Here is a 55,968-nt window from a genome sequence, read left to right on the forward strand (position 1 = left end):
CTCCCACCCCGCCCCGCGCCCCGATCACCCCCGCCCCGCGTCTCGTCAAGGGCGAGGAGCAGTTGCCGGTGGACATGCGCAAGCGGTTCTCCCTGCGCAAGGAGCAGGTGGCCGTCAGTCTGCGCAAGCACGGGGCGGCGGGAGTGACCGCGCGCGTCATCTTGGTCCTGGACGCCTCCGGGTCGATGTCGTTCCTGTATTCGAAGGGTGTCGTGGCCGACGTCGTGGAGCGGATGGCCGCGGTGGCCGCGCAGCTCGACGACGACGGTGAGATGCAGGCATGGACGTTCGCGTCGAATCCGGCCCGGCTGCCGGACCTCACCCTAGGTGACCTGCCGGAGTGGCTGCAGCGTCATGTCCGGGTCGGTGAACTGACGTTGTTCCGGCGCAAGAAGCCGCGGAAGGGCCTGCTGCCGGGGCAGGTGGACATGCGCGCGGTCGGAATTCAGAACGAGGAGCAGAAGCTGATCGCCGAGGTGCGGACGTACGTCCGTGAGCACCCGGCGGCAGCCCCCACGCTGGTGCTCTTCTTCTCCGACGGCGGCGTCTACCGAAACAAGGAGATAGAGGCCGAGCTGCGGGAGGCGGTGGACGAACCGGTCTTCTGGCAGTTCGTCGGACTGGGGCGCTCCGACTACGGCGTGCTGGAGCGGTTCGACACCCTGCCGGGCCGGCGCGTCGACAACGTGGGGTTCTTCGCCGTCGACGACATCAGCGGCGTACCCGATGCGGAGCTCTACGACAGGCTGCTGTCCGAGTTCCCTTCGTGGATGCGCGAGGCACGGCGGCTGAACATCATCTGAGCCAGCCGGCCCGGAGCAGGGACAAGATTCTGAGCTGCGACCGGTCCAAGACGGGAGCACGACCACCGCGAACTCAAACACGATCTCGACCCGGACCATGTGAGAGCCGCTCCTGGAAGGGCCGGCACCACCACATCACCCTGGCCACCGCCGCCCACGCATTCCTCACCGAACAGCGCCTGGCCCCGAAAGCCGCTACACCGGACTCACCCACTACCAGGGTGGAAGGGAACCAGCGGCCGTCGGGCCCCAGCCGGATCTGGATGCCGACAGTCGCATCGGTCAGCGCGTCGCCTCGAAGTCGAAGATGCCGAGGGTGGCGGCCCGGGAGGTGCGAATGGCCTCTCGGGCCTGTTCCAGCGTGCCCGGCAGGGCTCGGGCTGCGGCGACATGCGCGCTGCCCGGCCCGTCATGGCGATGGCCGATCATCATGGCGCGCGGAGCGCTATGTGTATGGCCGGTGGCGTCGGCGGCGGCCGGGAGCCGGGAGCCGGTCGACGCCATCGGGGCTGGCGAGGATCCGCACCGTGTCGGCGAGGTCGTCGTGGTGTTGGGCTGGGCTTCCTCGTGGAACAGGGCGGTCAAGCCCTGGGCGCGGCCCCGGAGGCGATCCTCACCGCCGTACGCGAGGCGTTGGGGCTGGCACGGCCGGGCCCGTCATGAGCGCGGGTCACCGGTGCAGGGCCGTCCAGAAGCGCGGGCCGAGAATCCCGTCGTAGCCGATTCCCTCGGCGCGGCAGAACTCAAGCACCGCCTGGTGGGTCCGCGCGTCGTAGACACCGTGGTCCGGAACGGAGTAGCCGCGCCGGACGAGCAGGCACTGCAGATGGGCGACGCCGGGACCGGAGTCACCGATCCGGAAGCCGGTGGGATGCGACGAACTGCTCCACGGACATTCGGCGGGCTCGGCGTAGGAGGCCCCCGCGGGGGTGCCGGCGAGCGCCGGTGCGGTGCCCGGGCCCAGCGCGAGGCCCGTCACGACCGCGAGGAGAGCGGCGAGTCCGGGACCCGCGCGGCCCGGACGGCCCGCGCGCCCCGGACGGAGACGGGGCCCGTGCAGCATGCGGAACGTACCGGACATGATTCCCTCCCGCTGATGTGCGAGGTGCGTGGCCTGGAGATCAGGTGTCGGCCCGCGGTCGGGGACCGCGGGGCCGACACTGAGGCACGGATGCGGTCAGCAGCCGTTGCGGAGGCGGTTCCAGGTGATGGGTCCGATGCGGCCGTCGACGCCTATGCGGCAGGTGGCCTGGAAGTCGCGGGTGGCCGCTCGGGTGTTGCTGCCGAAGTCTCCGTCGATACCGCTCGGGCCGACGTAGAAGCCCCAGTACTGGAGCAGACACTGGGCCTCGCGCACGGCGTTTCCGGTGCTGCCGTACGCGATCTCGGGCGGGGTCACGGCACCGTGGTACCCGCAGTAGAGGGCGGTGGGGGCGAATTCCTTTGCCGGGGCAGCCGGGGCCGCCGTCGCGCTGGTCATGGAGATGGCGCTGGTACCGGCCATCAACGCGGCCACGACCGCGGCGGATGCGGCGAGCCTTCGGATGCGTGTCATTTCTGTTCACTCCTGCACTGGGTGACAGTTCGGACAACTCGTAAGCTATGAGTCGCCGCGCTCCAGCGTGAAGGAGCGTTCCGGCCGGGCCACCCCTTTCTCCACCGCCACAGCTGACCTGCGAGTCACTCCATGCGGGTAACTATGGGCGCAACTCCACCAGGGACAACGGCAGTACCGGAATGTCCAATACCCGCATGAATTTGCGAAGCCAGACATTCCGCAAGACGTCGGCGGCGTTCACCCTCACCGTCGCCACAGGGGGCACCTCCCCCAGCGGCTCCGGCATCGTGCAGTCCCCGAAGCTCCGCCGACAGCGCAGATGCCGGGTCTCCTGGGTGTCCTCGCGCAGCCACTCCTCCACCGCCACCGGATCACTCCGTACGCCCGACTCCGCTGCGCACTCCGGCTCGTCGCACGAGAGCGCACCGCAGCGAGGGCGACCCGACGGAGGTGTGGGGCGGTGGTAGTTGTAGTGGATGTTCCAGACCCCGAGGGCTTCTGCCCGTTGGGCTTCTGCCCGTTGGGCTTCTGACAACCAAGGCTGGGCGTTCAGGAACTCTTCGGCCGGGATCCGGTTGCACCTCTCGACCTTGCCGTTGTGCCTGGGTGTGTACGGCGTGCTCCGCTGATGACGCGACGGCAGAAGGGCACGCGCGAATGCGTCAGCGGTAGCAGGCGCCGTTGTCGGTCATGATGCGCTCGATCCGGGCGATTCCCTGGGCAGCCAACGATGTCCGGTCCCGGTACAGGAACGCGATCGCCGTCGCGGTCTTCTCATCCGGGAGGGCTTCGGTGTAGGAGAGTCGGCTGAAGCCATCGACGGCGAAGTGGAGGTAGACGTAGCCGCCGCGCTCGGTCTTCTTCTTGTTCCTGGCGACTGCTCGGGCGTGGTCGCTGTCGCAGCCTTGCGCACGCCAGCCGCCGCCGTCGGGGATTCGGCCGATCTTCTTCACGTCAACGTGCACCATGTGACCAGGCCGTCGGCCACGATTCGACGGGGCTCGTGGGTTGAGTCACCGTTGGGATCGATGAACCGTCGACGATTCAGGCCAAGGTGGGCGAGGTGGGCGAGGTGCCGGCTTACGGTGCGACGGCTGACCGGTGTCCCGGCTTGGGTGAGCTCGAAGTCGATCCGGGTGGCTGACCACTGGTGACTACGCCGGAGTCCGTCGATCCTCGCGACCAGGGCGTCCGGGGTAGCGGTCGGCTGATTGTGCAGGGCGGAGGATCGGTCGAGGGAGAGCGAGTTCCCCATGCCGGTGGTAGCGGTTGACCCACTTCGATGCACTGGCTCGGGAGATTCCCATCTCGGCTGCGACATGGGCGATCGGCCGGGTTCGGCCGGGTTCGGCAAGACGACGTCACCCCTCGATGGACACGGGCGCGTTGGCGTGGAGCACACGGTTTCCCACCAACTACTTGAGCGCGGTGGGCTCAGACGGTCGCGCTGCCTGAGCCCACCGACTTGGGGCGGCGTGGCGGCGGACGCTACCGGAGCGGGAAGTCGACTCCGTGCTCGTCCGTGGGTCGAGGGCCGCGGATCCGCCGATCGGCCTCAGGGATGGAGACGTCGTTGATGCTCGCCTCGCGGCGCCGCATGAGACCGCCCTCGTCGAACTCCCACAGTTCGTTGCCGTAACTGCGCCACCACTGGCCTTCCGCGTCGTGCCACTCGTACTGGAAGCGGACGGCTATCCGGTCCTCGTGGAACGCCCAGAGGCTCTTGCGCAGCGCGTAATCCAGTTCGCGCTCCCACTTCTGCGTCAAGAAAGCGACGATCTCATCGCGGCCATGGACGAACGTGTCCCGGTTCCGCCACGTCGAGTCCGGCGTGTACGCCCGTGCCACTCGGAGGGGATCGCGGGTGTTCCAGGCATCTTCAGCCGCCTGGACCTTCTGCAGGGCCGTCTCCTGTGTGAACGGTGGGTAGGGCGGGCGACCTTCCGGCACTGTGACCTCCTCATATCGAGAACGTGCGTTCTCTATCGGCGGGGTCTAAGGTAGGGAACGATCGTTCTCGACGTCAAGGAGCCCCCCATGCCAGCCCCGATCAGTGACGAGCAGAACCGCCTGGACCGCGAAGCACTGCTCGATGCAGCGGAGAGGCTCTTCTACGAGCGAGGCATCCAGGCGGTCGGGATGGACGAGATCCGTGCGGCATCCGGTCTGCCGCTGAAGCGGATCTACCGGTTCTTCGCGGCGAAGGAGGACCTCGTCGTGGCGATGCTCAAACGTCGCGACCAGCGATGGAGGGGAAACCTGGCCGCCCACGTGGAGCGGGTCCTGGATCCCCGCGAGCGCGTACTCGCGATCTTCGACTGGCTTGCCGAGTGGTTCGCAGAACCCGGCTTCCGCGGATGCGCCTGGATCAACGCCTACGGCGAGCTCGGCCCATCGTCCGAGGCGGTGTTCGCCGAAGTCCGGTCGCACAAGCAGGGATTCCACGATCAGATCGCGCGGTGGGTCCACGCCATCGGGCTGCCAGTGGCTGAACCGGTTTTCCTACTTGCCGAAGGAGCCATCGTGACAGCCGGCATCAGTGGCGACCCGACTCCAGCCCGTCATGCACGGGCAGCCGTCGCGACGCTGCTCGGGACACCTTGATCCCTGGCCACACCGTCAACAACCTCATGGCCCGCAACAGCTAGGACTTTGTCCGGCTGTGCGACCCTCTGCGCAGTCGGGTTGCCTGACTGTCGGTCTTCTCCGGAATCGTGTGCCGGATACCCCGGCGCCGCAGGTACTCACGGCAAGGGCCATTGCTGTACGCCTTGTCCGCCGCGAGGCTGTCAGGCTTCCTGCGCGGTCTACCCGGGCCCGATGCGCGGACACGCATCTCCTCCAACACGGGCTTGAACTGGGTACAGTCCGCGCGCTGTCCTGGTGTGATGATCAGAGAGAGCGGGCGGCAGCGGCCGTCCGCGCTCAGGTGAGGCTTGCTGGCGCACCCACCCCGTGAACGGCCCAGGCCCTCACCTCCTGCACCATCTCCATCAGGCGGGCGACGAGGCTCTGCCACGGTGTTCCGCCCTGGTTCTGCTGCTGCGTCCCCCTTTGAGGCGGGTACCGGTGGTGGTTCGGTGCGGGCGCCGGGGCGCGCTGATGTGCTCGCACGATGGTGGAGTCGACCGAGATGTTCCAGTCGATCTCTCCGGCAGCGTCGGCCTCGGCCTGGACCTGCTGGAGCAGGCGTTCCCAGGTTCCATCGGCCGACCACAGGCGATGGCGTTCATAGACCGTTTTCCATGGCCCGAACCGCTCGGGAAGGTGACGCCACTGCACGCCGGTCCACACCAGGGGAACGGCCGTAGCCGTTCCCACTCGGCATCCGTCAGATCGCCCCGCCCCATGTCCACATCAACGACACGGCCACGCGGAGTCACATGATCAACCAGGCATGTCCTAGGAGTTCTGGAACCCCTGAGGACGTCGGAGCTGATAGATCCTGCGCACCCCATCGACGAGCAAGCCTGTTCCGGCCAGGACGGCGAAGATCGAGTAAGGGGACGCAAGGACCTCGAGCAGATAAAGGCCGAGTAGCACTGCCCCCGCTGCGATGGCCCCACAGGCTGTCCATTTGTTCACGATTACTCCTGCGGCACTTGAGGGCACCAAGGGTGCATAGCGCTGTCCGGGTGCCTACCGCCAGAGCAAAGTTGGCGCGGGCAGCCTCCAAGAGGCGGAACCGAATGTACAGCCGAACAGGGACACCACTGCCAGCTGCACCCTCACCAACCGGTTTCGCGGGGGTGAAAACTCATTCCGACGCCGAAGCCGGGAACCGTGCCGGCGAACGGACGCAGCTATTCCTACTCGACGTCCATTAGAAGATCACCCCGCTCCCTGTCCAGCGAAACAGCGGCAGAGCCCGATCCAAATAGACCAGCGCCATCGGTCGGCAGCGCCGGTCGGCGGCCAGGTGGATTTTGCTGGTCAGTCCGCCGCGGGACCGGCCGAGCAGTGCGGCCTTCAGCCGGGACCGCCGTCTTCGGCGGATGCGTCGCCGTTGGTCCTGGACCGGATCGTTTGCGCCGTCTGGCCCGCCTTGTCCTTCGGGCGCTCCCCCTTTTGAGAGGCTGCCTCCTCGATCGCGGCCAGGGTCTCCTCGCTGACCCACAGGCCCGCCGCATCGTGATGAGCCCACGTGGTGGTGGAATCAACGCTGACCAGGGACATGTCGGTCTCGTCCCTCTGGGAGTACGAGACCGGCCCCGGCATCTGGACAGCTGGGCTTCCCCACCCGGCCGGCTGCCTCACGCTCGATGGCGCGCACCCACGCCCTCACCGGCACGACCCGCGTACGGTGGAACCCCACGAGGGCAACCCCCGCTCGGGTAGGGGAGGGAGGTTCGCGCCTTCCTCACCGCACGCGAGGTCCACCAGCCCTACGACCAGACCAGCCACGCCACCTGAGAAGCCGTATCTCAACCGACGTGATGCGTGGATTCCTTCTGGTCAGGCGTGGTTTCGCTCTGGTTGTGGGAGCGTCGCGACGTCTTGTGTCCGCTTCATGGTCGGGGGTGCGCGGCGGCGTCGGTGCTGGGAACGCTGAAGGAGCGGGTGGCGGCTGCCCGGGCGTGGAGGGCTTGCGGAAGGAAGTCGCGCGGCTGGCTGAGGTGTTGGAGGCCGCGGAGATCGAGCTGGACCGGCGGTGATCGCGCGGGAGGAACTGGTCGCAGCCCTTGCAGTTGCTGCGGCCGACTCCACTGCCGTGACCACGACCGAGGCGGAGGAGGAAGCGGCGCCGTCGCTCGCGCCGGTGCCGGGCTCGATGGTGCCGCCCTGGCGGGAAGGACTGCCGGTGACGGTTCTGGCGCCGGACTGTCAGCGGATTCTGGGCGTGCTGGAACACCGGCGGTCCACGGGGCAGGGGCCGCTTCGGACCAAGGAGATCGCGGTAGAGCTGGACCTTGTTGCGACGTCGGCGAAGTTGGAGTCGACGGGCTCGGGGGCGTACAACAACGGCAACAGGGCCTCGGGGAACCGCTCGGAATGGGATCGCACCCCCGAGCTACCGGGAGGCCCTGCCTTCATGCGCGTATCGCCGGAAGATCACCCGCTCAGGAACTCTGTTCGTTCCACACGTTCCAAAATCGGTTGAGGGGCGGCTCCTCAGTCGGCATGAGGCCACATCTGGACAACCCACACCTCAAGGGGATCCTCGTGCGGCCCTTCCGGCGGGAAGGGATCGAGTGCCAGCGAAGCCTCAACATGATCTCGCCCTCGGCAGAGTAAACGCAGGTGATAGCGCCCCGGCCGCAGCTGGATCTCGCCGTAGCAGACCCCGCCCAAGTCGACCACCGCGAGGTGATCTGCCATCGGAGAATGAAAAGCCCGTTCATACTCCCAAGAGCCTGATGGCTCAGCAGCGGGCCCGTTCCACACCTCTAAACGCACCAAAGGGTAAAAGTCGTTGTCGCTGGAGGTAAGCCTCCAGCCTTCCCCCGGGATCTGGACAATGTCGTCCTCCGCCGGCGCTTGTTCGAAGAAGATGGGGCCGATCTGGATGGTCCTGTAGGACACGCGTGGACGGACATCAACAGCGTTGATCAGAGTGGGCACTTACTCTCCTCACCATCGAGCGAGCAGGGCCCGTCAGGCTAGCCCCGATCTGAACTGAAAGCCCCCTCAACTCATCTCGCAACGATCACAAACGGGCACTCGCCCCCGACTTCATGCGCGTATCGCCGATAGGACACCCGACAAGGATCTCTGTTCGATCCACACGTTCCAAGAGCGGAGAGATGCGGCTTCTGAGCTCGCGCCACTTCGGCAAGCTGATCACCGCGTTGCGGCGCGAGGGAGCGGACCCCGTCCGCGAGGGCCGGCCGTGGAGCCTGCCGCTGGAAGACCGGGTCCTGCTGGTCGCGGCATACTGGCGCGGGCCAACCTGTGGGGCTGGAAGATGCTTCGCGACTGCCGACTGAAAAGCGATGGCGTTCACCCCGCCATGCTCGGCATCGCCCGCCTGGCCGACCTCGTCCTCGCAGGGTGACTCGGAAACCGGCAGGTCACCCACCCTGTCAGAGAAGTGCCGAGCCGACCGCGGCCGTGATCGACGCGCAGAGCGTGAAGACCTCGACCAACGTGGCCGAGACCAGCCAGGGCATCGACGCCGGCAAGAAGATCAAGGGATGCAAACGGCACCTGATCACGGACACGCTCGACCTCGTGCCGACCGTCGTCATCACCACCGCGAACGCGCAGGACACCACCGGCGGCAAGCTCCTGCTCAACGACGTGGCTGCGAACCACCCAAGCATGTCCAAGGTCTGGGCCGACGGCGGATAAGCGTGTGACGCTTCCCGCGCACGCTCACGGGCGCCGCCAGCCGTCGTCGGGGAGATGGCTGCCGGCCTGCGGTCCCATCCGCAGCATCCCTCCGTCCACCGCCCAGGAGGCGCCCGTGACATACGACGCGTCCTCTCCGGCGAGGAAGGCGATCACGGCCGCGACCTCACGGGCATCGCCCGGGCGGCCCAGTGGCACGCCGGGCCGCCGTTCGGAGGTGACGTCCGTGTCCTCCTGGCCGGTCATCGGGGTGGCGATCTCTCCCGGAGCGACGGAGTTGACCGTGATCCCGTGCTCGGCCAGTTCGAGCGCCATGACCTGGGTGAGGAGCCCGAGGCCGCCCTTGGCCGCGCAGTACGGTGCCGCGCCCACCCGCGGCTGGTGCTCGTGGACGCTGGTCACGTTGATGATCCGACCGCCGCCCCCTTGGGCGATCATGCGGCGGGCGGCGCGCTGGGCACACAGGAAAGGCCCCAGCAGATCCACATCGATGACTTGGCGCACCGTACTGAGATCCAGGTCGAGGAAGGGCGTCATGGTGCCGATCCCCGAGTTGTTGACCAGCACGTCGACCCTGCCGAGCCGCTCGGCCAGCCGGTCGATCACGTCCGCGGCCTCCGGAAGTCGAGTGAGGTCCAGATGCTCCGTCTCCGCATGGCGCCCGGTCCGGCGTACCTCTTCCGCCGTCTGCCGTGCCCCTTCCTGATCGCTGTGCCACGTGATGCCGATGTCCATGCCGGCCTCGGCCAGCCGAACGGCGGTCGCGCGGCCGATCCCGGAGTCGGATCCGGTGATCAGGGCCACGGGGACGGTGTCATGGCCTGGGGCAGCGTCGTGCGGTTCCATGGCAGCTCCCTGTGATGGACGATCGACGGCTCGCTGGACGTCGTTCCGCTCGACGGCGGGTACCCGGACACAGGGGTACGAAAGAACTCCCGCCTTGAACGAGGGTTTCCGGGACCGGCTTCGGACGTCCGCGCCGGTCCCGGAAACCCTCGCCGACGTCCTCCGACGCGGTGAGGACCAGCGCGTCTACCTCTTCCCCCCTCGCCGCCGCGCACCTGCGCGGGGACAGCGGACGTCACCCCGACAGCCCCTGACTGTGGACGCTCGTGGAGCAACTGCCCGCCTTGTGGAATGGCCGAACGACCGCGACCGGCCATGTACCGGTCCGACGCAGTCAGCAGTCAGCTGAGTGGTTGCGAGGGGAACAGGCGCTGGTCGGTGGCCCAGGAGGCAAGGATGCGCAGCCGTTCGTGGGCGGGTGCTTTCCCTGGACCGACTTTGCTACCGGCCGCCATCAGGTCCCGTACCAAGGGTGTCCACGATGGCCGCCACGCGCCCGCAGGAGGGCACGCAACTGCCACCGAGCCATCGGAGCGGTCTCCCTCGCGCGGGCGTCGGCTGACGCTTGGAGAGGGGGCTGGAGCCGACGCTGCAGTTGTAACGGGCCTTCAGAGATGAACATGGGTCTGGTCGCCAGAACCGGTAGGCACACGGCCAAGGACGCGGACTTCGTCCGCCACGAGTCCAGGCACGGTCTGACAAACCGGCTGGTCGGCGGCCTGCACGATGCCAACGGTCTGCGCGAGAAGCAGTCCCGGACGACGGGCGAGGCATTGTCGGACTACCTCGCCGCATTGTCGGACTACCTCGCACTCACCAATCCCCCACTACTTCCGGGAGTGGGAACATACCGTCGTCGGCTCCCGGGTCGCCGACGACCCAGGCGGCATCCGCCGGCGGCCGTACGACGACCGCTACCCCGGTGGTTTCGGGGACTTCGGGCAGGCCACGGGCGGGCTCGATCATCCAGGTCGGCTGCCGTCCGCTGTCGGTCCATGACGACTGACCGACAACCGCGTCCGAACCACGAGCCGCGAAGCTCGGCTCGGCTCGGCTCGCCCCACCTGGCCGAGGCCCTGAACCAGTACGCACAACTGGCTGACGGCCCGCTGGTACCGCGCCCGGCCCGGCCTCTCCCCCGGCGGCGTCGCGCTCTTCGGCAACCCCGGACCGCCTGCCGCGCCCAGTAGGCCACAGGGCGCCGTGGTGCATGCGCACGTGGACATCCGTTCGGGGCGCTGGACAGGCGCCCCGAACGAACGATGATCAGACGCTGGGGACGACGCCGCTCTCCTCAATGACGATCTTCTTCTTGGTAGCGCCGGAGGAGCTGCCGAGCGCCTCGATCGTCTTGACGATGTCCGTGCCCTCGACGACCTCGCCGAAGACGACGTGCTTGCCGTCGAGCCACGGGGTCACCACAGTGGTGATGAAGAACTGCGAGCCGTTGGAGTTCGGACCCGCGTTGGCCATGCTCAGCAGGAACGGCCGGTCGTGCTTGAGCTGGAAGTTCTCGTCGGCGAACTTCTCACCGTAGATGCTCTTGCCACCCGTGCCGTTGCCGTGGGTGAAGTCGCCACCCTGCAGCATGAACTCGGTGATGACCCGGTGGAAGGGCGCACCCTTGTAGCCGAACCCGTTCTGGCCGGTGGCCAGCTCACGGAAGTTGCGGGCGGTCTTCGGCACGACGTCGTCGAACAGCCGGAAGACGATGCGGCCGAGATCCTCACCGTTCGCGGAAACCTGGAAATAGACGTTCTCACTCATGGCCGCCATTCTCCACTATGGCTCCCGACCCGCGGGATGCGGCATCGGCTCCGTCATCTCCGGTAACCACCTTCGCCGCCCGCACCGGCCGGGGGCAGCCGGAAGAGCCTGAACGGTCACGCTGGTACGGCTCGAGCCAGTGGTGATGGCTCAGAGCCTCCGCGACGACCCGGGCGGGCATCTCCAGCACGTGCGGAGGTCTGCTGCCACCGGGCCGAACACGCCGCCGACGCCCTCCACGCTCCCGCCGTCCGCTCCGCTGTGCGCGCGGTCCGTCTCGCCGCCCGGCTCGGACAGCGGGCCACGGCCGACGAATCGGCCGAACTTGTCGCCGCCCCAGGCGGAGTTCTGCCCCTGTCCCAGGAGGATTCCTTGAACAACCGTGTCCAGGGCTACTACGGGTTCACCCGCGTCCCCTTCGGCCGGGACCTGGCCCCTCGATGCTCTACCAGCACAATTCCCACCACCGATCGGCACGGCGTAATAACGCCCGGCGCGCTCCACGATGAGCCGCAGGCCCTCGTAGCGGCGGCGAAGGTGGACGCCCACGCACCACGAGACGGCTGCTCCCGCCCCTGGGTCAGGTGTCACCCGGATCCGGCTCCGACTCCGGCTCCGACTCCGGCTCCGGCTCCGGCTCCGGCTCCGGCTCCGGCTCCGGCTCCGGCTCCGGCTCCGCAACGGCCGCCGGACGGCGCGGAGCACGGCCCTGTAGAGGGCATCATGCTCGGGCGAGGCGGGCAGGGGTTCGCGGGCCGGGGCCCTCGTAGGACTGGACCAGCAGGACGACGACGCGGCGCCAGCCGTCGGGGCGGCGTCGCCGGTGGCGTTGAGGACACCGGCGTTGGCCATGTGCAGCAGTACCAGGTCCGAGGAGTCGAAGTTCTCGCGCAGCCGGCCCGTCGCCTTGGCCCGGTGGATGAGTTCCACCATGCCCTGGTAGGCCTCGTTGCGGCGGCGCTCCAGGGCCTTGGCAGGGGGGAAAGTCGTGATCAGGACGTCGACGAAACCGCTGTCAACGGCCCGCATCGCCCAGGCAGCCTCGATGTAATCGACGTACCCGCGCCAGGGGTCGGAGTCCTCCAGGGCGACGGCGACGGCATCGCCGTAGACGTCCACGTGGTCGATGAAGACGGCGTCGACCAGCTCCTCCTTCACGGGGAAGCGCCGGAACATGGTCGCGATCCCCACCCCCGCCTCACCGGCCACGGACGCCATCGAGGCACCCAGACCATCACGCGCGAAACCTTGCGCGCCGCGGCGGCGATCCGCTCCCGGTTGCGCTCGGCGTCGCTGCAAGGGCTGGGCGGCGGGGCCGTCAGGCTGCTGGACGGCAGGGGCATACCGGAGAGCCCAGCAATCGGATTGCCCTATCCATTTTCGGTGGTACGGTGGCGGCAGTGAACCGGAGCGACCTATCCTGATCTCGATGTGGATAGGGCTATCCGGATAGCTGTCTTCCTTACTACGACCAGCTTTTGGAGAGGATCGCTGTGACCAGCATCGCCATCGTCGGAGCCGGCCCCCAGATGGGCCTGGCCATCGCCCGCACCTTCGGCTCCCAGGGCTTCGACGTCGCCCTGATCTCCCGTAACCGCGAGAAGCTCGACGGTCTTGTCGGCACGCTCACTGCCGAGGGCATCACCGCCGCCGCGTTCCCCGCGGACGTGCTCGACCGCGACGCGCTCACCCAGGCGCTCAAGGACGCCGCCGCGCGGTTCGGCGGGATCGATGTCCTGGAGTACTCTCCGGTGGGGTCGTTCGGGGTCATCAAGCTGACCGCTCCGGCCGAGACCGAGCCGTCTCATGTGGAGTTCGAGATGAACTTCCAGCTCTACGGAGCCATCGCTGCCACTCAGGCGGTACTGCCGGCGATGCGGGAGGCCGGCGCGGGCACCCTGCTCTACACAACTGGCGCCGGTTCGATCTGGCCCGACCCGCGGGTCGCCAACGTCAACGCCGCCGCAGCGGCGCTGCGCAACTGGGTGATGAACCTGCACCAGGAGCTGGACGGCACCGGCATCCAGGCCGCCCACGTCGGCATCGACTCGTCGATCGGCGTCTCCGTCATCCCCGGCGTCGAGGCGGCCAAGCCCGAGCAGATCACGCCCCTCTACTGGCAGCTGCACACCACCAAGCGCGACGAGGCCGAGCTCGTCTTCCGCCTCGATGCCGAGGGCTTCCCCCGCGCCTGACACCGCGCCGGCTCTGCCGACCCGGCCCCTCGCCGGACCCCGATCGCGTCGCGGCGTCCCAGCGCCGCGACGCGCCCCGAAGAAGGCTCCGCTCCGACGAACGCGTATCTGTGGCCCTCGGGCTGATCCTCCCATTGCTCAGCGTCTTCCTGGTGCCGTTCATCGTGCCCATGCTGAGCGTCTCGGTCCGCCGGTTGCACGACACCGGCAAGTCCGGGTGGAGAATGCTCGTCGCCCTGATTCCGGCCGTCGGGCCCATCCTGTACCTCGTGAGCATGACGGTGGACAGCTCCCCGGGCGCCAACCGGTACGGCCCCTCCCTCAAAGCCGCTGACCAGACCCTCGTCTGAGCCGACGACGTGGACGGCGCCTGGTCCGGACCGCAGCCCGAAGCCGGTCACTCCGCCACCGTGGCACCACATGGCTGACCAGCTCGGACACCACCAGCCGTGCTGGGCATCGGAGATTCTTGAGGAATCGTTCGCAGCCACGGGATGGATCTTGTTGGTTGCTCAGGTTACTGTCATCACAGCTAGAGTAACCGAGCGGTTCGGTTCGAAAGCGCAGTACTGAAGAAATCGGAGCCCCCCTCTGTGAGCACCCAGCCCGCCCCCGGCACCACCCGATCCGGCCTGCGGCCCCTCGACGGCAAGACCGCCCTGGTCACGGGCGGCTCCCGGGGCATCGGCGCCGCGATCGTGCGCCGTCTGACCGCCGACGGCGCCCAGGTCGCCTTCACCTACGCCAGCGCCAAGGACCAGGCCGACGCCGTGGCCGAGGCGACGGGCGCCCTGGCCGTGCGGGCGGACAACGCGGACCACGAGGCCGTCCGGGCCGCGGTCAGCCGCACCACACAGCATTTCGGCGCACTGGACATCCTCGTCAACAACGCCGGCACCTCCCACGCCGCGCCGATCGAGGACTTCCCGCTGGAGGAGTTCGACCGGCTCATCGCGGTCAACGTCCGGGGCGTGTTCAGCGCCGTCCAGGCCGCCGCCCCCCACCTCGGCCAGGGCGGTCGCATCATCACCATCGGCAGCGTCATCGTCGACCGCGTCCACTTCCCCGGCGCGACCGTCTACGCCCTGACCAAGGCCGCCGTCGCCGGTCTCACCCGCGGCCTGGCCCGCGAACTCGGCCCGCGCGGCATCACCGTCAACAACGTGCAACCCGGCCCCACCACTACGGACATGACCCCCGACTCCGGCCCGTACGCGGAATCCCTGAAGCAGCTCATGCCGCTCGACCACTTCGCCCAGCCCGCCGACATCGCCAGCGCCGTCGCCTATCTCGCCGGCCCCGAAGCCCACTTCATCACCGGCACCAGCTGGAACGTCGACGGCGGCATCGCTGTCTGACCGCCCGCTCCAGGCGGAGTCAATTCACCTGACCACCCTGAACAACCTGCGACAAAGGACGTAATCCGGTTCCCGGCGGCAGAGATGGACATGGTTCGGCCGCCGGTGAGCCGGAGTCTCTCGTGGCCCACCCCCACACAGCCGCCGTCCGCCCACTCCGGACGAAAGAGAAAGAGCACAGCGATGCTGAGCGAACTTCAGGTACTCAGAGCCGGGAATGTCTTCGACGGCGTCCAGACCAGAGGGCCTGGCATGGTGCTGATCGAGCACGGTCTGATCCGGGACGTGGACTTCACGGGAGCGGCCCCACCCGAGTACGCCACCGTCACCGATTTCGGGGCGGAGGCATGGTTGCTTCCGGGATTGGTGGACACGCACGTCCACCTGTGCTGGGACGCGAGCACGGATGCCGTGGCCCACGTCACGAACGGCGACCCCGGCACCATCCTCGACACCGCCCGCAATGCGGCGGCGACCGCACTGCGGACCGGCGTCACCACGGTCCGGGATCTCGGCGACCGCGACTACCTCGCCCTCGCCCTCCGCGACCAGGTGCCGCCCAGCCGGCGCCCCGAGATCATCGCCGCCGGTCCGCCGATCACCACCCGCGGCGGCCACTGCCACTTCCTCGGCGGCGAGGCCGAGGGAGCCGACGCGCTGCTGGCCGCGGTACGCGAGCGGGCCGAGCGTGGATGTGACGTGGTGAAGGTGATGGCCGGCGGTGGCAGCATGACACCCGGCTCCAGCCCCCTGCACCAGCAGTACGGTCCGGCAGATCTGCGGCTGATCGTCGAGGAGGCGCATCGTCTCGGGCTCACCGCGGCCGCGCACGTCCATGCCGCCGACGCGATCGGGGATGTGATCGACGCCGGCTTCGACACCATCGAGCACTTCACCTTCATGACCCACGACGGTGCCGGACTGCGGGACGACCTGCTCGACCGGGTTGTGGAGCAGGGGATCTTCGCCAGTCTCACGTTGGGAGGGGTGCCGGGGGCACCGCCGCCCCCACCTGCCGTGGCCGCCCGGATCGACGCCCTGATCGACGTCTTGACCAAGGTGATCGCCTCGGGCGCACGGGTCGTCGTCGGCACCGACGCAGGCATCGAGCCGGGAAAGCCGCACCACGTCCTTCCGTACGCGCTGATGCAGCTCGCTGAGTTGGGCATGCCCAATCGCGACGTGTTGCGGTCCGCGACGACCGAGGCCGCCGAAGCGGTGGGCCGGGCCGGCCGCAAGGGCGTGCTGGGGCCCGGCGCGGACGCGGACCTGGTGGTCGTCGGCAGCTCCCCCGTCGCTGACCTCTCCGCCCTCACCGACATCCGGGCTGTGTACCGGGCCGGCCACCGCCTGCCCGGGAACTAGTCTCCGCCCAGCCCCGGTTGGCTTGTCATGGGAACGCCCCTTGCCAAGCCAGCCGTCGCGGGTGGAGACGTCCCTCACCGGCACCACCCTGCGCGTCGCCGTGACCGACCCGCGAGGCGGGCGGCTCACGGGCGAGCTCCGGGTTGGACGTGCCCCTGGCGCCGCGGGCCGGCACCTCGCGCTCGCGGGCGGAGAGGGGCTCGTCTCGCCAGGAGCCCCGGGACTGCGAACCACGCAGACCGGGCGGGGGGCGGCCTTGAGCAGTTGACCCGTTGCGCCCGCCTCGACGGCCGGCAGGGTGCCGTACGGTGCCCACGGATCGGTCGAGACCACGGCGTCCGACGACGTGAGCGATCCATGGGTTCTTCTCGATGTCGCGGTGAGGGAAGCGATTCTGGCCGCGGCGGTCGGGCAGGTCGTGCGCGTCGACACGGGTCGTCCCCGAGTCGACGGCGAAGCCGACCATGACGGGAACCACGTGGGGCCGTCCTTTCGGCGTGCCGGCGGCGGGGCAGGCGGGTTCCTGGCCACGGGAGCGCGCTCTCGTTCTCGCTGAACGCGGAGCCCGTCACGAGGCTTCGGCGAGGCTGTCGAGCACGCGTGCGTCGAAGTATTCCTCGAGCCGTGCCATGAGTCCGTCGGAGTCGATCTCCAGCCGCATCATCGCCGGCACCCGGAAGCGCTCTCCGGAGTGGAGCGCCGCGGTCAGCGTGTGCTGTAGGAACGCCTGTGAACCGACTGCAGTGATGCGACTCAGCCGGGCGTTCAGGTGATGGCCGGGTGGTCGGGCCAGGCGCTCGGCCAGGTGCTGAGTGCCTGGTCGGCGACGCGGTGCAGGTCTTCTCGGCTGGCGCCGCCGGCGGCCTGTACGGCGAGGCCCTGCCCGACCGTGTGCACATAGCGGGCGAGGGTTTCCGGGTCGGCGGTGGCGGGCAGGTCGCCCTCGGCCTGGGCTTGTTCGAACCGTTTCCGCAGGGCGCCCACTCCGGCCTCGCGGCGTTCGGCCAGGTCGCGGCGGACCGGTTCGCTTTCCGGGCCGGCGGCCAGCGCGGACTGCACCAGCAGGCAGCCGCGCGGACAGTCAGGGAGGGTGTGGGCGTTGACGGCTCCGTGCAGCATCGCCTCGGCCACCTGCCGGGCGGTGGGCAGCTCAAGTGCCGGGGCCACAAAGGCTCCCGGGCCCTGCACATAGCGGTCGGCGGCCTTGCGGAACAGCTCCTCCTTGTTGCCGAAGGCGGCGTAGACGCTGCGCCGGTTGATCCCCATGGCCTCGGTCAGCGCGGCGAGCGAGGCACCCTCGTACCCCTCGGCCCAGAACACCCGCATCGCCACCTCCAGCGCCTCGTCGGTGTCGAAGGACCGGGGCCGTCCCATGCTGGGCATCGAAGCCTCCTTGAGAAAAAGTCCGCCGCCACGGAATGACTCCCGCGGTTGCTCAGATTGATGTCATCATGGATATAGTAACCGAGTGGTTCGGTTCGCAAGTGAAGCGCTGAAGAAGTCGGAGACCCCATGAGTAGCCAGATCGTCCCCGGCACCACCCAGACCGGCCCACTACCGATGGAGCCGACAGTGACGCAGTACCCGCTCTACGAGAACCCCTACGACAACCTCCAGGTCGACAGCGACACCGAGTTCGAGTTGCACGGCGTGACGCTCGGCGGGAGCGAGTTGGCGGCCTACATGACGAGCCTGTCGCCGTACGTCGCGAAGCTGGAGGCGTACTTCCGCCTCTTCGACGTCAAGCACAAGGTCGTCGCCGAGCCCATCCCCGACGTCGGGCCGCGTGGGAAGGTGCCGTACATCACCGTCGGGGAGACCAGGATCTCCGACTCCCAGCTCATCATCGACTGGCTGAAGCGGACGGTCTCCGACCCCGACACGCAGCTCACCGAGGAGCAGAAGGCCATCGGCCACGCCGTGAAGCGCGCGCTGGAGGACCACCTCTACTGGATCATCATCTACTTCGAGTTCTTCGACCAGCAGGGCTTCGACTTCCTGGTCAGCAACACGCTCGGCGACACGTCGGTGCTGCCGGCCGACGTCCAGGAGGCCGTCCGGGTGCGCCGCGACGACTTCCGCAAGCGCTGCTACGACCAGGGCATCGCGCGGTACACCCATGCGGAGATCGTCGACAAGGCCAAGAAGGACTTCGAGTCCATCTCGGTCATCCTGGGCGAGAAACGCTTCCTCCTCGGCAACGGCGCCCCGAGCTCCTACGACGCAACGCTGTTCGGCTTCACGCAGGCGTTCTTCCAGGCCCGCGGCATGCACCCGGAGATCACCGACTTCGTGCGGACGATCCCGAACCTGGGTCGCTACATCCAGAACATCCAGGAGACCTGGTACCCCGAGCTCAAGCTGGCCTTCGACCCTGCCTGAGGCGCTACGAGCTCACCCATCCCGATGGGCCGGGGGCACGGCGACGTACACGCCCGCCCACCGGAGCCCCCGGACACGTCAGGGTGTCCCCATGAACAGGAAGGTGCCATGCCGCTCGCCGTCGCCGTCATCTCCGAGAAGCTGGGGACCTACGCCTCCCAGGACACGACCAGGATCGCCGACGAGGCGCTCGCGCGAGGCCACACGGTCCACGAGGTCTTTCCCGCCGCCGTGAGCCAGGTCGAGGGGCGCCTGATCGCCAAAGCGCGCCGGTACACGGGCGCCGCAGCGGCCGGCACTCAGGAACGCATCCGCGTCGACCTCGCGGACATGGACGTGATCCACTTCCGGCCCAACCCGCCGGTCGACATGTCCTACCTCACGACTCTGTACCTGCTGGACCGGATAAAGGACCAGGTCCTCGTCATCAACGACCCGGAGAGCATCATCAGCTTCCCGGAGAAGATCTTCCCCCTCGAGTTCCCCGAGTTCCTGCCGCCCACCCTGATCAGCCGCGACGTCGACGAGATCCGCGACTTCACCGACCGTCACCGGGACGTCGTCATCAAGCCGCTCTACGAGTACGGCGGACGCGGGATCGCGAGGGTGACCTCGACGGCGTTCGACGGGGAGCTCGTCAGGGCTCGACTGGCCGAGGGCAGCCCCCCGCTCGTGTCACAGGCATTCCTGCCCGGCATCACCGCGGGCGACAAGCGCATCTTCTTCATCGGTGGCGACGTGGCCGGAGCCTTCGTCCGGATCCCGAAGCACGGCAGCTACATCGCCAACATCGCGCAGGGCGGTTCGATCCACCGGACCACCATCACCCCGCGCGAGGAGGAGCTCGCACGACTGCTGGGGCCGAAGCTGGTCGAGCGGGGGATCTACATCTGCGGCATCGACGTCATCGACGATCACGTCACCGAGATCAACATCACCTCGTCCGTGGGGTTCTCCCAGATCGAGGAGCTGTACGGCGAGAAGCCTCAGGTCGCCCTCTGGGACCTGATCGAGAAGACGGCGTAGGGGCGGCCGCCTCGTACGCAGGTCGTCACACCAGTCATTCACCACGGACTCCGAAAGGAGCCGGCCATGTCGGCAGCCCGTCTCGGACGCGATCCGCGCCGTGGACACCGACGCCGCCGTGCTCGAGCAGAGGCTGTCGCGGCTCGGCCTTCAGGCTGAGAGCGACGAGCACTTCGACCGCCAAGGGATTGCGGGCCGGTGGATGATGCCCAACACCTCGGCGGCGCAGGTCAACATCAGCAGCGACCCCCGGACCCGCTCGGTCGGTGGCGGGCCCTCAACCTGACCGCACTTGCTCAGGTCAATGTCATCATGGATATAGTAACCGAGTGGTTCGGTTCGTAAATGAAGTGTTGAAGAAATCGGAGACCCCATGAGTAGCCAGACCCTCCCCGGCACCACTCAGGTCGGCGTACGGCCCCTTGACGGCAAGACCGCCCTGGTCACGGGCGGATCCCGGGGCATCGGCGCCGCGATCGTGCGCCGTCTGACCGCCGACGGCGCCCAGGTCGCCTTCACGTACACCAGCGCCAAGGACCAGGCCGACGCCGTCGCCGAGGCGACGGGCGCCCTGGCCATACAGGCGGACAACGCGGACCACGAAGCCGTCCGGGCCGCGGTCAGCCGCACCACACAGCATTTGGGCGGACTGGACATCCTCGTCAACAACGCCGCCGTCACCCTCGCCGCGCCGATCGAGGACTTCACGCTCGAGGAGTTCGACCGGATCATCGCGGTCAACGTCCGGGGCGTGTTCAGCGCCGTCCAGGCCGCCGCCGCCCACCTCGGCCAAGGGGGTCGCATCATCACCGTCGGCAGCGTCAGCGCCGACCGCGCCCCCCAGCCCGGCATAAGCGTCTACGCCCTGACCAAGGCCGCCGTCGCCGGTTTCACCCGCGGCCTGGCCCGCGAACTCGGTCCGCGCGGCATCACCGTCAACACCGTGCAGCCCGGCCCCACCGACACAGACATGAACCCCGACTCGGGCCCTGCCGCGGAATGGATGAGGCAGCTCACCACGGTCGGCCACTACGGCAAGCCCGCCGACATCGCCAGCGCCGTCGCCTACCTCGCCGGCCCCGAAGCCCACTTCGTCACCGGCAGCACCTGGAACATCGACGGTGGCTCCTCCGTCTGACCACCCACCCCCGGCGGCCACAAACCACCCGAACCTCCCGGTGCCCGCGCTCGACGGAGCGTTCTCGGCCAGCGCCGGCCTCCGGTCGCACCGCCGCGCACGACGGCATCCGCTACCGCACCCCCTGCAAACAAAGGACGTACCACGACCATGAACGCCTTCACCACAGCCTCCACAACCACCGCAGCCATCGGGTCGGAGGAGCCGCTCAGCCCCGGCTACGACACGGCGACCAAGGACGACGCCGAGTTCAACAAGCTCTTCCGGCACGGCTTCACCACCATCGACGACGTACAGATGCACTACGTCATCGGCGGCGACGGCCCGCAGGTCATGGTGCTGCTGCACGGCTGGCCGCAGAGCTGGTACGAGTACCGCCAGATCATGCCCTCGCTGCTGCCCGGCCGCACCGTCATCGCCATCGACCTGCCGGGCCTGGGCGACTCGACCGGGAACCCGCCCTCCCGGGCCAAGACGGTCCTGGCCACCTACGTCCACAAGCTGCTCGACCACCTCGGCCACCACGAGAACGTGCAGGTCGTCGCCCACGACTTCGGCGTCAGCGTCGCCTACCCGCTGGCCGCCCAGTACCGCGAGCAGATATCGGGCCTGTTCCTCATGGACTACGGCCTGACCGGCAAGAACCTGAAGTTCGCCGCCATCGAGTCGATGTTCTGGCACTTCTCCTTCAACAAGCAGCGCCCCCTCGCGGAGGAACTGGTCACCGGCCGGGTCGAGACCTTCCTCACCCACTTCTTCCAGGGCATGAAGACCGCCGGCGAGAACATCTCCGCCGACGAACTGGCCGAGTTCGTCCGGCTCTACTCCCGCTCCCAGGTCCTGCACGCCGGCTTCGAGCTCTACCGGACCGAGACCCAGGACGAGGCCGACAACACCAGACTCCAGCAGACGCCGTTGACCATCCCGGTCCGCATGATCACCCAGGCCGGCCTCGCCGACATGGTCCTGCCGCCCCTCCAGGACGCCGCCCCCCACGCCACCTCCGCCGACGTCCCCGGCGCCGGACACTTCCTCCTCCACGAAGCACCCGACCGCATCCTGGCCGAGATCAACGCCTTCTACCCCACCCACCCCACAGCCTGACCGCCCTCGAGAGCCGGCACACCGAAACGAGAGGAAAACCCCCGATGAACAGCCGACCCACTTCCGCCCGCGACGTCCCCACCCGCGTATTCGCCGCCTTCGACGCGGGCGACACCGCCGCACTGGACACCCTGGTCTCGCCCGACCTCGTCGACCACAACCTGCCCCCCGGGGCTCCCTCGGCGATCGAGGGGATGAAGGGAATGGTCGCCGCCATGCGCGACGGGTTCACCAACCCTCACCACGAGATCGTCTACCAGGCCGAGACGGACGACGGCTGGGTCGTCTCCCAGTGGGTGATCACAGCGACCCACACCGGCCCCTGGTTCGGACTGCCCGCGACAGGCCGTGAGGTGACCTGCTCCGGCATCGACCTCGCGCGAGTGGTCGACGGCCGGATCGTCGAGATCCGGCACGTCGAGGAACTGCTGCAACTGCAGATGCAGATGCAACTCACCGACTGAGGCAGCAGCAAAGACGCACCAGCCCGGCGTGATCTGACCCAGACAAGGGACCCCCGGCGAAGAGTCGAAGTTGATCGCCCCTTCGACCCGTCGCCGGGGGCTCTCATGCCTCACGCCAGCGGTTCGCCGAGTGCCGCGCCGAGCGAGCCCGCACAGGCCGGGTGACCGAGGCTCGGCGCCGAGCCCGAGCCGCATGCGGAGCTGGACCCAAGTCGGTGGCACGGATCGAGGAGTACGTCGACTCGCGCGTGCTCGACAGCCTCGCCGCGGTCTCCTGACGGCCTCCTCGTTCAGCGAGAACGAGAGCGTGTTCCTCGGGACCAGAAGCTCGCCCGCCTCGCCACCGTCACACCGAAGGGACGACCCCACGTCGTGCCCGTCATTTTCTGCTTCGCCGCCGACTCCACGACGATCAGCTCCGGCGCGCACGACCTTCCCGACCACCGCGGCCAGAATCGCTTCCACCACCGCAACATCGAGGACAACCCATGGACCGCTCTCGTCGTCGCCGACGTGGCCTCGACGGACCCTTGGACACCATGCGGCACCGAGTTCCGCGGCCGCGCCGAGGTGAACAAGCAGGGCGGCGAACGGCTGGCTCCGAGCCTGGGCCAGTCGACGTGAACCAGGCCTGAGCAGGCTGACGGGATGATCTCGATCTGATCGGCCTCGACACGGCAGGAAAAAGAACCCGCGACGCGAACAGAGAGGCACCGCCCGTGAGCCCGCCGACGACCGCAACTGCCTTGCCGAGCGACACGAAAGTACTGGCCATCGGCCTGCATCCCAGTGCGCCCGACTACAGCAGGATGTTCGACAGTTTCGACAACGAGGCGATTCTCACCGCTCGGATAGAGGCCGGGATCGCGGCGCTGCGCGAGGCGGGGTTCGACGCGGTCCCCTGTCTGATCGACACCTCTCCGGACCGCGCCGAGGCCACCGTCCGGGAGCTTCTCCAGGAGCATGCGTTCGGCCTGGCGGTGATCGGCGCGGGCGTACGTATGGTGCCGGAGAACACCCTGCTGTTCGAACGGCTGGTCAACCTCCTCACCAGGGAGGCGCCCGGGATCCGGCTGTGCTTCAACACGTCGCCGGACAACACAGTCGACGCCCTGAGGCGGTGGATCCAGGCGTAGGCGACCCTTCGTCCTGCACCGGGCGATGACACCGCATCAGCCAACATGTCCCGGCCACCTCGGAAGGGGAACGCGTACGGCGCTCCTTCCCCCATGGCCTCCGCCGACTGGGCCCGGAGAAGGGCGTCCTCCACATGGCCAGTGGCACGGTCGTCAACAGGACGTCACCACCGTCACGTGGTCCGTCTGATGTGTGCCTGACCGGAGACCAGGCCAAGGCGGGCCGATCGGCCCGCCGTACCGGTCAGCCTCCTGTCGACTCCCTTACCACCAGGGAGAAGTGGCTGACGAATTCCTCGCGGTCCTTCGAGGGCTCGGCCTCCTCGATCCGTCGGGCGAGGAGCGCGACTGCCCGGTCGGCCATCGTGCCGTGATCCGGATCGACGGTGGACAGTGAGGGGACGAGGAACTCGCTCTCCTCGACGTTGTCGAAGCCGATCACCTTGACCTGTTCCGGGACCCGTACGCCGACGTCGGCGAGACCACGCAGCACACCCATCGCCACGGTGTCCGTCACACAGAACACGCCGTCGAAGTCGAGCCCGCTCTCCACCATCTCCCGGGCGCGCTGCGCACCCGCGCGCAGAGTGAGCCTCTCCACCATCTGCGTCAGGGCGGGATCCACGGGCAGACCGGCACCCTCCAGTGCCTGCCGGTATCCGCTGTGGCGCAGGCTGGACACATCCACTTCCTCGCCCACCGCCCCGCAGAGGATCGCGATGCGCCGGCAGCCCTGCTCGATCAGGTGACCGGTGGCCGCCCGGGACGCGTCCACGTTCGGCATGGCGATGTGGTCCACGGGACCGCCGAAGATCCGCTCTCCCAGGATGACCACCGGGTAGTCCACCTTGAGCCACTCGATGTCGGCCGGCCCCATGCCCACGGTACTGAGGAGGAGTCCGTCGTACAGCCGGTTGCGCGACAGGGACAGCGCCTCCAGTTCGTTCTCGCGCAGCGCACCGGTCTGCTCGATGCTCACCCTCAGGTCGTACTGCTCGGCCGCGGTGATGATGGCGGAGGCCAACTGGCCGTAGTACGGGCTGTTCACGACGGGAACGGCGAGACCGATGGTGCCGGTCCGGCCCTTGCGCAGATTGCGGGCGGCCACGTTGACGCGGTAGTCGAGCCGGGCCATGGCTTCGAGGACCTTCTCCCGCGTGGCTCTGCGCACGTTCGGATGATCGTTGATGACGTTGGAGACGGTCATCGCCGAAACCCCGGCGGCCTTCGCCACGTCCTGGATCGTTGCCACGTTCACCCCCTGTCCGCTGTTGCGTGCCCCACCCGTGACCATTACACCTCAGCCCTGCCTCCCCTCGGGGAAGAGGGAAGGCCCAGCGCTGCTCAGCCGGTGGTTCAGGTGGGGTGCGGCGGTAGGAGGCTGCGCCGCGCGCAGGCGCGTCGTCGGCCGCGCCGTCGCGGACGGCCGGGACCGTGTCGTCGTCTCCGTCAGACCGAGAGCGGTGCCTGAACGGTGAGGAAGGAGTGCGGCGGCAGCGTCAGGACCAGACCCGGGTCGGTGACCTTGAGACCATCGAAGGACAGGGGCGCGACCGCTGCGGACGCCTCCGGGGTGTTGTGGGCCTGGAGCCTGTCGGCCGTCAGCAGCCGGGCGGTCGGCTCCCCGATGGACCCGCCGCGCAGGTCGAGCGTCACCTCGACGGGCTTCTCCGCGTCCAGGTTCGTCAGCGAGACCAGGACCGTGCCGTCCTTGACACTGGCCGAGGCGGACAGGGTGACCAGTTCGGCGTCCCCCACGAGGCGCCGTGTGTCGTCCGTCCGCAGGTGGACGTCGAGCGAGGTGGCGTCCTGGTGCCCCTTGTTCATCTCGAAGACGTGGTAGGTCGGGGTCAGGACCAGCGCGTCGCCGTCGGTGAGGAGCATCGCCTGGAGGACGTTGACGGTCTGGGCGATGTTGGCCATGTACAGGCGTGAGGCGTGCCGGTGGAAGATGTCGAAGTGCGTGCTCGCCACCAGCGCGTCGCGCAGCGTGTTCTGCTGGAACAGGAAGCCGGGGTTGGTGCCCGGTTCGACGTCCCACCAGGTGCCCCACTCGTCGAGGACGAGGCCGACTGTCCGACGGGGGTCGTACATATCCATGACCGTGGAGTGGCCGGTGAGGATGCGGTCGATCTTCCGGGCGGACAGCATCGTCCGGTAGTAGTCGTCCGTGTCGAAGACCGTGGCGCTTCCCTTCGCCTCCCAGGGACCGGACAACGTGTAGTGGTGGACGGTGATCCCCTGGAAGAAAGTGCGGGGCGTGGCCTCGCAGCCGAAGCAGCTGATCTGCTGCATCAGCGTCTCGGTCCACTTGTAGTCGTCACCGTTCGCGCCCGAGGCGATGCGGTAGAGCTTGTTGTCGCCGTGGTCCCGGCAGTACGTGGCGTACTGCCGGGCCAGGTCGGCGGAGTACTCGGCACGCATGTTGCCGCCGCAGCCCCACGTCTCGTTGCCGATGCCCCAGAACTTCACACGCCAGGGCTCCTCCCGGCCGTTGGCCTTGCGCAGTCGCACCATGGGGCTGTCGCCGTCGCGGGTGAGGTACTCGACCCACTCGCTCATCTCCTGCACGGTGCCGCTGCCCACGTTGCCGCTGATGTACGGCTCGGCCCCGAGCAGTTCGCACAGGGCCATGAACTCGTGGGTGCCGAAGTGGTTGTTCTCCTCCACGTTGCCCCAGTGGGTGTTGACCATGCGGGGTCGCTGGTCCCTGGGGCCGATGCCGTCCTTCCAGTGGTACTCGTCGGCGAAACACCCGCCCGGCCAGCGCAGGTTGGGGATCTCCAGGGCGCGTAGGGCCCGCACGACATCGAGGCGGATACCGCCCTCGTGGGGTATCGGCGAGTCCTCGCCCACCCAGAATCCGCCGTAGATGCAGCGGCCGAGGTGTTCGGCGAAGTGACCGTAGATGTGGCGGCTGATGGTCGGGCCCTCGATGTCGAGGTCGATGACCGCGGTGGCGGTGGCGGTGGTGGAGGCGGTGGGCACAGGCGTACTCCCGAGTGGTGTTTGTATCGATAAAAAAAGTCGCATCGCATCTTTGATGTGTCAAGAGTGGTGCGCTTGCGTGTGCCTACTGGCTGGCCGTAGGGCGCGTTCCCGCATCATGAGCTGGCCCGCCTACCGGGCGTGCAGTGGCGATCGCCGACTCCGCCCCGGTTCCCCGTGGTCCTGCCGGACGCAGAGGAATTCCAGGGGGCGGCTGCGTGGCCGGTGCCAGTTCGCCGGGCGGGTGGCCGGCTTGCGAGGTACGACCGCGCTGACCTGCCGTGGTCGGGGCCGTGGAGGGGGTGGGGGTGTTCCCCAGTCGTGGTGGGGCCTGCGGTGGGCCTATCCGTTGGTGTGTCCGTTGGTGTGGTGGGGGTCTGGGAGGTCCGAGCGGGCGGCACCGCCCTCCTCCTTGCTCGCGCACCCTGCTGAGCAGCACAGTCGCCCACGGCTGCTTCCCAGGAGGAGGCGTCGGTGCTCTCAGCCGTCGCCGTCGGCGGATTCGTCCTCGCTGTGGGCGATCCGCCAGAACAGGACGGCGACGGCGGCGCGTTGGCGTCCGCCAGGCTTCGTGACCGCGTAGCCGAGCTGGGTCGACAGCCACGACAGGCGTTCCTGGAGCGTCGAGTGGTGGACGTGGAGGACGGACGCGGCCCGCCGCAAACTGGCCTGGTCGAGCACCGCCTGGAGAGTGTCGATCACCCAGGCATGGGTGACCAGCACCTGGTCCAGGCGGTGCACGTCGGTGGTGATGGCCGCCTCCCGCGGTGTGATCCGCTCGGCGAGCACGGCGAGGGCTCCGAGATCGTCGTATGCCACCAGGGACGGGCCGGGGCCGTCCGCGCGGTCGGACAGCCGCAGCGCGACACGGGCCCGCTCCAGGGCGGTCGGCAGGTGGGACGGCCGCCGGGCGACGGCCGTCCCGGCCCGCAGGTCCTGGGGCAGGTCCGCTGCTTCCGGGACCAGGGCGACGGCGTCGGCCCCGATCCGGGTGGTGTGCGGTGTGGACGGTCCGGGGGAAACCGTGACGACGACGGTCACGGGGCAGGTGAGCCCCAGCATGCCGACCGCGTCGAGCCGATCGGTCTCGGAGACATCGGGGTCACAGGCGATCCTCACCGCGGTATCGGCATCGCGGCGGACGGAGTCGCCCGTGAGCGTCTGGATCGCGAGGACCGAGCGCTCGAGGATGAGGGCGTCCAGCGGCCTCGCCTCGGCGGCCCGCTCCAGCCAGACCCACGAGCCGGGCCTGTCCGGTACCGCCACGCGTGCCCAGGAGCGACTCTCCGCCTCGGGCAGCGGGTGCCCCTGGGAGTCGTAGCGACGGGCGATCCCCCGGCCGGCGTCGTGCAGGCCGGCGGGGCATCCCGCCAGCGCTGCCGTCGCCCGCACCACGGCCGCGACCGAGGCCCGCTCCTCGATCAGGCTGTCGAAGTGGCCGATGACGCGCAGCGCGCCGGCCGTCGCGTCGTCGGTGACTTCCAGCCTGCCGATGAGTTCACGCATGCGGACCTCCCAGGCCACTATCGCTTCCGTGGCGTGGCCGGAGCCAGCCCGCAGCTCAGTACTCCAGGGCCCGCCGGATGAACTCGTCGCGGGTAGCGGCGGAGGCCCGCGACACCGCGGCGTGGGGCGCCAGCCCGTCGAACCCGTGGAAGCCGCCGCCCCACATGTGGAGGTCGACGCTCACACCCGCCTCGGACAGGCGGCCGGCGTAGTTGAGGACCTCGTCGCGGAAGACCTCGACCGAGCCGGTGTCGATGTAGGTGCGGGGCAGGCCGCTGAGGTCCTCCGCCCGGGCCGGCGCGGCGTACGCGGACACGTCCGGTCCGCCGCGGCGCTCGCCCAGCAGGGCGGTCCAGCCGTACAGGTTGTCGTTGCGGTCCCAGAATCCCTCGCCATCCAGCATGCGGCTGCTGTGCGTCTGGAAGCGGTCGTCGAGCATGGGGCAGACCAGTACCTGGTGGCTCAGCCTGGGGAAGGCCCGGTCGCGGGCGAGGAGCGCGGTGCCGGCCGCGAGTCCGCCACCGGCGCTGCCCCCGGCGACGAGGAGACGCTCGGGGTCGATGCCCAGCTCGTCCGCGTGCTTGGCCGTCCACACCAGCCCGGCGTAGCAGTCCTCCACGGGCGCCGGGTCGGGGTGTTCCGGAGCCAGGCGGTACTCGACCGACACCACGACCGCACTGCCCTCGACCACGAACGGGAGGAACAACTCGACGATCGACTTGCGGTTCCCGGCGATCATCCCACCGCCGTGGATGTGGAAGATGCCCCCCTTGGGGCCCCGGTCCTCGACCGGGCTGAGGATCAGCAGCGTGATGTCCGGCGCGCCCTCCGGCCCGGGAACCTGGCGTTCCTCCACCCGCACCCTGCCGCCCGCCGTCAGGTCCACCGGCTCCAGGCCGGGCATCCCCTCGGCCAGGGCCTGTCGGTTCACTGTGAGGCTCTCGTCGGACCAGGCCGGCAGGGCGGCCAGCGCTTCCGCCACGGGCGCGAGTTCGGGGTCGAAGGGCGGCCGGGTGGTTGCGGCGCCGAGGATGTCTGCTGTCGTCTGGTCGGTCATCGCACTCTTCCTTCGCGGGTGGCGAGCGAGGTGCATCCACTCTCGGCAGCGGTTGCGGACGAAGGAACCCGCAGATGGCGGGGAGACCTGGCGCTCACCCCGCCATCTGGCGGGAGGCTGAGGATACTAAGCGAGCGCAACGAGGATCAGCTCTTGTACGTCCGCGGGCTGTGATGCCGGTCCTTCGAGGACAGCGCCGTTCAGCGCGAGGTGAGCCGGTGCCGGGGGAGGTGGGCTTGCGTCTGCTCGTGGACCGTGTCGATGACGCGGCTCGGCGGGTCGGCCGCCAGAAGCAGAGCGACCCAGGTGATGCGGCCCGCGACCAGACGTACGGCTTCTCCTTTGCCTCTGGGGGGCGATGAGGCCGACCAGGCCGAGGCGGAAGAGCGCCGTTTCCAGCTGGGTGGGTGTCACTGCGGCGCCGGGACAGCCCGTCGAACGTCAGCGGCCCGGCGGTTCGGGAGACCCGCCTCACCGACCAGGTCGCGCCGTCCTGGCCGGCGTCGACGCGGGCGCCGACGCCGACTCCGAGCGGTCGCCCAGGCGGAGCAGACGCCGACCGCCCAGTTCACCGGCGAGGAGAGTGCGGCGCCGGTCGGGCCGCTGTCACCCCTGCATGGACGTACCGGAGCAGGAACGGAACCTGCCAGGCCATGCCGATGTCGGCTGCTTGCCGGGCGGCACCCCACGGAGACTCCCAGCGAGGTGCGGCCCGTCCTCGGTCAGCCGTCTTGGCCCTGCGGTCCGACGAACTGCATGTCCAGGTGAAGCTTGACGACATCGCCGAGGAGCCCGGTACCGAAGTCCAGCGCGAAGTCGCTGCGCCGGATCTCCCCCGTCGCCTCGAACCCGGCGTGCTTCCTCTGGTCCACAGGGTGGTCGACCACCCCGCCGAACTCGACGGCGAGCGTGACCGGGCGGGTCACGTCCCCGATGGTCAGATCCCCTGCCATCGTCCAGTCCTCGCCCTCTCCGGACACCCGAGTCGAGCGGAACGTCATCGTCGGTCGCTTCTCCACGTCGAGCAGCTCGGCGGAGCGGGTGTGCGCGTCGCGGTCGGAGTTCCCGGTGTCGATGGAGGCGAGAGCGATCTCGGCGCTCACCCGCACGTCGTCGAGGGTCTCACCGATGTACAGCCCGGTCTCGAAGTCGGTGAACCGGCCGCGGACCTTGGCGATGCCGAGGTGGCGGATGGTGAAGTTGACCGCCGAGTGAAGGGGGTCGAGTTCCCAGTCACCCGGGGAGAGGGGCAGCGCGGCGACGGAAGCGGCGGTGTTGTTCGCGGAGTTGTCATTGCTCATGACTACATCGTGCGAGCCCCGAGGCGGGCGAGGGAGGCCGGGCGAAGGGTGGTAGTGACAGGGACACCCTTCGCGACGGCACGCGCTGTACGGTTCGACAGGTGAACGACAACGAGTTGGGCACCTTCCTGCGCTCCCGTCGTGAAGCTGTCACCCCCGCCGACGTGGGCCTGCCCACGGGCCTGCGCCGCCGCACGCCAGGGCTGCGCCGGGCCGAGCTCGCCACCCTCGCCGGCATCAGCGTCGAGTACCTCACCCGGCTCGAACAGGGCCGCGACCGCAACCCCTCGCCCCCGGTTCTCGGCGCCCTCGGCGACGCCCTGCGCCTGTCGCACGCGGATCGTCTCCTGCTGCACCGGCTGGCCAAGGACCACGGCGAGGCCAAGGCGGTGTGCCAGTCAGTCACCGTCCCGCCGGTACGCACGGTGCGTGCCACCGTCCAGGCCCTTCTCGACCGCCTGGAGCCCGCACCGGCCGTCCTGCTCAACTGGATCGGTGACATCGTGGCCTGCACCCAGGGCTACGAGCGGTATGTCCGCCCGCTCGGCCTGCTCGATGGCGACGCGCCCAACATGATGCGGTATCTGTTCACCGATGCCCGGGCACGCGCGGTGTACCCGGGATGGGACAGGCTGGCCGACGAGCAGGTCGCCCATCTGCGCAACGCGGCCTCGCCGCACGACCCTCATGTAGTCGCCCTGACCGAGGAGTTGACCGCGACGGCGGGCGCGCCGTTCAGCGACCGGCTCGCCGTTCCGGCCCCGCCCACCCGGTTCGGGACCGAACTCGTCGACCACCCGGAGGTGGGCCGCCTCCGCCTGTCGTACGAGACGCTCACGCTCTCGGACGAGGGCCTGCGCCTGGTGGTGCACATCCCGGCCGACGAGGCCACGGCCACCGCGCTCGACCGTCTCAACGGCCGCAGGCCCGGAGCCCTGCGGGCGGTGAGAGGCTGACACCACGGGCTCGCCCCGGGTCGGCCCGACCCCGCCGCCCTCCGTCACGCCGCACCGTCGTTCACCCAGCTCACCAGCTTGCGCGGCCGCCATTCCCTCCAGGAGTCGGGCAGCGCCCGCGAAGAAGCGCAGTTGGTCAGGCATGGGAGGGACCTCTTCCTCCCGGACCTGGCACCTCGGCTCCCGTAGTGCGGGACTGCACCTCGGCGATATCGTCCGATCAACCTCCACACCACTCACCGCGACCAGCCCGAACGCATCTTCAGGGCCTGACGCTGCGCCGGCTGGCCAAACGGGGTGGACGTGCAGGTGGTGACCGACCCGGTCGGGCGGCTGCTGTGGATCTCGCCGACGCTGCCGGGCAGCGCGCACGACCTCACTGCGGCCCGCGCCCACCAGATCATCCGGATCTGCGAACGCGGTGCATCAGGTGCAGCCGGAACAGGACGTCCTTGGCCGCGTTGTGCGGAGCCGCAGCCGTGGCCTGAGCGCCGTGTTCGCGCGGACTGGTGCTCATGTGCGGATCGGCCGCCGTCGCTTGTGGTCAGGTCGTGGTCTCGCCGGCGCGGCAGAAGTCGGGGCCCTCCATCCGACGGTGGCCTGGAGAGTGTCAGTGGCCGGGCCCACTCGCGCGCATCTGCCACTGGGTCACCGCGCCGAAGGCCAGAACGTTGGCTCGGCGGGTGGTGAAGCGCGAGGTCAGGGTCATCACCCAGTTGAAGGTGCCGGAGACGACGCTGGGCGGCGGGTTGCGCCGGTCCAGTGTGCGCAGCGCGGTCGTGACCACCTGACCCGGGGTCTGCAGCCGGACACCGCGGGCCATGTCGTCGGAGCCGGCCGCGTCGAAGAACTCGGTGCGGGTCGGACCCGGGGAGAGAGCGAGCACGCGCAGCCCGGTCCCCCGCGATTCCTGCCACAGTGCCTCGGTGAAGCTCAGCACGAAGGCCTTGGTCGCCCCGTAGACGGCGGCGTTCGGCCACGGCTGGTACCCCAGGGAGCTGGCGACGTTGACCAGGACTCCGGTCAGCTGGCCGATGAACGCCCTGGTGACGTCGACCAGGCTGGCCACGTTCAGGCCGATCTCCTGCTGGACGCGTGCCGCGTCCTCCTGGCGGAACGGGCTGTGGGTGCCGAAGCCGGCATTGTTGACGAGACTGGTGACGGTGATCCCGCGCCGGGCCACCTCCCTGGCCAGCGCCTCGCCCGCGGCCGGCACGGTGAGGTCGAACGGCACCACCGTGACGGTGACCTGGTACTTCGCGGACAGCTCGTCGGCCAGCGCCTGAAGCCGGTCCGCGCGGCGGGCGACCAGCACGAGGTTCGAGCCGCGCTCGGCGAACTGGCGGGCGAACTCCGCGCCGAGTCCGGCACTCGCCCCGGTGATCAATGTGGTCTGGGTACGGTAGTCGATCTTCTTCATGGCGGTCGGGGTGCGGCGCCCTCGCGGGTGCCTCTCCCCCTGCTCCCTTCAGTCTCTGCGACGGTCGGCGACCGTCATCTGGTGCTCATCTGTTGCCGAGGCGGGCTCGGAGCCCGCCTGGGCGATGGTCGTGACGTTGAGGTGTCCCGGTGACGACCTCGGCGCCCCATGCCCGCACCTCGGCCGCGCGGTCGTCCTCGCGGCGGATCCACGCGGACCGGCACGTTCTGCGCGCGTGTGCTGACTCCTTTAGGTAGGGGGTCGGCTGGAAACCCAGCAGGCTCGCGACGTCGGTAGCCCTAGATTCGCGCCGCGGCGGGCCAGCTGGGGGGCGAATTCGGCGCCGGGGCCGGAGCCGGCGCCGGTGACGATGACGGTCTGGCGGTGGTAGTCGATGTCGCTCATGGCATTCACTCTACGCATGCTCTTGCACTAAGTGCAAGTGACTGCATCGCATGAACCCACGTACCATTGGTGCATGACTCAGAAACCGACACCTCTTCGGGAACAGACCCGCTCCGTGGTCCGCTCCCTGCTGGCCCGGACCGCCATCGAGTTGTTCGCCGCCAAAGGCTTCGACAACACGACCCTCGACGAGGTCGCCGCCGCCGCGGGCGTCTCCCGGCGGACCCTGTTCAACTACTTCCGCAACAAGGAGGACCTCGCCCTCAGCGGCCTGGACGAACAGGGCGAACTGATCGCCGCGCGGCTCGCCGAACGCCCGGCCGACGAGGACGCCTGGACAGCGCTGCGCACGGCGTTCCAGGTGCTCGAGGAGATCGACATGCCGGCCGAAGGGCGCCTGGAGTTCATCACCCTGCTGTTCGGCAACGATTCCCTGCGCGCCGGACACGCCGAGAAGCAGGCCCGCTGGCAAGACCTGTTCGCACCGCTGATCGAGCCGCGACTGCCCGACTCCGACCGCCGCACCCTGCAAGCCCGCGCGATCGCGGCCACGGCGATCGTCTGCCTCCAGGCAGCCAACGAGGAATGGGTACGCCTGGCCGGACAGGCCGACATGTTCGACCTCTACGACACCGCCGTACACGCCATCCGCCGACCTGCCTGAAACCGCCCGCATCCAGCCCCACCACGCTCGTCGGCGTGGGGACATGGGACCGACCCGCGCAACCGCTCCCGGCAGGACCGGACGATCCGGCCACCGTAGGCCGCGCAGCCAGAGGTCAGCCCTGGGCGGGTAGCCGCACAGGCCGGTAGCCGCACAGGCCGGTAGCCGCTCTCCAGGCGCGGCACCGAGATGGGACCGGCGTCTCGGGATGTGGTGGCCGGGGCCATGCAGCTGCCGGACGCGACCGCACTGGACGACGAGCTGGTCGTATGGGACGACGCGGGCCGCCTCGCGTTCGAGCGGCTGCAGAACCGGCTTGCCCGGCGCGGCGCCGGTGCGGCCCGGGCGGCGGAGGAGTGGCCGGCGCGCTTCATCGCGTTCGATCTCGTGCGGCTGTCCGGGACGGATACGACCGGGTGGCCGTACCGGCGGCGCAGGGCCGCGCTCGAGTCGGTGTTCGCCCGCGCGGAGTTTGCGTCGGCGCCGTGGGCGCTGTGCCCGTCGACCACCGAGGCCGACGTCGTGCGCGAGTTGCTGACGTGGGCGTCGGTCGGCATGGAGGGGGTTGTCTACAAGCGGCTGGACGGCGCCTACGAGCCGTCGGTCAGGGGCTGACTGAAGTACAGATGCGCGAGACGGCCGAGGCGATCGTCGGCGCGGTCACCGGCTCCCTGGCCGCTCCCAGCAGTCTGCGGCCCGGCGCGGTCCCCCGTGGACGGGCTGGTCGCTGTCCGCCGGATGGGGCAACCGGGAAAAGCTGGACGTCACCCTGGTGGAACCCGAGCCGGTGGTGGAAGCCGGCGTCGACATCGCCCGCGACGCCGCCGGCCGGTGGCGACACCCCACACGCCTGCGCCGCGCACGCCCTGACCTCTCCCCCGCCGACGTTCCCCTCATGACGGGGCCACCGCATTGACGGCCGATCTCGGGATGCGAGCGGCCGACTGCCTTTCGACCAACCTGGGTAGCCCTAGTTGCAATTAATATGCAACAGCTCTCAACTATCAATAAGGGTGTGGGGTGCATGACGGTCCGACGGATACGGACAGCCGCTGCCACGGCGGCCATACTGACCGGTGTCGCCGCCTGCTCGGCTCCCGGCAGCAGCGCGGGCAGCGGTGACGCGGTGGACTCCGTCGTGATCGGGGTGGCCTCCGAGCCGGACACGCTCAGTCCGCTGCTCGGGTACGGCAAGGACGGCAACTCGAAGATCTTCGACGGCCTGCTGGCCAGGGACGTCGATCTGAACCTCAGACCGGCGCTGGCGAAGGCGCTGCCCGAGGTCGCCGCCGACGGTCTGACCTACACCTTCACTCTGCGCGACGGCGTGAAGTTCAGCGACGGCGAGCCGCTGACCTCGGCCGATGTCGTCTTCACGTACGACACCGTCCTCGACGCCAACACCAACAACACCTCCCGCAACGAGCTGGACGCCATCAAGGACGTGCGGGCGGACGGCGGCGACAAGGTGATATTCACCCTCAAGTACCCGTACGCGCCCTTCGCCGGGCGCACGGTGCTGCCCATCGTCCCCGCGCACGTGGCCAGGGGGCAGGACCCCAACACCGGCTCCTTCAACACCAAGCCGGTCGGCACCGGCCCGTACGTCCTCGCCGCCTGGAGCAAGGGGGAGAAGCTCACCTTCAAGGCCAACCCTGGCTACTGGGGCGGCGCGCCGAAGGTCAAGAAGGTGACCATGGCGATCATCGAGGACGACAACGTGCGCGCCACCCGGCTGCGCTCCGGCGACCTCGACGGCGCGATCCTGCCGCCCAACCTCGCCGCCACCTTCAAGAACGACAAGGCGAAGAAGACGCACGACGCGAAGACGTACGACTTCCGCACGGTCACCCTCCCGCAGGAGAACAAGGTCACGGGCGACCGCGCCATCCGCCGGGCTCTCGATGCCGCCGTGGACCGCCAGGCCATGGTCGACAAGATCCTTGACGGGGCCGGGCGTCCGGCGTACGGGCCGCTGCCGGTCGACGACCCCTGGTTCGCCAAGGGCATCGAGCGCGAGCAGGACCTTGCCAAGGCCAGGCGGATCCTGGATCAGGCGGGCTGGAAGACCGGTGAGGGCGGCATCCGCGCCAAGGACGGACAGCGGGCCTCCTTCACCCTCCTTTACCCGTCCGGTGACAAGGTCCGCCAGGAGCACGCCCTCGCCTTCGCCTCCGACGCCAAGAAGGCCGGCATCGAGGTGAAGGTGGAGACGGGCACGTGGGAAGTCATCGAGCCGCGGATGAAGAACGACGCGGTCCTGGCCGGCTTCGGCAGCAACGGTGACCCTGACTACGGCCTGTACACCCTCCTGCATTCCTCCCTCGCCGGCGATGGCTTCAACAACATGGGCCGCTACGACGATGCGATCGTGGACAGGGCACTCGACACCGGTCGGCGCAGCTCGGACCAGGCGACCCGCGAGGCTGCCTACGACACCCTGCAGCAGGAACTGGTGAAGAACCCCGGCTACACCTTCCTCACCCACATCGACCACGTCTACGTCCTCGCCGACCGCTGGGACGGATTGACCACGCAGGTCGAACCGCACGAGCACGGCTTCGCCTCCGGCCCGTGGTGGAACCTCGAAGCCTGGCAGCCGAAGAAGTGAGGCCCTCCCTGCCCTGGGGAGCGATGGCACGGCTGGCGGGGCGGCGGCTGCTGTTCGCCGCCCCCGTCCTCCTCGTCGTGACCTTCGGCGTCTTCGCGATCGCCGCGGCCTCCCCGTTCGATCCGGTCAAGGCGTACGCCGGCACAGCGGCCCTCGGCGCCGACGCGCAAACCCTGGAGCGGCTGCGGGAGAACCTGGGCGTGGACCAGCCGTTCACTTCCCGCTGGTGGCACTGGCTGACCTCCGCGCTCGGCGGCGACCTCGGTCAGTCCAGCGTGACGCGGCAGCCGGTCTCCCAGGTCATCGGCGAACGCCTGGTCTGGTCGAGCCTGTTGTGCGCGGTCGCGTTCGTGGTGGCGGTGGTGACGGGCACGGTGCTCGGCGTGCTGGCGGCCCGCCGCCCAGGTTCCGTACTCGACCGGCTGGTCACCTCCCTCGCGTACTCCCTGGAGGCGGCGCCCGTCTTCTGGCTCGCCCTGCTGGCCGTCTGGCTGTTCGCCCTCCAACTGGGCGTGCTCCCGGCCGGCGGTCTCACCGATACCGCGAGCGAGCAGGTCACGCTCTCCGAGGTGGCGAGTCATCTTGTGCTGCCGGCCGGGGTGCTCGCCGTCTCCCAGCTCCCCTGGTTCACCTTGTATGTCCGTCAGGGTGTCGCTGACGCGCTCGCCGAGGATCCCGTACGCGGCGCGCGGGCCAGGGGGTTGAGCGAGCGCACCGTCCTGCTCGGCCACGCCCTGCGCTCCGGACTACTGCCGGTCCTCACACTGGTCGGCTCCCGGCTGCCCGAACTCATCACCGGCGCCCTGCTGGTGGAGAGCGTCTTCAGCTGGCCCGGCATCGCGGCGGCCACCGTGGAGGCGGCCATCGCCGTCGATTTCCCGCTGCTCGCCGCCCTGACGACCCTGGCCACCGCCGCGGTGCTCGTCGGCAACCTTTTTGCCGACCTGCTCTACGGCCTCTTCGACCCGAGGGTGAAGTTCAGTGACATGTGAACCTACGGCCGCGCCCGCCTGGCGGTCCTACGGCACGAGCCGCCGCTTCACCAGGACCGTGCGGGTGCGCGTCTCGGTGGCTCTCCTCACCATCACCGTCCTCGCCGTCCTCCTCGTGCCGCCGCTGGTGCAACTCGACCAGCAGGCCGTCGACCTGGGAGCGAAGTTGCTGCCCCCCGGTCGGTCGCACCCCTTCGGCACCGACGGCCTCGGCCGGGACCTGCTTGTGCGCTGCGTGTACGGCCTGAGGGTCTCCCTGCTGGTGGGCGTCGCAGCCGCCCTGACGGCCACCGTGATCGGCACGGCCGTCGGGGCGACCGCCGGAGCACTGGGCGGCTGGGTCGACCGGGGCGTCATGCGGGTGGTCGACACGGTCGCGTCCGTGCCGCACCTGCTGCTGGGCATCTTCATCGTGGCCATGTTCCGGCCCGGCCTCTGGCCGGTGATCGTCTCCGTGGCGCTCACCCACTGGCTGTCCACCGCCCGCATCGTGCGCGCCGAGGTGCTGTCCCTGCGCTCCCGCCCGTACATCGACGCCGCCGTCTCCGGGGGCGCCTCCCGGTGGCGGGTTGCGGTACGGCATCTGCTGCCCGCTGTGCTGCCGCAGGCGGCGCTGGCCGCCGTGCTGATGGTGCCGCACGCCATGTGGCACGAGTCGGCGCTGTCCTTCCTCGGGCTCGGTCTGCCCACCCACATGGCCAGCCTCGGCAACCTCATCCAGGACGCCAGGGGTTCGCTCCTCGCGGGGCAGTGGTGGCCCACCCTCTTCCCGGGGCTGTTCATCATCGCCCCCACCCTCGCCATCGCCGGCCTCGCCGGAGCCTGGCGGGAACGGATCAACCCGCGCCGTCGATCGGAGCTGATGCTGTGACGGTCACTGACCGACCTCCCGTCCTCTCGGTGCGCGGGCTGTCCGTGCGCTTCCTCATGCCCGGTGGCCGCCGGATCGCCGCCGTCACCGACGCCCACTTCGACGTGTCGGCCGGCGAGTGTCTCGCCCTGATCGGCGAGAGCGGCTGCGGCAAGTCGGTCCTCGCCTCCGCCCTGCTCGGTCTGCTCCCCTCCAACGCCCAGAGTGCGGGCCAGGCGCGCCTCGGCGAGCTGGACCTGCTCACGGCCGACGAACGGACTCTCACGCGGACGGTGCGGGGCCGCCTGATCGGGCTCATCCCGCAAAGCCCCGCCGCGCACCTGACACCCGTACGCACGGTGCGCTCCCAGCTGGAGGAGACGGTCGGCGCGCTGACCGACGCACGAGGGCGTACCGCCGTGCGGGCCGCAGCCGAGAGCGCTGCCGAACGCGCAGCCTTCCCCGCCGACCATCTCGACCGCCACCCGCACCAGCTCTCCGGCGGGCTGGCCCAGCGCGCCGCCACCGCCCTGGCCCTCGTCGGCGACGCGCCCCTTCTGCTCGCCGACGAACCGACGACCGGACTTGACCGCGACCTGGTGGACCACACGGTCGACGAACTACGACGCCACGTCGACGACGGCGACCGGGCCCTGCTGATGATCACCCACGACCTGGCCGCCGCCGAACGCATCGCCGACCGTGTGGCCGTGATGTACGCGGGCCGGATCGTCGAACTCGCCGACGCCGACGTGTTCTTCGGCCCTCCCGGCCCCCGCCACCCCTACAGCCGCGGCCTTCTCCAGGCCCTCCCCGAGCGCGCCTTCACTCCGATTCCCGGTATGCCACCCGAACTCGGCGACCTTCCCGACGGCTGCGCCTTCGCCCCGCGCTGCGAGCAGGCCACCGCCGCCTGCGCCGCCCTCCCACCGACGACCAGCCACATCGCCTGCCACCACCCGCACGTGCCGGAGAACCTCAATGCTTGAACTGCATGACATCACCGCCGGATACGACAGGAAAGCCCCCGTCGTCCGCGACGCCTCCCTGACCGTCGCACCCCGTGAAGCCGTCGGCCTGCTCGGCCCCAGCGGCTGCGGCAAATCCACCCTCGCCCGCGTCGCGGCCCTGCTGCACCGCCCCGAGGCGGGCGCCCTTCTCCTGGACGGCGAGCATGTACGGCGCTGGAGGCACCGCGCCCCGCGTGACCTGCGCACCGCCATCGGCATCGTCTTCCAGCAGCCCCGGCTCTCCGCCGATCCCCGGCTGCGGCTCACCGACCTGATCGCCGAGCCCCTGCGCGCCACCGGCCGCCGCGACGAAGTACCGGACCGCATGACCGAACTGACCTCGGCCGTCGGCCTGACCTCTGACCTCCTGGACCGCCGCCCCCACGAGGTCAGCGACGGCCAGCTGCAACGCGCCTGCCTGGCCCGCGCCCTGGTCCTGCGGCCGCGCTGGCTGATCTGTGACGAGATGACCGCGATGCTGGACGCCTCCACCACAGCCGCACTGGTGGCGGCCGTCGAGAACTACCGCGCCGCCACCGGTGCCAGTCTGCTCGCCGTGGGCCACGACCACGCCCTCCTGCGCCGCTGGTGTGACCGCGTCCTGCACTGGAACGAGGTCACCGGCCAGGCCCCGTCGGGCACAGGAAAGCTCCCGGAGACATCCCGCCTGCGGAAGCCGTCCGTTGTACCGCCTGCCACGTGAAGGGTGAGAAGACGATCACGGGGAGGACGTCTGTGCGGCGCTGCTACGGCGCCACGGGGCAAGCAGGAGGTCGTCGCCGCCGCTCCTTGTTGGCGGTGTAGCGCCGGGCCACGTCCTGCCAGTTGACGACGGCCCACCTGGCGTCGATGAAGTCGACCTTCTGGTTCTTGTACGACGATCAGCCGGCCGCTGACCGGCTCGTAGGCAAGGGCGCCCCAGCCGGAGCCCTGAGTGGTGGCAGCGGCTTTGGCGAGCTGGGCCTTGAAGCCGGCGAAGGAGCCGCAGGACTCGGCGATCGCGTCAGCGAGGTCGCCCACGCCGTCGGCGGCCAGGGGCTCGCCTCCGCCGTTCTTCGGGCCGGTCATGTTCTGCCAGTGGATGCTGTGCAGGAGGTGGCCGGAATGCCCAGGCCGGAGCCGTGGGGCTGGCCGCGTTCGGCGATGACCCGGCGGATGCCGCGGGCTCAGAGCAGGCGTCGGTACCTCGGTTCACCACGCGTCACACCGCAGTTCTACCGGGCCGTGATCGCCCGGCGTCGGCGATCTGAACTCGGAACAGTCCCATGGGCTACCCGTGCAATCACCGTTGTCCTCGCCCAAGCGACCTGCCCCTATGGTCAAACCCCGCACCTCTTGCGTAAGGTTCATTTTGCGCTATCACCTATTACCATTCAAGGGGGGCGGGTGGCGATGCCGGACACCAGAATCAGTGAGCTCGTGCAGATGTGGATCAACGGCTGGGCCGTCTCGCGCGGCAGCTCGGACCCGGTCGACGAGTCGTGGGGGTGGACGATCGACGTAGGGCAGCCCCGGCACGTCGCCCGGCACGTGCTGCCGGAACCCTGCGAGGCCGATGTGCGCAAGATCGTCGCCGCGACGAGCGCGCCCGGGACATGGCTGAAGCTCTTCGCCGAGGACCAGGCGGTCCTGCCCTGGGTCGGGCCGGGCTGGCGGCGCGACAGTCCCGGTTTCCTGATGACCTGTCACCTAGTACCGGAGCGCCCGGAGGTCCCGTCCGGTTACACGCTCACCAGTTGGACCCGGGGCGGCGTCAGTCGAGTACTGGTCCGCACGTGTGCCGGGCACTTCGCCGCCCGTGGACAGATCGCGCAGGTAGGCGCCCATGTCGTGGTCGACCAGGTCGAGACCGCCGCCGAGCACCGGCGCAAGGGCCTCGGCGGCCTGGTGATGCGCACGCTGCAGAACGCCGCGCACGAGGCAGGCGCAAAGGTTGGTCTCCTGGTCGGCACGCCCGAGGGTCGGGCCCTTTACTCCTCGCTGGGCTGGACCGTGCACTCCCCGATGACGAGCCTCTGGTACGAGCCATCCGATGCCGCCCGGTGAGCTGCGTATGACACCACTGGCCCACCTCGCCGGACTCCACCTTCGCGGCGCCATCCTGTGGCTTCGAAACCTTCAACCCACCACGTGATCCGAACTCAGAACAGTCCCGCCTCGGACACCGGCGACCGCATCGCCGCCCAGGTGCTGCTCGGGCAGGTCGCCGCCGTGCACCACGGGCTGGAACGGGTCTGGGTCTACGGCGGCCACACCGGTGGCCTCGCCGGGTACTGCCAGGCCACGCTCGCGCTGGTCCTGGCGATCGTGAAACGCAGCGATGACATGCGCGGCTTCGTGGTGTTGCCCACGCGGTGGATCGTCGAGGCGCGCCACACGAGGCCAGGCCAGCACGGCTGGGCCTGTTCCAGGTCGAACTGTCGCACGTCTCACACAGCCCGCCGTCGCCTCCTCTTGGCAGGCGTACGTGGGTCAGTGGCGTGTCCAGCCCGTCACGGCTGATGGCCGGCGCACGACGCTCAGCCCGGGAGCGTGGGAAGTCCGACCCGATCGACGCCGAGGCAGTAGCCTGGGTCGCTCTGCGCGAGCCCGACCTGCCCAAGGCATGCCCGGACGGGCCGAGTCGGGACATCAAACTGTTGGTCGACCACCGGCGCACGCTGGTGGCCCAGCGCACCGCGATCGGCGACAAGCTGCGCTGGTTCCTGCACGAGCTCGACCCGGAGCTGGCCGTCGCCTCGCGCGGCCTGCGCCGCCTGTGCGTCCTGGACCACCTGGCCCAAGCCTTGATCCAGCCTCACGGCACACTCGCGGCCATCGCCGCTGAACTCGCCGCCGACTGCCGCCGCCCAGCTCCTTCGCCGTCGCCTCGCACTTGGGTCACGGCGATCAGGTGGAGAGCATGGTCAACGGTGGATTGCCGCCGCGGTCGAGTCGAACGCGGCCCCTGTTACCTGACCGGACGGGGCCATCGGCAAGACCAGGACGAAGGCCCTGCGTCTGCTGCGGCTCGCATCTCCGACCGCGTCTATCGGGCCTTGTTTCGCCGACCAAGCCGACCTCGGCCAACCCCACGACCCGCTTCCCGAAACGCCCATCACCCTGGCTGCTCGACATAGGAGCATCGCCGAGCTCGACCGGCCGTCGAAACGCTCGTAGCGTTCATCGACGTACACCGCCAGGTGTTCGGAGTCGAGCCGATCTGCCGTGTCCTGACCAGCCACGGACTGGAGATCGCAACGAGCACCTACTACGCCGCCAAGAAGCGCACCCCCAGCGTCCGGTCGATCCGCGACGTCGAGCTGAAGACGCGGATCAGCCGTGTCCACACGGACAACTACAGCCTCTACGGGGTGCGGAAGGTCCGGCGGCAACTGCACCGCGAAGGCGTACGGGCGGCCCGCTGCACCATCGCCCGGTTGATGCGCGACCTCGGCCTGGAGGGCGCCCGACACGGGAACAAGATCCGCACCACGATCCGGGACGACGGCCAGGAGCGGGCCGGTGACCTGCTGCAACGCGACTTCACCGCGTCCCGTCCGGACGGACGGTGGGTGGCCGACTTCACCTACGTGGCCACGCGCTCCGGGACCGTCTACGTCGCGTTCGTCGTGGACATGTTCTCCCGCGCGATCATGGGCCGGTCCGCCGCCACCGGCAAACGGGCCGAGCTCGTCCTCGACGCCCTCGACATGCTCGTGTGGCGCCGGGACCTCCTTCTCCCGGATGGCCGCGTTCGCACGCGCGGACCGAGCGCGCAGGGAAGTCTTCGCAGCTCAAGGGGTGCAGCAGAGGAAGTCTCACCGTCATGGGCGGTTATGGGGTGTGGACGCGTGAAAATCGAACTGGCCGGTTTCATTGACGTGCTTCCGACTGAGACCTATCTTCTGATCGAATTTGCGAACAACGTTCGATTCTTCGAACATGGCCGTCAAAGGGGACAGCCCGTGTTACGCACCCGTCTCCGGCGTACTTCTGAGCCGGCTCCGGCGGCCCTCTCCGCTGCCTTCGTCACCCGACCCGCCACGGCGCGGTCCCCGGTCGCTGCCATGCTCACGCGGAACCCCCGCCACGTCGGCCGCTGACCATCGCGACGCGGCGCCCCCACCCACACATCGTGCGGAGCGGGTCCTGCCCCAACGGTACGGAGGCCGGACCTCATCCTCACCCTCGACCTCACCTGCACCTGCACCTGCACCTGCACCTGCACCTGATCACGGCACCCAGAAAGACAGGAACGCACATGCCCGCGGTTCTCTCACGGCTGGCGGCGATACTTGTCGCCGCCTGCCTGCTCTTCACCGCCCAAGTCGTGACCACACCTCAGCGGGCCGCCGCCGCCGACCCGGGTTACCTGATGACGCACTTCATCGGGGAGGGGGCGACCGGTCAGCAGATGTACTTCTCGTACAGCGCGGACGGTCTGAACTGGACCGACCTCAACGGCGGCGGGATGACCCTGCGCTCCACCGTGGGCACGCGCGGCGTGCGCGACCCCGCACTGGTCCGCTCACCCGACGGCAGCAAGTACTGGATCATCGCGACCGACCTGTGCATCGACTGCGGGCAGACGTGGAGCCAGTCCATCAACGACGGCAGCCGCAACCTCGTGGTGTGGGAGTCGACAGACCTGGTCACCTGGTCGCAGCCCTGGCTGCTCAACGTAGCCGGCCAGATCCCCGACGGACGCAACGCGTGGGCGCCGGAGGCCATCTGGGACCCGGCCAGCAACGACTACGTCCTGTACTGGGCGACGAACAAGCCCCTCAACGGCGCGACGAAGCACCGCATCTACTACGCCCGCACCACCGACTTCCGCACCATCACCACCCCGCAGCTCTACATCGACCGCCCCGGCACCCAGGAGATCATCGACACCCAGATCGTCGAGGTCCCCTCCGGCGTCGGCAACTACCGCTACGTACGGGCCTCCGGCGACGGCCAGATCACCCTTGAGGGCAGCAACTCGATCCTCGGCACCTGGACCAACCTCGGCAACCTCTCCGGCATCGGCCTGACCGGCTCCCAGGTCGAGGGTCCGATGTGGATGAAGTTCCGCGACCGCAACGAGTGGACGCTCTACCTCGACCAGTACGCGGCCGGAAAGGGATACATGCCGGTCACGACGACCAACCCGTCCGCCTCCGGCACCTACAAGCTCCCGACGTCGGGAACCTTCTCCCTGGGCGGCACCAAGAAGCGCCACGGCTCGATCCTGAACCTGACGGCCGCCGAGGACGCCCGGATCCAGGCGCGCTGGGCGAACACCCCGGCCCAGCGGCTGCAGTCCTTCAACTTCCAGGACCGCTACGTGCGGCACGCCAACTTCGACGTGCGCATCGACCAGAACGTCACCAACGACGACGCCAAGTTCCGGCCGCGACCGGGCCTGGCCGGCTCCGGCACCGTCTCCTTCGAGTCGGTCAACTTCCCCGGCTACTACCTGCGGCACTCCAACTACGACTTCCAGTTGGCCTACAACGACGGCACCGCCCAGTTCGCCGCGGACGCGACCTTCCGTCAGGTCGCCGGACTCGCCGACTCGTCCTGGTCCTCGTTCCAGTCGTACAACCACCCCGACCGCTACATCCGCCACTACGCCTACCAGCTGAAGCTCGAACCGATCACCACCGCGACGGGACGCGGCGACGCCACCTTCCGTCTGACGAGCTGACCTGACAGGAGTACCGGCGTCCTCGGGCGACGCCCCACCTGCCGCCCGCCCTCAGCGCCGGCGTCCCACCCGCAAGCGCAACACGACACCAGATGTCATTCGGGGCGGGACGCGGCACCTCAGACCGAGGCGTCGCGTCCCGCCCCTCCTCATGCATGTCTTCTTCAGGGGATGTGAACCATGCACAGCGTGCGACTTCAGTGCCGCCAAAGAATCAGGCAGGGCGCTCTGGCCGCCGTGGCCGCCGCCACGCTCATGGCCGGCGTCGTCGGCCCGGCGGCCCCCGCCCAGGCGGCGGAGATCACCGACGGCCTGGCTCTCTGGTACAAACTCGACGCCACCTCGGGCACCGTGGCGGCGGACGCGTCCGGCAACGGCCGCAACGGCACCGTCAACGGCACCGCAAGCTGGTCGGGCAACGGGGAGGGGCTCACGTTCAACGGGTCCAGCACCTACATCAAGGTGCCGGACAACATCATGAGCGGCATGAACTCGATCACCGTCTCGATGGACGTGCAGATCGACGCCACCCAGGCCACGCCGTACTTCATCTACGGCTTCGGCAACACCGCGAGCAGCGGCACCGGCAACGGGTACCTGTTCACCACCGGTGACACGTTCAGGACCGCGATCGCCTCCGGGAACTCGTCCACCGAGCAGAACACCCGGACCTCCGCTGCGCTGCAGCGCTCGGTCTGGAAACACGTCACCTACACCCAGACCGGCACCACGGGTGTCCTGTACGAGGACGGCGTCGAGAAGGCCCGCAACACCTCGGTCACCCTCACCCCCGGTTCCATCGGGTCCGGCGTCACCACGGCCAACTACATCGGCAAGTCGCTCTACACCAGTGACAAGCTCTTCAAGGGCAAGATCCGCGACTTCCGGGTCTACAACCGTGCGCTGGCACCCGGTGAGGTTCTCGATCTCAGCGGGAACACCACGGGCATCGGCGCGGCCACCCACCCCAGGCTGAAGATCGATGCGATCGTCGACGACGCCAACAGCAAAATCACCCTCCCGCTGACCGAGGGCACCGACCTCACCACGCTCGCCCCGCAGTTCACCATCGCCCAGGGCTCGTCCATCAGCCCGCCTTCCGGCACTCCGCGCGACTTCAGCGCGCCCGTGACGTACGAGGTGACCGGCCCGGACGGCGAGAAGCGCAGCTGGACGGTCGAGGCGCTGGAAATGAAGAGCCCAGTACTTCCCGGGCTCACCGCCGACCCGAACATCGTGCGGTTCGGCGACGCCTTCTACATGTACCCGACCACCGACGGCTTCGCGGGCTGGAGCGGCACGCAGTTCAAGGCCTACTCCTCCAAGGACCTGGTCCACTGGACGGACCACGGCGTCATCCTGGACCTCGGACCCGACGTCAGCTGGGCCGACGCCCGGGCCTGGGCGCCGACGATGGCCGAGAAGAACGGGAAGTACTACTTCTACTACTCCGCCGACGCGAACATCGGTGTCGCGGTCTCCGACTCGCCCACCGGCCCGTTCACGGACCCCCTGGGCAAGCCGCTGATCGCCAGCGGCGCCTACACCGGCCAGATGATCGACCCGGCGGTCTTCACCGACGACGACGGCAAGAGGTACCTCTACTGGGGCAACGGCAGGGCGTACGTAGTCCCTCTGAACGACGACATGGTCTCCTTCGACGCCTCGAAGGTCACCGACATCACCCCCAGCGGCTTCCGCGAGGGCGCCTTCGTCGTCAAGCGCGACGGCACCTACTACTTCATGTGGTCGGAGAACGACACACGTGACGAGAACTACCGCGTCGCCTACGCCACCGGCTCCTCCCCCACCGGGCCCTGGACCAAGCGAGGCGTGATCCTGGAGAAACGCCTCGACCTGGGCATCAAGGGACCCGGCCACCACTCCGTGGTCCACGTCCCGAACACCGACAACTGGTACATCGCCTACCACCGCTTCGCCATCCCCGGCGGAGACGGCACCCACCGCGAAACCACCATCGACAAGCTGGAGTTCGACGCCGACGGCCTGATCAAGAAGGTCGTCCCCACACTGAGCAGCATCGACCCGGTCTCCGTCGGCGCCACCCTGCCGACGCACACCAACCGCTCGCTCCAGTCGGTCAACTTCACCGGCCGCTACACCGCCGTCCGCTCCGACAGCCTCGGCTACCTCGACCCGGTGACCTCCTCCAGCACCACGGCGGTCAAGCAGAGCGCCACCTTCACCATCGTCCCCGGCCTGGCCGACGCCACCTGCTACTCGTTCCGCGACTCCGCCGGCCGCTACCTGCGCCACAAGGACTTCCGGATCCGCTTCGACGCGAGCAACGGCACGGCCACCTTCCTCAAGGACGCCACCTTCTGCGCCCGGCCGGGCTCGGCCACCGGCTCGGTCAGCCTGGAGTCCTACAACTACCCCGGCCGCTACCTCCGCCACTACAACTACGAGCTGCGCATCGACCCCTTCCAGGACAACGCCACCTTCCGCGCCGACAGTTCCTTCAGGGCGGTCAACCCCTGGGCCTGACCGCATTCCCTCACTCGCCGGCTGCCCCGCACGGCTTTACCGTGCGGGGCTGCCGGCATCGTGGCGCACCGAGCCTCACGCCGGGCGGTCAGCCGCGTGGCGAACTCGCCGTCCGCTGGCCGGGACCGAGGTGTTCATCCGCTCCTTCTTCAGGTCCACCGGCGAGGTCACCGGACCGTCCGCGCACAGCAACGCGTCGACGAGGTCGAACAGTTCGTCCCCGCGGGCGATCAGACAGTCAAATAGGTCCTCCCGGAAGCGTGACGCTTGCGCGAACGCCTCACCGGGGCCGGCATCAGGGCAGCAGACTCACCCTCACGGCCTTCATCTCGATCGATGCACCTTGTTCGGAGCCCATGATTTGAGCGAAGGCCGCCTCGATGTCCGGTGAATGCCCAGGTGAGTGAGCTTCTTCGATGGGGCCACCGATCGGGTGACGGTCCGTGAAGCGAAACGAGCGAGGCCCCCGGGCTGTTGATCGAGGTGTCTGACGTCTCAATTACGTTGCTTCAGCGTCTTACGGACTCCCCAACCGGAACGGGCCACTTCCCCCCGTTCCGGTTGGGGAGTTCTCGTGTGTCAGGCGGCCGTTCGCCCCGATGGCGCTAACGTCGTGCGCGGCTCCGGTGTCTTTGAGCGGTGACACCGCTCGGCCGGCCCGGGCCTGCTCCTACGTACGTGTTCCGCACCCAGAACCGACGACGCAAGGGGAATTGATTCCATGACCGTCACAGCAGCACGCCGCACCATGTCACCGCGTCGCTCCGCCGCCCGCACGGCGGCCGTGGCGGCCCTGTCCGCCGCCGCGGTCCTCGGCGGCGGTCTCACGGCCCAGGCCGCCGCACCCGCCCGCACGACGGGCGCGGCCGTGGAGCTCGCGCCGGCCGGTGTGCTCGCCACCCAGTGCTACTACAGGGTCAACGCCAGCGGCGGTCTGCTGATCCGCAGCGGTCCCGGCACCGGCTATTCGGTCGTCGGGTCCTACGCCAACGGCTCCACGATCCTCGCGTCGGCGTCCACCACCAACGGTTTCCGCAAGGTGGGCACCAACCGCTGGATCTCCTCGGCGTACACCGTCCGCATCACCAGCTATCCCTGCGAGTGACAGGGACCCGCGCCGAGGACACCGTTCCCCAGCCCTTCAACAGGCCGGCGGCCTGTCCGCTGCCTCCGACCGGCCTCCGAACTCATCACTGAGCTTCCTCAGCGTTGCAGCTCCAGTGTGAGGACAGCCTTGGCGATTGAGGTCATGCGGTTGGGACTGCATCGGGACCTGCGGAAGATCCGCCAGGACTTCAGGCGGGCGACGCCGCGTTCGACGGGTGCCCGTGTGGCGGCCAGGGCACGTTGCGGGTCATCTCAGTGGGGGTCAGTTCCTGCAGGGGCCTGCGCTTGATGCCCGAGGTCAGCCACGGACCGGCGCCCTGGTAGGCGAGATCGGCCACGATGGGAACGCCCTGGCGCTCGCAGATGCGGATGATCCGGTGGGTGCGGGCGGCGGTCAGGTCGTGAGTGCGGCCCGGCAGGGCGGGCGATGGCCACAGCAGCCGGCCGCCGGGATCGGTGACGCCCTGCACGTTCACGCCGTGGCGCCGGTGCTTGTGGGAGTAGTAGGCCCGGCCGTCACCGACCCGGTCGCACTCGGCGAGGGTTCCGTCGAGCAGGACGAAGTCGGGATCATGCTCGCGCAGGTACACCAGTGCCACCATCGCGCGCTGGGACGGACGGAGCTTGCAGCGCCGGTCGCCCTCACGGGTGACGATCAGCATGGTGACCCACTCCACGAGTGCGTGCGGCAGGTCGATTGCGGCAGGATGAACGACCAACGAGGCCGCCGGGCAACGTAATCGAGACGTCAGAGATCTCGATCAACAGCCCGGAGGCCTCGCTCGTTTCGCTTCACGGACCGTCACCCGATCGGTGGCCACATCGGTGAAGCTCAGTGATCCAGTTCGAGAGGTCGTTCGACCGCCGGGAGCCAGGCACGGGCGTTGCTGCCTCAGCCGGCGAGTAGGGCCTGCATCCACTGGTCTTCGCGTTGCTCGATGTATTCGGCGTCGTTTCGCCAGGCGTCGCCGTGGCCTTCAGCCCATAGCCTTGCCCAGGGCTGGGCTCCTTGGGCTGCCTGGTCGCGCAGGAAATCGTGCATGGAACGCGTACGGCGCCCCAACAGAGGGACCAACCGACGACGGTCGGGCTCAGCGAGACCGTAGGCGTCGGCGAAGACTCGCAGTCGGTCCGCCGCGTCCGAGCTCTGCCAGTCCGGATGCGCGGACAGCGGGATGAACCCGTGAACGGCGTATGCGACATCCCACAGGCGCGAGCCGGGACCTGCAGCGTCCCAGTCGATCAAGGCCCACCGCGCCTCGTCTGCGACCACGAGGTTCCAGGGGGCCAGGTCGTTATGGGCGATGATGTCACTGCCCTCAGCGGGGATCAGCGTCTGCCACCGCGCATCGGACGGCGGCGTGAAGTTCTGCACGGCGTCGTGGAAGTCCCGGATCAGCCGTGCCACGCGAGCCAGTTGTCGAGCGGGTCCCATCAGCGAGAACCGATCGGGCCAGACCACATCTCCCGGCATGAAGGTCAGGACCTCACGCCCCTGATGGTCGATGCCGAGTGGCCGAGGTGCCGCGCCGAATCCCACCTCGTGCAGGTGGGCGAGCAGGGCATGCACAGCGGGAGTCCATGGTCCGGCAGGACGGCGAACGGTGTCCCCGACGCGAACGACACCATCACTGACGTTGCCACCGGACAAAGGCTGTTCATCATCGTGCCGCATCGAACCAGTGTGTCGGATCAGCTCGTCGTGATCACCCCATTAAGTGAGCGCTTGGGTCGCCTATCGAATAGTTCATGGCTGCCAGAAAACGGCTTCTGCGGCAGTCGGCAGACCAGCTATGCGCCGGGTTCCTCGCATCCGCCCCACCTTCGAAGGTGGCCAGGCCCGCAACGGCATCCGCAAACCCACGCCCTGCGCGCCCTGATGAACACCATCCTCTACGTCGACCGCACGGGCGTCCCCTGGCGCTACCTGCCCCACGACTTCCCGCCCCACCAGACCGTCTACGGCTACTTCGCCCACTGGGAAGCCGACGGCATCTTCGACCAGCTCACCGGCCTCTTACGCGGCAAAGTCCGCCAGGCCGAAGGCCGCACCAGCGGGCCCAGCGCCTGCCTGATCGACAGCCAGAGCACCACAACCTCCACCACCGTCCACCTGACCAGCCAAAGCACCGACCCCGCCAAGGGTGGACGTGCAGCCCAGGCTCCCGGGCTGTCGGAGTTGAGGGCACGTGCCCACCCTCGACCACGCAGTCGTCAAGCAGTCACATCCTTGGCCATGAGTCGCCTCGGACAATCAGAGGCCTGTCAGCGGGATACGGGGGCATACGGGCCTCAACCTGTCGAGAGGAACCGCTCCATGCTTGGTATAGCCGCGGCCGTACTGTTCTTCATCGCGTTCCTGATCAACGCCGCCGAGATCACGACGAACGAGGTCTTCTCTTCCTCGAACGTCATGCTCCTCGGCCTCATGCTCCTGGCCCTTCACGTCGCGGGAATCGGAAGCGGCTGGTCCGGCCGCCGACGCTGACAGAGTCGCAACCCGGGATTGCACTGTCCGGGAGTACAGGGCCATCCGACGGATCCGACCGCCTGGCGTCCGCCGATCTACTCTCGACGTCCGGGCGTGGGGGTCTGTCGGCGCTCTGCCGTTCCACAGGCCAGGCGCGACAAGGCCGTCCCCACACGGGTGGGGACGGCCTTGTCCGCGAAGGTACTGCGGCGTCATCCATGGTCTACTGCGGCTGTTTTGACGTCTCTACACGCGTTCATGACAGCGGTAGGCGAAGGACGCCGACACGATGTGCCGAGCGGGCGAGGTGATGATCAGCTTGGCCGTGGCCTTGTCAGTTCCCACGCCGTGGAACGTCCACAGCAGCCGGAGGCGAGTCTCGCGCTGACCCTCGCCGAGCCGTTCTTCCAGGGGCGCGGAGGACGTGCCGTCGCTCCGGTTCCACTGGTAGACGATCGTGCCGGGTTCCCCGTTGGTGCTCACCACCGCGACCAGCTCGGCGGTCTGGTCGCATCCGAGGACCGGTGCGGTGTGCGCTGTCACCCCGGTGACGCGCAGGTCGGCCGTGTGCCGTGGCCAGAAGACATAGAGCGCCGCCAGCACGAGCACCACCCCGGCCAGCCGATACCTCCGCAACCAGCGCAGACGGCCCTGTCGTTGCTGCTCACTGCCGTCCGGCGGGGCGCCGTGCCAGACGCGGGCCGCTGCCTCTCCCACGCCCATGGGCGGGACACCCGGGCCGAAACGGAGCAGGCCGTCATCGGCGTGCTCCTGTGGTCCGCTGACCCAGTGGTCGTCAAGGGCGGTGGCCGTGTAGTCGTCGTCATCGCCCTCGACGTCCCTGAGGGTCGTTTGCAGGTCCGGATCCTGAACCGTCGGCGGCAGCTCCGGGTCCGAGGACTCCCACAGGAACCCCGGACCCTCGGCTCGGTCCGTCATGCCTCACCCCTTCGTCGGGTCAACCGGGCTCGCCTGGCACGCCTGTCTCGCCCGACGGGTCAGGACCTGGGTCAGGGGGCAGGACCGGGCCGGGGTCGGGGTCCGGATCCGGCTCCGGCTCCGGCTCGAGGGGCGGGTCGGGGTCCGGCTCCGGCTCCGGCTCAACAGGCGGCTCCGGATCCGGCTCCGGCTCAAGGGGCGGGTCGGGGTCCGGCTCCGGCTCAAGGGGCGGGTCGGGGTCCGGCTCCGGGTCGGTCTCAGGAACACTGCGGTCTCCCTGAGCGGAGCCGGGGTCACGACCGGCACCACCCTCACCGTCCGAGGCTGCGTCAGGGGCGGCGCCGGTGTCCCCGCCCCCTGCGTCCTCCTGGTCCGGCGCGCTCTCACGGCCGCCTCCCCCGGAGCGGGAGCCGGCGCCCGGGTCCATGTCGTCGTCGGCAACCATGCCCGCCCGCCGTCCTGTGTCGTCAGGCGGATCGAGCGTAGTGACGGCCTGCGCCTGGTTTCCGGTACGGAGTTCGTCCTCTCCCGCCCAGCCTCCCGGCGTCACGGTAAGCAGGCCCGCCACCGCCAGAGCGGCGACTCCGGTGACCATTTCTCCGCGCATGCGCCGAAGACAATGGCGGCGTCCCGGCAGCACCGCGGTGGCCAGGTTCGCCGATCCGCCCACCAGGCCGGGGTGGATGCGCGACACCGCCAGGGGCAGGAGGGCTGCCGCCAACGCGGCCAGGTAGTCCTGACCGCTTTCCTCCCAGTCAGGTCCGTACGCGCTGCCGGCGACCTGCTCCAGTTCCTCCAGGAAGGCTTCGGCATTCTGTGGACGCCGGTCCGGATCCTTGGCCATGCCGTGCAGCACCAGATCGCGTACCTCTTCCGGAACGCGGTCCACCGGCACCGGCTCGTTGCAGTGTTTGTAGAGGAGTTCCCAGGGCTCGCTCCCCTTGAAGGGGGGCTTCCCGGTCAGGCATTCGTAGAAAGTGACGGTAGCGGCATAGACATCGCCGGCCGCGGTGGCGCCCCGCATCTCCCACTGCTCGGGCGCCATGTACGGCATGGTGCCGCTGAGACCACGTCGGTCACCGGTGCGCGCCGCGATGCCGAAATCCACCAGCTTGGATCGGCCGTCCCGGTCCACCAGAACGTTTTCGGGCTTGTAGTCGCGGTGCACCACGCCGACACCGTGCGCGGCGGCGAGACCCAGGAGAGAGCCCTTCAGCACGGTCAGCGCGGCCTCCGGCCGAGTGCGTCCCTCCTGCTTCAGCAACTCGCGCAGCGCCGCACCCGCGACCAGTTCCAAGACGATGGCCGACCCCTGCTCCGCCTCGACGTACTCGTACAGGGCCGTCACATGAGGCGACCGCAGGCCGCTCAGCAGCTTGGCCTCGGTCCGGAAGGCCTTGCGGAATCCGGCGTCCGTGCGCAGTTCGTCCTTGAGGTACTTGATCGCGACGTACCGACCCGTCGCGGAGTGCTGCGCGACCACCACTCGGCCGCTTCCCCCGGCGCCCAGCACTCGTTCCCCGGTGTAGCCGGGAACGGTCCATTCATTGACGCACGGCCCGGCCTCCGCTCCGGCGGAATAACCTGCTCCTGCCACAATTCCCCCTGTGATCCACCTTTATCACGGGTGCCCTCGATGAGGAGCACCCAGGGAAATGTTGCCATCCTGTCGAGCGGAAAAACCGGCCTGCCATTTCGCAGTCTTGTAACAGCCATAGCCATGAACCGGAAACTGTCAGAAACGGTCGATTCCTTACAGGAAATCGAATACATGCAACACGGGTAAAAGGCGCACCTCCACACACCACCGCATGCACAGAGGACCCAATCGATTACTTGTTTCCCTCCGTTCCGGAACATTCTCCATGCGGGTCTCGGAGGTGACACAGGTGGCGTTTTGGGCCCCCTGTGCCCCGTTCACGCAATGCAGGAAGCGTGCGTGAAGTGGTCACGCTTCTCGGAGTGAGCGTCACGTGCCCAGTAGCGGCGGCCGGCCTCCTCCAGCACGGCGATCGTGTTGGCGACCTTCGTGTCCGTGGTGTGAGTCGACGGCGTGCTGTCCAGGCCAGCAAGTTGTGACGCCTTGTAGTGGGCAAGCGCCGCGCAGGTCGGTTGGCAGGTTGTTCCCGCGAGAAGTGGTCCGTCACAAGAAGTATCGGAGCTGCTGATTGCGGGGCGCGGTGTGGTTCAGCGTCACCCTCTGCGTGAACGTGATCTTGGGGTGCGCGCTGGGCGCGGGCTGCGATCAGACGGCTACGCCGGAGACGTGAGGCCCGTGTCGGTTCCACCTTTTGATCGTTGGGCCGTTCGGGCACGGTCGTGTCGAGTCGGCAGGAGGAGGCAGGCGTGGAAGTCGAAGGCGTCCATCACGCCTACCGTCGGCGTGTGGTCTTGCGGGGCGTTGCCCTGCGGCTCCGGGCTGGGACGCTGTGCGGGATCGTCGGGGAGAACGGCTCCGGCAAGTCCACGCTGCTGAAGGTTCTGTCCGGCGAACTGCGGCCCACGCATGGATCGGTCCGTCATAGCGGCCGGTTCGGCTACTGCCCACAGCATGCAGTCCTCAATGACGCGCTGACCGTCCGGCAGCACCTGACGTTCTTCCAGAGGGCCTACCGCCTCACCGATGTGCGCTACGCCGAAGAGATCATGGACGTGCTGGGCTTCACCGGATACGCCGATGAGCGGGCCGGGGTTCTCAGCGGCGGCACGCGGCAGAAGTTGAACGTGACACTGGCGCTCATGCACGATCCGCAGGTCCTGTTGCTGGACGAGCCGTATCAGGGCTTCGACTGGGACACCTACCAGCGGTTCTGGGCTTTGGCCGCGCGGCTGCGGGATGCGGGACGTTCGGTCCTGGTCGTCTCCCACCTCGCGTACGACACCGAGCGCCTGGACGAGCTGTGGCGCCTGGACAGCGGAACGCTGCGCGCGGACAAGGCGGGGGCCGCCGCGTGAGGTTTCACCTGACCCGCTTCGCTGTCGCCACCCGGTTCACGCTCATCGAACACGGCCGCAACCGCTTCGCCATGATTCTGGTGATCCTGTTCGTCCCGGTGTGGACCTCCCTGGCGTACCTGGCGATGCCCGACACCCCGGCCCGGATGCGGCTTCGCGCCACCGGGGAAGCATTGGGCCCGCACGGCAATGAACTGACCTCGATCAGCGGAGCGCTCAACGCCGTCACCCTGATCACCGGTTTCATGATGTTCGCCGCCACCTTCTCCGGCAGCGGCTTCGACCGCCGCCTGGCGATGGCCGGCTACCCCCGCGCCCACCTCGTCCTGGCGAAAGTCACCGCTCTGGCTCTGGTCTCGGCGGCGGTGGCCGCTTATGCCACCGCGGTCATCTGCCTGGCCTGGACCCCCCGCCAGCCTCTCCTGCTTGCCGCCTCCCTGTTCTGCGCCGGGCTCACTTACGGCGCTCTGGGTGTCGGCTTCGGGTCCCTGCTGCGCCGGGAAGTCGAGGGGATGTTCGCCATCGTGATGACCAGCATCATCGATCTCGCGCTGCAGAACCCCATCATGAGTTCCGGGGCTGACAACCCGGTCATGCGCTACCTGCCATCGTATGGGGCCATGCAGGCCAGTACGGCGGCCGGATTCTCCACCAGCCCGGTCCCCGGGCATCTGGCCCTCCAGCTCACCTGGTTCGGGCTGGCCGCCCTTGTCGCCCTGCTGGGCTTCCGCCACAGCACCCGCAACCGCCTGCCGACCGCCTCCACTCCGCCGCCCGGGCCGGGAAGCAGCAAGGCCGACATCCCCGCACCGCGCCAAACTGCCAGCACATCGGCCACGGCGTCCGACACGGAAGCACACTGAGGTCCCGGCTCCCGACATGCGCACCACCACGCACTCCACGAAGGACCTCGACGCCGCTCCGCCAGCACAACGAGGGCGACCCGTCCACCGCCCGCCCACCGGCGAAGACCCGTCTCTGCGGGCCGCGTACCGGCTGTGCCGACGCATCACACGAGTGCACGACCCCGGGATCTACGCCCTCATCCAGCTCATGCCGACCGTGCTGCGCCCGCCCTGCTGGGCCTTGTGGGCGGCGGCGAGCGTCCTGGACGACCTCGCC

Annotated in this window: 51 protein-coding genes and 14 pseudogenes (1 of these 65 only partly in view); 39 read left to right on the forward strand and 26 right to left on the reverse strand. The window is 68.9% G+C overall.

Translation table 11 applies throughout. The features are described 5' to 3' along the window. On the forward strand, positions 1-803 hold an 803-nt coding region (locus RM704_RS38870), incomplete at its 5' end, for a vWA domain-containing protein (RefSeq protein ID WP_311592574.1). Positions 804-851: 48 nt separating this feature from the next. Beyond that, positions 852-1,060: pseudogene (locus RM704_RS38875) on the forward strand (IS701 family transposase); the annotation flags it as partial. Between the two features lie 25 nt (positions 1,061-1,085). Here RM704_RS38875 and RM704_RS38880 read toward each other — a convergent pair. The 3 genes from RM704_RS38880 to RM704_RS38890 form a co-directional block, all read right to left on the reverse strand. Further along, complete coding sequence (locus RM704_RS38880) at positions 1,086-1,388, reverse strand: hypothetical protein (RefSeq protein ID WP_033525616.1); 303 nt, start codon at positions 1,386-1,388, stop codon at positions 1,086-1,088. 85 nt (positions 1,389-1,473) lie between these two features. Beyond that, a complete protein-coding gene (locus RM704_RS38885) occupies positions 1,474-1,884 on the reverse strand; it encodes a peptidoglycan-binding protein (RefSeq protein ID WP_078936978.1) in 411 nt (136 codons plus the stop codon). 96 nt (positions 1,885-1,980) lie between these two features. Further along, positions 1,981-2,358 carry a peptidoglycan-binding domain-containing protein gene (locus RM704_RS38890; RefSeq protein WP_033525615.1) on the reverse strand — a complete coding sequence of 126 codons (378 nt, stop codon included), beginning with the start codon at positions 2,356-2,358 and terminating at the stop codon, positions 1,981-1,983. A gap of 197 nt (positions 2,359-2,555) precedes the next feature. Between RM704_RS38890 and RM704_RS38895 the strand changes: the two genes are divergently transcribed. Further along, positions 2,556-2,828, forward strand: coding sequence for a hypothetical protein (locus RM704_RS38895; protein WP_157856651.1), 273 nt, complete (start codon positions 2,556-2,558; stop codon positions 2,826-2,828). On the opposite strand, the pseudogene RM704_RS38900 reads toward RM704_RS38895, so the two are convergent. Both RM704_RS38900 and RM704_RS38905 read right to left on the reverse strand, forming a co-directional pair. Further along, positions 2,798-3,761, reverse strand: a pseudogene (locus tag RM704_RS38900) (IS481 family transposase); the annotation flags it as partial. The gene RM704_RS38895 and the pseudogene RM704_RS38900 sit on opposite strands and share 31 nt — an antisense overlap. An 88-nt stretch (positions 3,762-3,849) precedes the next feature. Next, positions 3,850-4,311: a nuclear transport factor 2 family protein gene (locus tag RM704_RS38905; RefSeq protein WP_033525614.1), complete on the reverse strand. Its 462-nt coding sequence runs from the start codon at positions 4,309-4,311 to the stop codon at positions 3,850-3,852. An 87-nt stretch (positions 4,312-4,398) separates the two neighbouring features. On the opposite strand from RM704_RS38905, the gene RM704_RS38910 reads away from it, so the two are divergent. Further along, entirely contained in the window at positions 4,399-4,965 is a 567-nt protein-coding gene (locus RM704_RS38910; protein ID WP_033525613.1) for a TetR/AcrR family transcriptional regulator, read from the forward strand. Between the two features lie 64 nt (positions 4,966-5,029). Here RM704_RS38910 and RM704_RS38915 read toward each other — a convergent pair. Further along, a pseudogene (locus tag RM704_RS38915) lies at positions 5,030-5,711 on the reverse strand (IS5 family transposase); the annotation flags it as partial. Positions 5,712-6,241: 530 nt separating this feature from the next. Next, positions 6,242-6,543 (reverse strand): annotated as a pseudogene (locus RM704_RS38920) (hypothetical protein); the annotation flags it as partial. 529 nt (positions 6,544-7,072) lie between these two features. Here RM704_RS38920 and RM704_RS38925 point away from each other — a divergent pair. Then, a complete protein-coding gene (locus RM704_RS38925; RefSeq protein WP_157856648.1) occupies positions 7,073-7,462 on the forward strand; it encodes a hypothetical protein in 390 nt (129 codons plus the stop codon). An 11-nt stretch (positions 7,463-7,473) separates the two neighbouring features. On the opposite strand, the gene RM704_RS38930 is transcribed toward RM704_RS38925, so the two are convergent. After that, positions 7,474-7,923: a hypothetical protein gene (locus RM704_RS38930; RefSeq protein WP_157856647.1), complete on the reverse strand. Its 450-nt coding sequence runs from the start codon at positions 7,921-7,923 to the stop codon at positions 7,474-7,476. Between the two features lie 182 nt (positions 7,924-8,105). On the opposite strand from RM704_RS38930, the pseudogene RM704_RS38935 reads away from it, so the two are divergent. Continuing rightward, positions 8,106-8,243, forward strand: a pseudogene (locus RM704_RS38935) (IS5/IS1182 family transposase); the annotation flags it as partial. Between the two features lie 169 nt (positions 8,244-8,412). Continuing rightward, positions 8,413-8,652 (forward strand): transposase, encoded by a 240-nt coding sequence (locus RM704_RS38945; protein WP_438828978.1) that lies wholly within the window; start codon positions 8,413-8,415, stop codon positions 8,650-8,652. 24 nt (positions 8,653-8,676) lie between these two features. On the opposite strand, the gene RM704_RS38950 is transcribed toward RM704_RS38945, so the two are convergent. Next, positions 8,677-9,498 carry an SDR family oxidoreductase gene (locus RM704_RS38950; RefSeq protein ID WP_052145857.1) on the reverse strand — a complete coding sequence of 274 codons (822 nt, stop codon included), beginning with the start codon at positions 9,496-9,498 and terminating at the stop codon, positions 8,677-8,679. A 620-nt stretch (positions 9,499-10,118) separates the two neighbouring features. Here RM704_RS38950 and RM704_RS45235 point away from each other — a divergent pair. Beyond that, the gene (locus tag RM704_RS45235; protein ID WP_369015711.1) at positions 10,119-10,688 is read left to right on the forward strand and encodes a M36 family metallopeptidase; all 570 of its coding nucleotides are present in this window, start codon (positions 10,119-10,121) and stop codon (positions 10,686-10,688) included. A gap of 76 nt (positions 10,689-10,764) precedes the next feature. On the opposite strand, the gene RM704_RS38955 is transcribed toward RM704_RS45235, so the two are convergent. Together RM704_RS38955 and RM704_RS38960 are read right to left on the reverse strand one after the other, a co-directional pair. Continuing rightward, positions 10,765-11,265 (reverse strand): peptidylprolyl isomerase, encoded by a 501-nt coding sequence (locus tag RM704_RS38955; RefSeq protein WP_033525610.1) that lies wholly within the window; start codon positions 11,263-11,265, stop codon positions 10,765-10,767. A gap of 150 nt (positions 11,266-11,415) precedes the next feature. After that, a complete protein-coding gene (locus RM704_RS38960; RefSeq protein ID WP_311592584.1) occupies positions 11,416-12,483 on the reverse strand; it encodes a TetR/AcrR family transcriptional regulator in 1,068 nt (355 codons plus the stop codon). Positions 12,484-12,758: 275 nt separating this feature from the next. Here RM704_RS38960 and RM704_RS38965 point away from each other — a divergent pair, with 275 nt between their 5' ends. The 4 genes from RM704_RS38965 to RM704_RS38980 all read left to right on the forward strand — a co-directional run bounded on the left by RM704_RS38965 (position 12,759) and on the right by RM704_RS38980 (position 16,183). Then, positions 12,759-13,460 carry an SDR family NAD(P)-dependent oxidoreductase gene (locus RM704_RS38965; RefSeq protein ID WP_033525609.1) on the forward strand — a complete coding sequence of 234 codons (702 nt, stop codon included), beginning with the start codon at positions 12,759-12,761 and terminating at the stop codon, positions 13,458-13,460. 152 nt (positions 13,461-13,612) lie between these two features. Beyond that, complete coding sequence (locus tag RM704_RS38970; RefSeq protein WP_157856646.1) at positions 13,613-13,810, forward strand: DUF805 domain-containing protein; 198 nt, start codon at positions 13,613-13,615, stop codon at positions 13,808-13,810. Positions 13,811-14,053: 243 nt separating this feature from the next. Next, on the forward strand, positions 14,054-14,818 hold the full coding sequence (locus RM704_RS38975; RefSeq protein WP_107072229.1) for a 3-oxoacyl-ACP reductase family protein: 765 nt from the start codon (positions 14,054-14,056) through the stop codon (positions 14,816-14,818). Between the two features lie 183 nt (positions 14,819-15,001). Next, positions 15,002-16,183 carry an amidohydrolase family protein gene (locus RM704_RS38980; RefSeq protein ID WP_033525608.1) on the forward strand — a complete coding sequence of 394 codons (1,182 nt, stop codon included), beginning with the start codon at positions 15,002-15,004 and terminating at the stop codon, positions 16,181-16,183. Between the two features lie 124 nt (positions 16,184-16,307). Here the strand turns inward: RM704_RS38980 and RM704_RS38985 are convergent. Together RM704_RS38985 and RM704_RS38990 are read right to left on the reverse strand one after the other, a co-directional pair. Then, positions 16,308-16,483 (reverse strand): annotated as a pseudogene (locus RM704_RS38985) (DNA-binding response regulator); the annotation flags it as partial. Positions 16,484-16,948: 465 nt separating this feature from the next. After that, positions 16,949-17,566, reverse strand: coding sequence for a TetR/AcrR family transcriptional regulator (locus RM704_RS38990; RefSeq protein ID WP_033525607.1), 618 nt, complete (start codon positions 17,564-17,566; stop codon positions 16,949-16,951). Between the two features lie 129 nt (positions 17,567-17,695). On the opposite strand from RM704_RS38990, the gene RM704_RS38995 reads away from it, so the two are divergent. The 8 genes from RM704_RS38995 (at position 17,696) to RM704_RS39030 (ending at position 23,433) form a co-directional block, all read left to right on the forward strand. Then, positions 17,696-18,565 carry a glutathione S-transferase family protein gene (locus tag RM704_RS38995; protein ID WP_078936974.1) on the forward strand — a complete coding sequence of 290 codons (870 nt, stop codon included), beginning with the start codon at positions 17,696-17,698 and terminating at the stop codon, positions 18,563-18,565. Positions 18,566-18,673: 108 nt separating this feature from the next. Beyond that, positions 18,674-19,591: an ATP-grasp domain-containing protein gene (locus RM704_RS39000; protein WP_052145856.1), complete on the forward strand. Its 918-nt coding sequence runs from the start codon at positions 18,674-18,676 to the stop codon at positions 19,589-19,591. A gap of 100 nt (positions 19,592-19,691) precedes the next feature. Continuing rightward, complete coding sequence (locus tag RM704_RS39005; protein ID WP_033525605.1) at positions 19,692-19,877, forward strand: hypothetical protein; 186 nt, start codon at positions 19,692-19,694, stop codon at positions 19,875-19,877. Positions 19,878-19,964: 87 nt separating this feature from the next. Next, positions 19,965-20,729, forward strand: a complete 765-nt coding sequence (locus RM704_RS39010) for a 3-oxoacyl-ACP reductase family protein (RefSeq protein WP_052145855.1) — start codon at positions 19,965-19,967, stop codon at positions 20,727-20,729. Between the two features lie 150 nt (positions 20,730-20,879). Beyond that, positions 20,880-21,833 (forward strand): alpha/beta fold hydrolase, encoded by a 954-nt coding sequence (locus tag RM704_RS39015; RefSeq protein ID WP_033525604.1) that lies wholly within the window; start codon positions 20,880-20,882, stop codon positions 21,831-21,833. A gap of 44 nt (positions 21,834-21,877) precedes the next feature. Then, positions 21,878-22,297: an ester cyclase gene (locus RM704_RS39020; RefSeq protein WP_033525603.1), complete on the forward strand. Its 420-nt coding sequence runs from the start codon at positions 21,878-21,880 to the stop codon at positions 22,295-22,297. 201 nt (positions 22,298-22,498) lie between these two features. Beyond that, positions 22,499-22,921: a pyridoxamine 5'-phosphate oxidase family protein gene (locus tag RM704_RS39025; RefSeq protein ID WP_078936972.1), complete on the forward strand. Its 423-nt coding sequence runs from the start codon at positions 22,499-22,501 to the stop codon at positions 22,919-22,921. Between the two features lie 95 nt (positions 22,922-23,016). Beyond that, complete coding sequence (locus RM704_RS39030) at positions 23,017-23,433, forward strand: hypothetical protein (protein ID WP_052145853.1); 417 nt, start codon at positions 23,017-23,019, stop codon at positions 23,431-23,433. A gap of 244 nt (positions 23,434-23,677) precedes the next feature. Here the strand turns inward: RM704_RS39030 and RM704_RS39035 are convergent, their stop codons facing one another. From RM704_RS39035 to RM704_RS39055, 5 genes are all read right to left on the reverse strand, one after another. Further along, positions 23,678-24,685, reverse strand: a complete 1,008-nt coding sequence (locus RM704_RS39035) for a LacI family DNA-binding transcriptional regulator (RefSeq protein ID WP_033525692.1) — start codon at positions 24,683-24,685, stop codon at positions 23,678-23,680. A 197-nt stretch (positions 24,686-24,882) separates the two neighbouring features. After that, the gene (locus RM704_RS39040; RefSeq protein WP_033525601.1) at positions 24,883-26,421 is read right to left on the reverse strand and encodes an alpha-N-arabinofuranosidase; all 1,539 of its coding nucleotides are present in this window, start codon (positions 26,419-26,421) and stop codon (positions 24,883-24,885) included. Between the two features lie 480 nt (positions 26,422-26,901). After that, positions 26,902-27,927, reverse strand: a complete 1,026-nt coding sequence (locus tag RM704_RS39045) for a helix-turn-helix domain-containing protein (protein WP_157856645.1) — start codon at positions 27,925-27,927, stop codon at positions 26,902-26,904. A gap of 55 nt (positions 27,928-27,982) precedes the next feature. Beyond that, positions 27,983-28,984: an alpha/beta hydrolase fold domain-containing protein gene (locus RM704_RS39050; protein ID WP_033525600.1), complete on the reverse strand. Its 1,002-nt coding sequence runs from the start codon at positions 28,982-28,984 to the stop codon at positions 27,983-27,985. A 722-nt stretch (positions 28,985-29,706) separates the two neighbouring features. Further along, positions 29,707-30,285: a YceI family protein gene (locus RM704_RS39055; RefSeq protein ID WP_033525598.1), complete on the reverse strand. Its 579-nt coding sequence runs from the start codon at positions 30,283-30,285 to the stop codon at positions 29,707-29,709. 101 nt (positions 30,286-30,386) lie between these two features. Here RM704_RS39055 and RM704_RS39060 point away from each other — a divergent pair, with 101 nt between their 5' ends. After that, positions 30,387-31,241, forward strand: coding sequence for a helix-turn-helix domain-containing protein (locus RM704_RS39060; RefSeq protein ID WP_033525597.1), 855 nt, complete (start codon positions 30,387-30,389; stop codon positions 31,239-31,241). A gap of 291 nt (positions 31,242-31,532) precedes the next feature. After that, positions 31,533-31,661 (forward strand): annotated as a pseudogene (locus tag RM704_RS39065) (transposase family protein); the annotation flags it as partial. A gap of 190 nt (positions 31,662-31,851) precedes the next feature. Here the strand turns inward: RM704_RS39065 and RM704_RS39070 are convergent. Then, positions 31,852-32,661, reverse strand: coding sequence for an SDR family NAD(P)-dependent oxidoreductase (locus RM704_RS39070; protein ID WP_033525596.1), 810 nt, complete (start codon positions 32,659-32,661; stop codon positions 31,852-31,854). Between the two features lie 478 nt (positions 32,662-33,139). Between RM704_RS39070 and RM704_RS39075 the strand changes: the two genes are divergently transcribed. From RM704_RS39075 to RM704_RS39105, 7 genes are all read left to right on the forward strand, one after another. Beyond that, a complete protein-coding gene (locus tag RM704_RS39075) occupies positions 33,140-33,730 on the forward strand; it encodes a TetR family transcriptional regulator (RefSeq protein ID WP_033525595.1) in 591 nt (196 codons plus the stop codon). 225 nt (positions 33,731-33,955) lie between these two features. Then, positions 33,956-34,345: an ATP-dependent DNA ligase gene (locus tag RM704_RS39080; RefSeq protein ID WP_311592599.1), complete on the forward strand. Its 390-nt coding sequence runs from the start codon at positions 33,956-33,958 to the stop codon at positions 34,343-34,345. 409 nt (positions 34,346-34,754) lie between these two features. Further along, on the forward strand, positions 34,755-36,341 hold the full coding sequence (locus tag RM704_RS39085; protein ID WP_033525594.1) for an ABC transporter substrate-binding protein: 1,587 nt from the start codon (positions 34,755-34,757) through the stop codon (positions 36,339-36,341). A gap of 23 nt (positions 36,342-36,364) precedes the next feature. Further along, the gene (locus RM704_RS39090; RefSeq protein ID WP_033525593.1) at positions 36,365-37,333 is read left to right on the forward strand and encodes an ABC transporter permease; all 969 of its coding nucleotides are present in this window, start codon (positions 36,365-36,367) and stop codon (positions 37,331-37,333) included. Continuing rightward, on the forward strand, positions 37,323-38,204 hold the full coding sequence (locus tag RM704_RS39095; protein ID WP_033525592.1) for an ABC transporter permease: 882 nt from the start codon (positions 37,323-37,325) through the stop codon (positions 38,202-38,204). Before RM704_RS39090 ends, RM704_RS39095 begins: the two co-directional genes overlap by 11 nt. 56 nt (positions 38,205-38,260) lie before the next feature. Beyond that, positions 38,261-39,172 (forward strand): ABC transporter ATP-binding protein, encoded by a 912-nt coding sequence (locus tag RM704_RS39100; protein WP_052145877.1) that lies wholly within the window; start codon positions 38,261-38,263, stop codon positions 39,170-39,172. Then, the gene (locus RM704_RS39105) at positions 39,165-39,896 is read left to right on the forward strand and encodes an ABC transporter ATP-binding protein (protein ID WP_052145849.1); all 732 of its coding nucleotides are present in this window, start codon (positions 39,165-39,167) and stop codon (positions 39,894-39,896) included. The genes RM704_RS39100 and RM704_RS39105 overlap by 8 nt, the downstream gene beginning before the upstream one ends. 160 nt (positions 39,897-40,056) lie before the next feature. On the opposite strand, the pseudogene RM704_RS45240 reads toward RM704_RS39105, so the two are convergent. Further along, positions 40,057-40,261 (reverse strand): annotated as a pseudogene (locus RM704_RS45240) (Fe-Mn family superoxide dismutase); the annotation flags it as partial. A gap of 324 nt (positions 40,262-40,585) precedes the next feature. Between RM704_RS45240 and RM704_RS39115 the strand changes: the two are divergent. Next, on the forward strand, positions 40,586-41,239 hold the full coding sequence (locus RM704_RS39115; protein WP_033525688.1) for a GNAT family N-acetyltransferase: 654 nt from the start codon (positions 40,586-40,588) through the stop codon (positions 41,237-41,239). A gap of 72 nt (positions 41,240-41,311) precedes the next feature. Here RM704_RS39115 and RM704_RS39120 read toward each other — a convergent pair whose 3' ends face one another. Beyond that, positions 41,312-41,569, reverse strand: a complete 258-nt coding sequence (locus tag RM704_RS39120; protein WP_157856644.1) for a hypothetical protein — start codon at positions 41,567-41,569, stop codon at positions 41,312-41,314. Between the two features lie 104 nt (positions 41,570-41,673). Here RM704_RS39120 and RM704_RS39125 point away from each other — a divergent pair. The 4 genes and pseudogenes from RM704_RS39125 to RM704_RS39140 all read left to right on the forward strand — a co-directional run. Then, positions 41,674-41,943 (forward strand): annotated as a pseudogene (locus RM704_RS39125) (IS110 family transposase); the annotation flags it as partial. Positions 41,944-42,342: 399 nt separating this feature from the next. After that, positions 42,343-43,278 (forward strand): annotated as a pseudogene (locus tag RM704_RS39130) (IS3 family transposase); the annotation flags it as partial. Between the two features lie 158 nt (positions 43,279-43,436). After that, positions 43,437-44,867 carry a glycoside hydrolase family 43 protein gene (locus RM704_RS39135; protein ID WP_033525588.1) on the forward strand — a complete coding sequence of 477 codons (1,431 nt, stop codon included), beginning with the start codon at positions 43,437-43,439 and terminating at the stop codon, positions 44,865-44,867. A gap of 222 nt (positions 44,868-45,089) precedes the next feature. Continuing rightward, positions 45,090-47,375 (forward strand): annotated as a pseudogene (locus RM704_RS39140) (family 43 glycosylhydrolase); the annotation flags it as partial. A 150-nt stretch (positions 47,376-47,525) separates the two neighbouring features. Here RM704_RS39140 and RM704_RS45665 read toward each other — a convergent pair. Beyond that, positions 47,526-47,675 (reverse strand): annotated as a pseudogene (locus tag RM704_RS45665) (NF041680 family putative transposase); the annotation flags it as partial. A gap of 421 nt (positions 47,676-48,096) precedes the next feature. On the opposite strand from RM704_RS45665, the gene RM704_RS39145 reads away from it, so the two are divergent. After that, positions 48,097-48,480: an SH3 domain-containing protein gene (locus tag RM704_RS39145; RefSeq protein WP_033525587.1), complete on the forward strand. Its 384-nt coding sequence runs from the start codon at positions 48,097-48,099 to the stop codon at positions 48,478-48,480. A gap of 98 nt (positions 48,481-48,578) precedes the next feature. On the opposite strand, the pseudogene RM704_RS39150 reads toward RM704_RS39145, so the two are convergent. Next, a pseudogene (locus tag RM704_RS39150) lies at positions 48,579-49,201 on the reverse strand (transposase family protein). A gap of 173 nt (positions 49,202-49,374) precedes the next feature. Further along, complete coding sequence (locus tag RM704_RS39155; RefSeq protein WP_033525586.1) at positions 49,375-50,157, reverse strand: phosphotransferase enzyme family protein; 783 nt, start codon at positions 50,155-50,157, stop codon at positions 49,375-49,377. On the opposite strand from RM704_RS39155, the pseudogene RM704_RS39160 reads away from it, so the two are divergent. Further along, positions 50,047-50,625 (forward strand): annotated as a pseudogene (locus RM704_RS39160) (transposase); the annotation flags it as partial. The gene RM704_RS39155 and the pseudogene RM704_RS39160 sit on opposite strands and share 111 nt — an antisense overlap. Before the next feature lie 573 nt (positions 50,626-51,198). Here the strand turns inward: RM704_RS39160 and RM704_RS39165 are convergent. Continuing rightward, positions 51,199-51,891, reverse strand: coding sequence for a hypothetical protein (locus RM704_RS39165; RefSeq protein ID WP_033525585.1), 693 nt, complete (start codon positions 51,889-51,891; stop codon positions 51,199-51,201). A gap of 19 nt (positions 51,892-51,910) precedes the next feature. Continuing rightward, positions 51,911-53,488: a serine/threonine-protein kinase gene (locus tag RM704_RS39170; protein WP_311592611.1), complete on the reverse strand. Its 1,578-nt coding sequence runs from the start codon at positions 53,486-53,488 to the stop codon at positions 51,911-51,913. A gap of 749 nt (positions 53,489-54,237) precedes the next feature. On the opposite strand from RM704_RS39170, the gene RM704_RS39175 reads away from it, so the two are divergent. The 3 genes in view from RM704_RS39175 to uppS are tightly spaced (at most 16 nt apart) and all read left to right on the forward strand, a layout consistent with a single transcriptional unit that may run on beyond the window. Further along, positions 54,238-54,846, forward strand: coding sequence for an ATP-binding cassette domain-containing protein (locus RM704_RS39175; RefSeq protein WP_033525584.1), 609 nt, complete (start codon positions 54,238-54,240; stop codon positions 54,844-54,846). After that, entirely contained in the window at positions 54,843-55,709 is an 867-nt protein-coding gene (locus RM704_RS39180) for an ABC transporter permease (protein WP_033525583.1), read from the forward strand. Before RM704_RS39175 ends, RM704_RS39180 begins: the two co-directional genes overlap by 4 nt. 16 nt (positions 55,710-55,725) lie before the next feature. After that, positions 55,726-55,968 carry the beginning of a polyprenyl diphosphate synthase gene (gene uppS, locus RM704_RS39185; protein WP_078936967.1) on the forward strand. It continues 1,569 nt past the right edge of the window, so 243 of the gene's 1,812 nt are visible here — the first part of the coding sequence; the start codon lies at positions 55,726-55,728; its stop codon lies beyond the right edge, outside the window.

This window comes from Streptomyces gottesmaniae, from assembly GCF_031845845.1.
Classification (GTDB): domain Bacteria; phylum Actinomycetota; class Actinomycetes; order Streptomycetales; family Streptomycetaceae; genus Streptomyces; species Streptomyces akebiae.

What these genes read in the sequence shown, in the direction of transcription:
- RM704_RS39115 (WP_033525688.1), top strand. Translation starts at nt 40,586, where the DNA reads ATGCCGGACACCAGAATCAGTGAGCTCGTGCAGATGTGGATCAACGGC.
- RM704_RS39135 (WP_033525588.1), top strand. Translation starts at nt 43,437, where the DNA reads ATGCCCGCGGTTCTCTCACGGCTGGCGGCGATACTTGTCGCCGCCTGC.
- RM704_RS38950 (WP_052145857.1), bottom strand. Translation starts at nt 9,498, where the DNA reads ATGGAACCGCACGACGCTGCCCCAGGCCATGACACCGTCCCCGTGGCC.
- RM704_RS39145 (WP_033525587.1), top strand. Translation starts at nt 48,097, where the DNA reads ATGACCGTCACAGCAGCACGCCGCACCATGTCACCGCGTCGCTCCGCC.
- RM704_RS38990 (WP_033525607.1), bottom strand. Translation starts at nt 17,566, where the DNA reads ATGCCCAGCATGGGACGGCCCCGGTCCTTCGACACCGACGAGGCGCTG.
- RM704_RS45235 (WP_369015711.1), top strand. Translation starts at nt 10,119, where the DNA reads ATGGGTCTGGTCGCCAGAACCGGTAGGCACACGGCCAAGGACGCGGAC.
- RM704_RS39080 (WP_311592599.1), top strand. Translation starts at nt 33,956, where the DNA reads ATGCAGCTGCCGGACGCGACCGCACTGGACGACGAGCTGGTCGTATGG.
- RM704_RS39085 (WP_033525594.1), top strand. Translation starts at nt 34,755, where the DNA reads ATGACGGTCCGACGGATACGGACAGCCGCTGCCACGGCGGCCATACTG.
- RM704_RS39090 (WP_033525593.1), top strand. Translation starts at nt 36,365, where the DNA reads ATGGCACGGCTGGCGGGGCGGCGGCTGCTGTTCGCCGCCCCCGTCCTC.
- RM704_RS39155 (WP_033525586.1), bottom strand. Translation starts at nt 50,157, where the DNA reads ATGCGGCACGATGATGAACAGCCTTTGTCCGGTGGCAACGTCAGTGAT.
- RM704_RS39070 (WP_033525596.1), bottom strand. Translation starts at nt 32,661, where the DNA reads ATGAAGAAGATCGACTACCGTACCCAGACCACATTGATCACCGGGGCG.
- RM704_RS38885 (WP_078936978.1), bottom strand. Translation starts at nt 1,884, where the DNA reads ATGTCCGGTACGTTCCGCATGCTGCACGGGCCCCGTCTCCGTCCGGGG.
- RM704_RS39075 (WP_033525595.1), top strand. Translation starts at nt 33,140, where the DNA reads ATGACTCAGAAACCGACACCTCTTCGGGAACAGACCCGCTCCGTGGTC.
- RM704_RS39045 (WP_157856645.1), bottom strand. Translation starts at nt 27,927, where the DNA reads ATGCGTGAACTCATCGGCAGGCTGGAAGTCACCGACGACGCGACGGCC.
- RM704_RS39015 (WP_033525604.1), top strand. Translation starts at nt 20,880, where the DNA reads ATGAACGCCTTCACCACAGCCTCCACAACCACCGCAGCCATCGGGTCG.
- RM704_RS38995 (WP_078936974.1), top strand. Translation starts at nt 17,696, where the DNA reads ATGAGTAGCCAGATCGTCCCCGGCACCACCCAGACCGGCCCACTACCG.
- RM704_RS38980 (WP_033525608.1), top strand. Translation starts at nt 15,002, where the DNA reads ATGCTGAGCGAACTTCAGGTACTCAGAGCCGGGAATGTCTTCGACGGC.
- RM704_RS38910 (WP_033525613.1), top strand. Translation starts at nt 4,399, where the DNA reads ATGCCAGCCCCGATCAGTGACGAGCAGAACCGCCTGGACCGCGAAGCA.
- RM704_RS38890 (WP_033525615.1), bottom strand. Translation starts at nt 2,358, where the DNA reads ATGACACGCATCCGAAGGCTCGCCGCATCCGCCGCGGTCGTGGCCGCG.
- RM704_RS39010 (WP_052145855.1), top strand. Translation starts at nt 19,965, where the DNA reads ATGAGTAGCCAGACCCTCCCCGGCACCACTCAGGTCGGCGTACGGCCC.
- RM704_RS39020 (WP_033525603.1), top strand. Translation starts at nt 21,878, where the DNA reads ATGAACAGCCGACCCACTTCCGCCCGCGACGTCCCCACCCGCGTATTC.
- RM704_RS38895 (WP_157856651.1), top strand. Translation starts at nt 2,556, where the DNA reads ATGAATTTGCGAAGCCAGACATTCCGCAAGACGTCGGCGGCGTTCACC.
- RM704_RS39165 (WP_033525585.1), bottom strand. Translation starts at nt 51,891, where the DNA reads ATGACGGACCGAGCCGAGGGTCCGGGGTTCCTGTGGGAGTCCTCGGAC.
- RM704_RS38960 (WP_311592584.1), bottom strand. Translation starts at nt 12,483, where the DNA reads ATGGCGTCCGTGGCCGGTGAGGCGGGGGTGGGGATCGCGACCATGTTC.
- RM704_RS39105 (WP_052145849.1), top strand. Translation starts at nt 39,165, where the DNA reads ATGCTTGAACTGCATGACATCACCGCCGGATACGACAGGAAAGCCCCC.
- RM704_RS38955 (WP_033525610.1), bottom strand. Translation starts at nt 11,265, where the DNA reads ATGAGTGAGAACGTCTATTTCCAGGTTTCCGCGAACGGTGAGGATCTC.
- RM704_RS39055 (WP_033525598.1), bottom strand. Translation starts at nt 30,285, where the DNA reads ATGAGCAATGACAACTCCGCGAACAACACCGCCGCTTCCGTCGCCGCG.
- RM704_RS39000 (WP_052145856.1), top strand. Translation starts at nt 18,674, where the DNA reads ATGCCGCTCGCCGTCGCCGTCATCTCCGAGAAGCTGGGGACCTACGCC.
- RM704_RS39100 (WP_052145877.1), top strand. Translation starts at nt 38,261, where the DNA reads ATGCCCGGTGGCCGCCGGATCGCCGCCGTCACCGACGCCCACTTCGAC.
- RM704_RS39050 (WP_033525600.1), bottom strand. Translation starts at nt 28,984, where the DNA reads ATGACCGACCAGACGACAGCAGACATCCTCGGCGCCGCAACCACCCGG.